Annotated in this window: 52 protein-coding genes, 1 tRNA gene and 3 pseudogenes (1 of these 56 only partly in view); 21 read left to right on the forward strand and 35 right to left on the reverse strand. The window is 74.1% G+C overall.

Going from position 1 to position 56,178, the window contains the following annotated elements:
* Nucleotides 1-1,716, reverse strand: a 1,716-nt coding sequence (locus tag LPA42_RS28380; protein WP_228986985.1) for a potassium channel protein, incomplete at its 3' end; no start/stop codon positions are given.
* A gap of 99 nt (nt 1,717-1,815) precedes the next feature.
* Between LPA42_RS28380 and LPA42_RS28385 the strand changes: the two genes are divergently transcribed.
* Entirely contained in the window at nt 1,816-2,298 is a 483-nt protein-coding gene (locus LPA42_RS28385) for an MSMEG_6728 family protein (protein ID WP_077938092.1), read from the forward strand.
* An 86-nt stretch (nt 2,299-2,384) separates the two neighbouring features.
* A complete protein-coding gene (locus LPA42_RS28390) occupies nt 2,385-3,911 on the forward strand; it encodes an FAD-dependent oxidoreductase (protein ID WP_077938091.1) in 1,527 nt (508 codons plus the stop codon).
* A gap of 57 nt (nt 3,912-3,968) precedes the next feature.
* Here the strand turns inward: LPA42_RS28390 and adhE are convergent, their stop codons facing one another.
* Nucleotides 3,969-6,647 carry a bifunctional acetaldehyde-CoA/alcohol dehydrogenase gene (adhE, locus tag LPA42_RS28395; protein ID WP_077938090.1) on the reverse strand — a complete coding sequence of 893 codons (2,679 nt, stop codon included), beginning with the start codon at nt 6,645-6,647 and terminating at the stop codon, nt 3,969-3,971.
* Nucleotides 6,648-6,861: 214 nt separating this feature from the next.
* On the opposite strand from adhE, the gene LPA42_RS28400 reads away from it, so the two are divergent.
* Together LPA42_RS28400 and LPA42_RS28405 are read left to right on the forward strand one after the other, a co-directional pair.
* Nucleotides 6,862-8,187 carry a hypothetical protein gene (locus tag LPA42_RS28400; RefSeq protein ID WP_228986986.1) on the forward strand — a complete coding sequence of 442 codons (1,326 nt, stop codon included), beginning with the start codon at nt 6,862-6,864 and terminating at the stop codon, nt 8,185-8,187.
* A gap of 221 nt (nt 8,188-8,408) precedes the next feature.
* A complete protein-coding gene (locus LPA42_RS28405) occupies nt 8,409-8,852 on the forward strand; it encodes an HNH endonuclease (protein WP_043965119.1) in 444 nt (147 codons plus the stop codon).
* A gap of 103 nt (nt 8,853-8,955) precedes the next feature.
* Here LPA42_RS28405 and LPA42_RS28410 read toward each other — a convergent pair whose 3' ends face one another.
* The 3 genes from LPA42_RS28410 to LPA42_RS28420 form a co-directional block, all read right to left on the reverse strand.
* Nucleotides 8,956-10,578 carry a serine/threonine-protein kinase gene (locus LPA42_RS28410; RefSeq protein WP_228986987.1) on the reverse strand — a complete coding sequence of 541 codons (1,623 nt, stop codon included), beginning with the start codon at nt 10,576-10,578 and terminating at the stop codon, nt 8,956-8,958.
* Nucleotides 10,579-10,644: 66 nt separating this feature from the next.
* Nucleotides 10,645-11,454 carry an enoyl-CoA hydratase/isomerase family protein gene (locus tag LPA42_RS28415; protein ID WP_077938095.1) on the reverse strand — a complete coding sequence of 270 codons (810 nt, stop codon included), beginning with the start codon at nt 11,452-11,454 and terminating at the stop codon, nt 10,645-10,647.
* Between the two features lie 78 nt (nt 11,455-11,532).
* A complete protein-coding gene (locus LPA42_RS28420) occupies nt 11,533-13,926 on the reverse strand; it encodes a M4 family metallopeptidase (protein ID WP_228986988.1) in 2,394 nt (797 codons plus the stop codon).
* Between the two features lie 166 nt (nt 13,927-14,092).
* On the opposite strand from LPA42_RS28420, the gene LPA42_RS28425 reads away from it, so the two are divergent.
* Entirely contained in the window at nt 14,093-14,641 is a 549-nt protein-coding gene (locus tag LPA42_RS28425) for a hypothetical protein (protein ID WP_077938088.1), read from the forward strand.
* 43 nt (nt 14,642-14,684) lie between these two features.
* Here the strand turns inward: LPA42_RS28425 and LPA42_RS28430 are convergent, their stop codons facing one another.
* The 4 genes from LPA42_RS28430 to LPA42_RS28445 form a co-directional block, all read right to left on the reverse strand.
* Nucleotides 14,685-15,329, reverse strand: a complete 645-nt coding sequence (locus tag LPA42_RS28430; protein WP_077938087.1) for a histidine phosphatase family protein — start codon at nt 15,327-15,329, stop codon at nt 14,685-14,687.
* Nucleotides 15,330-15,407: 78 nt separating this feature from the next.
* Nucleotides 15,408-15,827: a VOC family protein gene (locus LPA42_RS28435; protein WP_077938086.1), complete on the reverse strand. Its 420-nt coding sequence runs from the start codon at nt 15,825-15,827 to the stop codon at nt 15,408-15,410.
* 35 nt (nt 15,828-15,862) lie between these two features.
* Nucleotides 15,863-16,261: a helix-turn-helix domain-containing protein gene (locus LPA42_RS28440; RefSeq protein ID WP_077938085.1), complete on the reverse strand. Its 399-nt coding sequence runs from the start codon at nt 16,259-16,261 to the stop codon at nt 15,863-15,865.
* An 82-nt stretch (nt 16,262-16,343) separates the two neighbouring features.
* Nucleotides 16,344-16,420, reverse strand: a tRNA-Thr gene (locus LPA42_RS28445).
* A gap of 364 nt (nt 16,421-16,784) precedes the next feature.
* On the opposite strand from LPA42_RS28445, the gene LPA42_RS28450 reads away from it, so the two are divergent.
* Entirely contained in the window at nt 16,785-17,876 is a 1,092-nt protein-coding gene (locus LPA42_RS28450; RefSeq protein ID WP_077938084.1) for an ABC transporter ATP-binding protein, read from the forward strand.
* A gap of 131 nt (nt 17,877-18,007) precedes the next feature.
* Here the strand turns inward: LPA42_RS28450 and rlmB are convergent, their stop codons facing one another.
* The gene (gene rlmB / locus LPA42_RS28455) at nt 18,008-19,138 is read right to left on the reverse strand and encodes a 23S rRNA (guanosine(2251)-2'-O)-methyltransferase RlmB (RefSeq protein WP_077938083.1); all 1,131 of its coding nucleotides are present in this window, start codon (nt 19,136-19,138) and stop codon (nt 18,008-18,010) included.
* The gene (cysS, locus tag LPA42_RS28460; RefSeq protein WP_077938082.1) at nt 19,138-20,553 is read right to left on the reverse strand and encodes a cysteine--tRNA ligase; all 1,416 of its coding nucleotides are present in this window, start codon (nt 20,551-20,553) and stop codon (nt 19,138-19,140) included. The genes rlmB and cysS overlap by 1 nt, the downstream gene beginning before the upstream one ends.
* 103 nt (nt 20,554-20,656) lie before the next feature.
* Here cysS and LPA42_RS28465 point away from each other — a divergent pair, with 103 nt between their 5' ends.
* Nucleotides 20,657-21,346 (forward strand): IclR family transcriptional regulator, encoded by a 690-nt coding sequence (locus tag LPA42_RS28465; protein WP_077938081.1) that lies wholly within the window; start codon nt 20,657-20,659, stop codon nt 21,344-21,346.
* A gap of 224 nt (nt 21,347-21,570) precedes the next feature.
* Entirely contained in the window at nt 21,571-22,770 is a 1,200-nt protein-coding gene (locus LPA42_RS28470; RefSeq protein ID WP_096761661.1) for a hypothetical protein, read from the forward strand.
* 254 nt (nt 22,771-23,024) lie between these two features.
* On the opposite strand, the gene LPA42_RS28475 is transcribed toward LPA42_RS28470, so the two are convergent.
* The 3 genes from LPA42_RS28475 to LPA42_RS28485 form a co-directional block, all read right to left on the reverse strand.
* On the reverse strand, nt 23,025-24,695 hold the full coding sequence (locus LPA42_RS28475) for a S8 family serine peptidase (protein WP_198956605.1): 1,671 nt from the start codon (nt 24,693-24,695) through the stop codon (nt 23,025-23,027).
* A gap of 170 nt (nt 24,696-24,865) precedes the next feature.
* Complete coding sequence (locus tag LPA42_RS28480) at nt 24,866-25,564, reverse strand: HAD family hydrolase (RefSeq protein WP_077938078.1); 699 nt, start codon at nt 25,562-25,564, stop codon at nt 24,866-24,868.
* Nucleotides 25,565-25,697: 133 nt separating this feature from the next.
* Complete coding sequence (locus LPA42_RS28485; protein WP_077938077.1) at nt 25,698-26,669, reverse strand: DMT family transporter; 972 nt, start codon at nt 26,667-26,669, stop codon at nt 25,698-25,700.
* Nucleotides 26,670-26,745: 76 nt separating this feature from the next.
* On the opposite strand from LPA42_RS28485, the gene LPA42_RS28490 reads away from it, so the two are divergent.
* On the forward strand, nt 26,746-27,300 hold the full coding sequence (locus LPA42_RS28490; RefSeq protein WP_077938076.1) for a CGNR zinc finger domain-containing protein: 555 nt from the start codon (nt 26,746-26,748) through the stop codon (nt 27,298-27,300).
* A 67-nt stretch (nt 27,301-27,367) separates the two neighbouring features.
* On the opposite strand, the pseudogene LPA42_RS28495 reads toward LPA42_RS28490, so the two are convergent.
* From LPA42_RS28495 to LPA42_RS28520, 6 genes and pseudogenes are all read right to left on the reverse strand, one after another.
* A pseudogene (locus LPA42_RS28495) lies at nt 27,368-27,655 on the reverse strand (GNAT family N-acetyltransferase); the annotation flags it as partial.
* Nucleotides 27,656-27,991: 336 nt separating this feature from the next.
* Nucleotides 27,992-28,351 (reverse strand): annotated as a pseudogene (locus tag LPA42_RS28500) (GNAT family N-acetyltransferase); the annotation flags it as partial.
* Nucleotides 28,352-28,389: 38 nt separating this feature from the next.
* Nucleotides 28,390-28,776: a pyridoxamine 5'-phosphate oxidase family protein gene (locus tag LPA42_RS28505; protein WP_228986989.1), complete on the reverse strand. Its 387-nt coding sequence runs from the start codon at nt 28,774-28,776 to the stop codon at nt 28,390-28,392.
* Nucleotides 28,777-28,787: 11 nt separating this feature from the next.
* Nucleotides 28,788-28,970: a DUF397 domain-containing protein gene (locus tag LPA42_RS28510; RefSeq protein WP_077938071.1), complete on the reverse strand. Its 183-nt coding sequence runs from the start codon at nt 28,968-28,970 to the stop codon at nt 28,788-28,790.
* Complete coding sequence (locus tag LPA42_RS28515) at nt 28,961-29,641, reverse strand: DUF5753 domain-containing protein (protein ID WP_198956604.1); 681 nt, start codon at nt 29,639-29,641, stop codon at nt 28,961-28,963. The genes LPA42_RS28510 and LPA42_RS28515 overlap by 10 nt, the downstream gene beginning before the upstream one ends.
* A 396-nt stretch (nt 29,642-30,037) precedes the next feature.
* On the reverse strand, nt 30,038-31,447 hold the full coding sequence (locus LPA42_RS28520; protein ID WP_198956603.1) for a class II fumarate hydratase: 1,410 nt from the start codon (nt 31,445-31,447) through the stop codon (nt 30,038-30,040).
* 193 nt (nt 31,448-31,640) lie between these two features.
* Here LPA42_RS28520 and LPA42_RS28525 point away from each other — a divergent pair, with 193 nt between their 5' ends.
* The gene (locus LPA42_RS28525) at nt 31,641-33,998 is read left to right on the forward strand and encodes a hypothetical protein (RefSeq protein ID WP_077938068.1); all 2,358 of its coding nucleotides are present in this window, start codon (nt 31,641-31,643) and stop codon (nt 33,996-33,998) included.
* Nucleotides 33,999-34,104: 106 nt separating this feature from the next.
* On the opposite strand, the pseudogene LPA42_RS28530 reads toward LPA42_RS28525, so the two are convergent.
* From LPA42_RS28530 to LPA42_RS28540, 3 genes and pseudogenes are all read right to left on the reverse strand, one after another.
* Nucleotides 34,105-34,346, reverse strand: a pseudogene (locus LPA42_RS28530) (type II toxin-antitoxin system RelE/ParE family toxin).
* Nucleotides 34,343-34,642 (reverse strand): type II toxin-antitoxin system Phd/YefM family antitoxin, encoded by a 300-nt coding sequence (locus tag LPA42_RS28535; protein ID WP_176734164.1) that lies wholly within the window; start codon nt 34,640-34,642, stop codon nt 34,343-34,345. Before LPA42_RS28535 ends, LPA42_RS28530 begins: the two are co-directional and overlap by 4 nt.
* Nucleotides 34,643-34,751: 109 nt before the next feature.
* Nucleotides 34,752-35,366, reverse strand: a complete 615-nt coding sequence (locus LPA42_RS28540; protein ID WP_198956602.1) for a class I SAM-dependent methyltransferase — start codon at nt 35,364-35,366, stop codon at nt 34,752-34,754.
* Nucleotides 35,367-35,420: 54 nt separating this feature from the next.
* On the opposite strand from LPA42_RS28540, the gene LPA42_RS28545 reads away from it, so the two are divergent.
* Both LPA42_RS28545 and LPA42_RS28550 read left to right on the forward strand, forming a co-directional pair.
* The gene (locus LPA42_RS28545) at nt 35,421-35,624 is read left to right on the forward strand and encodes a hypothetical protein (RefSeq protein ID WP_228986990.1); all 204 of its coding nucleotides are present in this window, start codon (nt 35,421-35,423) and stop codon (nt 35,622-35,624) included.
* Between the two features lie 76 nt (nt 35,625-35,700).
* Nucleotides 35,701-35,892 (forward strand): hypothetical protein, encoded by a 192-nt coding sequence (locus LPA42_RS28550; protein ID WP_077938067.1) that lies wholly within the window; start codon nt 35,701-35,703, stop codon nt 35,890-35,892.
* A gap of 61 nt (nt 35,893-35,953) precedes the next feature.
* Here LPA42_RS28550 and LPA42_RS28555 read toward each other — a convergent pair whose 3' ends face one another.
* The 3 genes from LPA42_RS28555 to LPA42_RS28565 all read right to left on the reverse strand — a co-directional run bounded on the left by LPA42_RS28555 (nt 35,954) and on the right by LPA42_RS28565 (nt 39,801).
* Nucleotides 35,954-37,621: a fumarate hydratase gene (locus LPA42_RS28555; protein ID WP_077938066.1), complete on the reverse strand. Its 1,668-nt coding sequence runs from the start codon at nt 37,619-37,621 to the stop codon at nt 35,954-35,956.
* Between the two features lie 113 nt (nt 37,622-37,734).
* Nucleotides 37,735-39,159 carry a PQQ-binding-like beta-propeller repeat protein gene (locus LPA42_RS28560; RefSeq protein WP_077938072.1) on the reverse strand — a complete coding sequence of 475 codons (1,425 nt, stop codon included), beginning with the start codon at nt 39,157-39,159 and terminating at the stop codon, nt 37,735-37,737.
* A gap of 135 nt (nt 39,160-39,294) precedes the next feature.
* A complete protein-coding gene (locus LPA42_RS28565) occupies nt 39,295-39,801 on the reverse strand; it encodes an Lrp/AsnC family transcriptional regulator (protein WP_043965086.1) in 507 nt (168 codons plus the stop codon).
* Nucleotides 39,802-39,940: 139 nt separating this feature from the next.
* Here LPA42_RS28565 and hppD point away from each other — a divergent pair, with 139 nt between their 5' ends.
* The 4 genes from hppD to hisC are packed head-to-tail and all read left to right on the forward strand — an operon-like array spanning nt 39,941 to nt 44,081.
* A complete protein-coding gene (gene hppD / locus LPA42_RS28570; protein WP_077938065.1) occupies nt 39,941-41,146 on the forward strand; it encodes a 4-hydroxyphenylpyruvate dioxygenase in 1,206 nt (401 codons plus the stop codon).
* Between the two features lie 21 nt (nt 41,147-41,167).
* Nucleotides 41,168-41,932: an RDD family protein gene (locus LPA42_RS28580; protein WP_077938064.1), complete on the forward strand. Its 765-nt coding sequence runs from the start codon at nt 41,168-41,170 to the stop codon at nt 41,930-41,932.
* On the forward strand, nt 41,929-42,981 hold the full coding sequence (locus LPA42_RS28585; protein WP_228986991.1) for an RDD family protein: 1,053 nt from the start codon (nt 41,929-41,931) through the stop codon (nt 42,979-42,981). Before LPA42_RS28580 ends, LPA42_RS28585 begins: the two co-directional genes overlap by 4 nt.
* Nucleotides 42,978-44,081, forward strand: a complete 1,104-nt coding sequence (gene hisC, locus LPA42_RS28590) for a histidinol-phosphate transaminase (protein WP_077938063.1) — start codon at nt 42,978-42,980, stop codon at nt 44,079-44,081. Before LPA42_RS28585 ends, hisC begins: the two co-directional genes overlap by 4 nt.
* Before the next feature lie 49 nt (nt 44,082-44,130).
* On the opposite strand, the gene LPA42_RS28595 is transcribed toward hisC, so the two are convergent.
* A complete protein-coding gene (locus LPA42_RS28595; protein WP_228986992.1) occupies nt 44,131-44,589 on the reverse strand; it encodes a hypothetical protein in 459 nt (152 codons plus the stop codon).
* A 200-nt stretch (nt 44,590-44,789) separates the two neighbouring features.
* On the opposite strand from LPA42_RS28595, the gene LPA42_RS28600 reads away from it, so the two are divergent.
* Nucleotides 44,790-45,344 (forward strand): hypothetical protein, encoded by a 555-nt coding sequence (locus LPA42_RS28600; RefSeq protein ID WP_077938061.1) that lies wholly within the window; start codon nt 44,790-44,792, stop codon nt 45,342-45,344.
* Between the two features lie 34 nt (nt 45,345-45,378).
* Nucleotides 45,379-46,425, forward strand: coding sequence for a peptidase (locus tag LPA42_RS28605; protein ID WP_144082673.1), 1,047 nt, complete (start codon nt 45,379-45,381; stop codon nt 46,423-46,425).
* Here LPA42_RS28605 and LPA42_RS28610 read toward each other — a convergent pair.
* From LPA42_RS28610 to LPA42_RS28630, 5 genes are all read right to left on the reverse strand, one after another.
* On the reverse strand, nt 46,383-47,636 hold the full coding sequence (locus LPA42_RS28610) for a PQQ-binding-like beta-propeller repeat protein (RefSeq protein ID WP_077938060.1): 1,254 nt from the start codon (nt 47,634-47,636) through the stop codon (nt 46,383-46,385). The genes LPA42_RS28605 and LPA42_RS28610 overlap by 43 nt on opposite strands.
* Before the next feature lie 86 nt (nt 47,637-47,722).
* A complete protein-coding gene (locus LPA42_RS28615) occupies nt 47,723-48,205 on the reverse strand; it encodes an SRPBCC family protein (RefSeq protein WP_077938059.1) in 483 nt (160 codons plus the stop codon).
* Nucleotides 48,206-48,318: 113 nt separating this feature from the next.
* Nucleotides 48,319-48,528: a DUF397 domain-containing protein gene (locus tag LPA42_RS28620; RefSeq protein WP_043966409.1), complete on the reverse strand. Its 210-nt coding sequence runs from the start codon at nt 48,526-48,528 to the stop codon at nt 48,319-48,321.
* 244 nt (nt 48,529-48,772) lie between these two features.
* Nucleotides 48,773-49,969, reverse strand: a complete 1,197-nt coding sequence (gene fahA / locus LPA42_RS28625) for a fumarylacetoacetase (RefSeq protein ID WP_077938058.1) — start codon at nt 49,967-49,969, stop codon at nt 48,773-48,775.
* Complete coding sequence (locus LPA42_RS28630; protein WP_077938057.1) at nt 49,966-50,949, reverse strand: hypothetical protein; 984 nt, start codon at nt 50,947-50,949, stop codon at nt 49,966-49,968. The genes fahA and LPA42_RS28630 overlap by 4 nt, the downstream gene beginning before the upstream one ends.
* 133 nt (nt 50,950-51,082) lie before the next feature.
* On the opposite strand from LPA42_RS28630, the gene LPA42_RS28635 reads away from it, so the two are divergent.
* Nucleotides 51,083-52,264 (forward strand): homogentisate 1,2-dioxygenase, encoded by a 1,182-nt coding sequence (locus LPA42_RS28635; protein WP_077938056.1) that lies wholly within the window; start codon nt 51,083-51,085, stop codon nt 52,262-52,264.
* Here LPA42_RS28635 and LPA42_RS28640 read toward each other — a convergent pair.
* The gene (locus tag LPA42_RS28640; RefSeq protein WP_228986993.1) at nt 52,261-53,139 is read right to left on the reverse strand and encodes an NmrA family NAD(P)-binding protein; all 879 of its coding nucleotides are present in this window, start codon (nt 53,137-53,139) and stop codon (nt 52,261-52,263) included. The two genes, LPA42_RS28635 and LPA42_RS28640, sit on opposite strands and share 4 nt — an antisense overlap.
* 146 nt (nt 53,140-53,285) lie before the next feature.
* On the opposite strand from LPA42_RS28640, the gene LPA42_RS28645 reads away from it, so the two are divergent.
* Nucleotides 53,286-53,732 (forward strand): helix-turn-helix domain-containing protein, encoded by a 447-nt coding sequence (locus tag LPA42_RS28645; RefSeq protein WP_228986994.1) that lies wholly within the window; start codon nt 53,286-53,288, stop codon nt 53,730-53,732.
* 41 nt (nt 53,733-53,773) lie between these two features.
* Nucleotides 53,774-54,703, forward strand: coding sequence for a hypothetical protein (locus LPA42_RS28650; protein ID WP_228986995.1), 930 nt, complete (start codon nt 53,774-53,776; stop codon nt 54,701-54,703).
* 111 nt (nt 54,704-54,814) lie between these two features.
* On the opposite strand, the gene LPA42_RS28655 is transcribed toward LPA42_RS28650, so the two are convergent.
* Together LPA42_RS28655 and ispF are read right to left on the reverse strand one after the other, a co-directional pair.
* A complete protein-coding gene (locus tag LPA42_RS28655) occupies nt 54,815-55,837 on the reverse strand; it encodes a tetratricopeptide repeat protein (RefSeq protein ID WP_077938052.1) in 1,023 nt (340 codons plus the stop codon).
* A gap of 9 nt (nt 55,838-55,846) precedes the next feature.
* Nucleotides 55,847-56,178, reverse strand: the 3' portion of a protein-coding gene (gene ispF / locus LPA42_RS28660; protein WP_043965064.1) for a 2-C-methyl-D-erythritol 2,4-cyclodiphosphate synthase. Its footprint extends 151 nt past the window's final position; the window shows 332 of its 483 coding nt (coding positions 152-483); its start codon lies off the right edge, out of view; the stop codon is at nt 55,847-55,849.

Consider the following 56,178-nt stretch of genomic DNA (forward strand, 5'->3'; position numbering starts at 1 on the left):
CAGCAGGGCGGTCAGCCCCGCCCGGCGGGCCACCACGGTCAGCCGGTCCCCGGCCGTGATCACCAGGCGGGGGTCGGCGGACCAGTCCGCCTTCTGGCCGGGGCGGGCGTGCGCGAGCAGGCGTACCGCGCCGGGCTGGGCCACGGCGGACAGCGGGCTGCCGTCCAGCGGCGACCCGGCGACCACCTGGACCTCGGTGACCAGCAGGGCGTGCCGGCCCACCGGGATGGTGGCGATCACCGCCCGGTCCAGCAGCGCGGCGGCGAACGACGGCGCGGCGAGATACGACACGCTGCGCGAGATGCCGATGCCGAACGCCTTCTGGACTCGCTCGGCGAAGTCGCCGTCGAACAGGCGCAGCACCACCCGCAGGTCGGGGGTGAGCCCCCGCGCGTTCAGCGCGGCCCGCAGGTTGACGTCGTCGTCGGTGGAGACCACCACGAGGGCCTGGCAGGTCTCGACGGACGCCGACCGCAGCGTCTCCTCCCGACCGGCGTCGCCGACCACCATCGGCACGCCGAGCCGGTGCGCCAGCGACGCGCCCCGGGCTTCCGGGTCCTTGTCGATGGCGACCACCTCGACGCCGAAGTCGTTGAGCTGGGCCATGACGCGGGTGCCGATGTTGCCCAGCCCGACGACCACGACGTGCCCGGACCGGGCGGGCTGGATCCGGCCGGTGTGCAGGGCCAGCCGGGCGTTGACGATCCCGTCGACGACCACGGCCGTGATCAGCGGGATCAGCGCCAGCCCGGCCAGGTTGAGCACCACCTGCATGACCTGTGCGGCGACGGGCTTGGCGACGTCCGGGTCCTCGCCGGTGAGCGTGGTGACCAGGGTGAGGTAGAGCGCGTCGGCCCAGCCCACGTGCGCGGCCCGGGCGTTGAGCCAGCCCAGCGCGGCGATGACGGCCAGCAGCACCAGCACCGCGATCCCGATCTTGCGGGTGGCGAAGCTGCGGACCGCACGCAGCAGCACGGCGACGGGCCGCCGCCGGCGGCGGGCCCGGACCAGCCGGCGGGCGGCCAGCTCGGTGCCGGGCGGCTGCCCGGTCGCCTCGGCCAGCACCACGTCGGCCGTCGACTCGTCGGCGGGCAGGAGGCGCGGCCGGGCCGCATCCCGGGTGTCGGCCACCCCGCACACGACATCCTTCTCGCGTACGTCGGCGCGACGCGCCACGTAGAGGGTGCGCCCGCCGTGCCGGAAGTGCGTCGGGGCGACCTCGCCGAGTGCGGCGGCCACGAACGCGGGGGCGGCCATCGACGCGTCGGAGAGCACCGCCGAGTCGGGGAAGAGCTGCCGCAGCCCGTTGGCGAGGCTGGTGTTGAACATGCGTACCACCAGCCGCAGCCGGGGCTCCACCTCCTGCGCGCAGAGCGCGGCGTGCATGTTGCCGACGTCGTCCTGGTGCAGCAGCGCCAGCCCGTCCGCGCCGGTCAGGCCGGCCCGCCGGAACGTCGCCTCGTCGAGCCGGTCGGCGCGGACGACGTGGAGACCGGGAAGGTCGCGCCCGTCGGGGCCGTCGGAGCGGCGGCGCTCCGGCACCACCAGGGTGATCCGCGCCCGGCCGGAGTCCAGCTCGGTGGCGAGCAGCGCCCGCACCACCCAGTAGGCCAGCGGATCCGACCCGCAGACGACGTAGTGCGGGCGGGTCTCCCCGTTGACCCGCAGCCGCCAGCCGGTCGCGCGGCGCGCGCGGTCGCGCAGGGGCTCCGCCATGCGCCGAATCGTAGTCAGCGGCGCGGAGCCCGCGCAGCCCCGTGATCATGAACGATCATCGGGAACGATTGTCGCGCCCGGGGACGGGTAGAGCGGGGCATGCAGACGTTCCTGCCGTACCCGGACTTCCTGGCCAGCGCGCGGGCGCTGGACACCCGGCGGCTCGGCAAGCAGCGGGTGGAGGCCATCCAGGTGCTGCGCGGGCTGACCCGGCCCGGGTACGGCTGGCGCAACCACCCGGCGGTGAAGATGTGGGCCGGGTACGAGGAGGCGCTGGTCCGCTACGGGCTGGACGTCTGCGCGGTGTGGTGCGGGCCGGGGCGGGCCGACACCTGCGCGGCGACGCTGGTCGCCGACCTCGCCGCCGCCTGCGGCGTGACCGCCGTACGCACCCAGGCGGAGCTGGCCGACGCCGGTGAGCTGCCGCCGTGGCTGGGCCGCGACGACCTGCACCGCAGCCACCGCTCGTCGCTGCTGCGCAAGGACCCGGACCACTACCGCCCGATCTTCGGCGACGTCGACCCGGGCCTGGAGTACGTCTGGCCCGCCTCCGACCGCGAGCGCCGCTGCCCCGCGCCCTGAGGCGCTGGGAGGCGCAAGAAGGGGACCCTTCTCGACCGCAGGCGTTAACAGGGGGCCCTTCCTTGCCCCTCGGGCAGACTGGGCGCATGGCACTGTCTCAGGTGGTGGGCCGGCTGATCGGCGTACGGCAGCACGTGGTGGACCCGGGCGGCGGTGGCGCCCACCGCGTGCCGCGCCCGGTGGAGGCCGTGGTCGTCGGCGGCGGGATCGCCGGCATGTCGGCGGCGGTGGTGCTCGCCGAGCGCGGGGTGCGGGTGACCGTGCTGGAGGCCGCCCCGACCCTCGGCGGCCGGCTCGGCGCGTGGCCGCAGGAGCTGGCCGACGGCGTCCAGGCCAACGAGCACGGCTTCCACGCGTTCTTCCGGCAGTACTACAACTGGCGGTCGATCCTGCGCCGGGTCGACCCGGAGCTGCGGTTCCTCAAGCCGGTCCCCGGCTATCCGATCCTGAGCGCCGACTGGCCCACGGAGGAGTTCGGGCGGCTCCCGCCGGCCCCACCGGCCAACCTGCTGGCCCTGCTGCTGCGCAGCCCCAGCCTGCGGCTGGCCGACCTGCGGGCGATGGACCGGGACGCCGCGCTGCCGCTGCTCACCTACGACCCGGTGCGCACGTACGCCGAGTTCGACGGCAGGACCGCCGACGAGCTGCTGAACTCGCTGCGGCTGCCCGACCGGGCCCGCGCGATGCTGTTCGAGGTCTTCTCCCACTCGTTCTTCAACCACGAGGCGGAGATGTCGGCGGCCGAGATGATCGCCCAGTTCCACTTCTATCTGCTCGGCAACCCGGAGGGGCTGGCGTTCGACTGTCCCGACGAGGACTACGGCACCGCCATCTGGCAGCCGCTGGCCCGGCACGTCGAGCGCCACGGCGGGCGGGTACGCACCGGCGTCGCCGCGACCCGGCTGGACCGCACCCCCGACGGCTGGCGGGTGAGCGCCGCCGACGGCACGGCGTACCCGGCCGGGCACGTGGTGCTCGCCGTCGACCCGCCGGCCCTGGCCGCCCTCGTCGCCGCCTCGCCGGTGCTGACGGGAGCCGCACCGGAGCTGGTCGCGGCGATGCCCGCGTTCGGCACCCCCGGCCCGCCGTACGCGGTGGCCCGCTACTGGTGCGACGGGGACGTCGACGCCGGGCGGGCGGTGTTCAGCGGGGTGTCCCGCCAGCCCACCCTGGACTCGGTGACGCTCTACCACCGGCTGGAGAACGAGTCGCGCCGCTGGGCGGAGCGCACCGGCGGCTCGGTGCTGGAGCTGCACGCGTACGCCTGCGAGCCGGGCGTGCCGGCCGAGGAGCTGGCCGAGCGGATGCGCGCCGAGCTGGTGGCGCTCTGGCCGGAGGCGGCCCGGCTGCGGGTGCGCGAGCTGCGGGCCCGGGTCGAGGCGCAGGCCCCCGCGTTCACCCCGGGCGGTCACGCCCGGCGGCCAGGGGTACGCACCGACGCCGACGGGCTCTACCTGGCCGGCGACGGCATCCGCACCGACTTCCCGAGCGCCCTGATGGAGCGGTCCGCGGCGACGGGGATCGTCGCCGCGAACCACATCCTGCGCGCCGAGGGCGGGGCGGCCGAACCGGTCCGCTCGATCCGCCCCCGCGGCCTCCTCGCTGGGAGGTAAGGAAGGGCACCTTGTTAACGCTTTCTGCATAGGAAGGGCCCCCTCCTAACACCTGCGTCAGGCGGCGGCCCAGCGCGTGCCGTGGTACGCCGCCCGCATGAGCTGCTGCATGTCGTCGAGCATCGGCATTCTCGGGTTGGCCGGCGCGCACTGGTCCTCGTAGGCGTTGAGCGCCTGCTGCGGCAGGGCCGCCTCGAACGCCGCCTCGTCCACGCCGATCGCGGCGAACGACGGCTCGATGCCGACCGCGTCGCGCAGCCGTTCCACGGCCGCCGCCAGCGACTCGACGCCCTCGGCCGGGGTCGCCGCCGGCAGGCCCAGCGTCCGGGCGATCTCGGCGAACCGCTCCGGCGCGCGGTAGCTCTCGTACTTGGGCCAGCCGGACAACTTCGACGGGACGGTGCCGTTGTAGCGGATGACGTGCGGCAGCAGCACCGCGTTGGTGCGCCCGTGGGCGATGTGGAAGGTCGCCCCGAGGGTGTGCGACATGGCGTGCACGATGCCGAGGAACGCGCTGCCGAACGCCATCCCGGCGATGGTGCCGGCGTTGTGCATCCGTTCCCGCGCCTCGGCGTCGCCGCCCGCCGCCAGGGAAGCACCGGCGGCCGAGGAGCCGCCCGCCGCCGAGGAGGCACCGGCGGTCGAGGAGCCGCCGGTCACCGAGCGTTCCAGGTTGGCGAAGATCAGCCGGATCGCGTGCAGGGCCAGGCCGTCGGTGAAGTCGTTGGCGTAGACCGACACGTACGCCTCGATGGCGTGGGTGAGCGCGTCGAAGCCGCTGTCGGCGGCGATGGCGCGCGGCATGCTGGCGGTCAGCACCGGGTCGACGATCGCCACGGTCGGGGTGAGCGCGTAGTCCGCGAGGGGGTACTTCTTGCCGGTGCGGCGGTCGGTGATGACCGCGAACGGGGTCACCTCCGCCCCGGTGCCCGAGGTGGTCGGCACGCAGACCAGCCGGGCCTTCTCGCCGAGGGTGGGGAAGGCGAAGGCGCGCTTGCGGATGTCGAAGAACTTCTCCCGCAGGTCGTCGAAGACCACCTCGGGGTGCTCGTAGCGCAGCCACATCACCTTGGCGGCGTCCATCGCCGAGCCGCCGCCGAGGGCGATGATCGTGTCCGGCTGGAAGGAGCGCATCAGGGCGGCGCCCCGGTCGACGGTCTCCACGCTGGGCTCGGGCTCGACGTCGTCGATGATCTGGAGCGCGATGTGGCCGGGGCGGCGCTGGAGGATCCGGTTGACCCGGTCGACGAAGCCGAGGCGGGTCATGGTGGCGTCGGTGACGACGGTGACCCGGTGCACGTCGGGCATCTCGGCGAGGTACCGCAGCGCGTTCGGCTCGAAGTAGATCTTCGACGGGACCTTGAACCACTGCATGTTGTTGGTCCGCCGGCCGATCCGCTTGATGTTGACCAGGTTGACCGCCGAGACGTTGTTCGACACCGAGTTGCGGCCGTAGCTGCCGCAGCCGAGGGTCAGCGACGGCAGGAAGGCGTTGTACATGTCGCCGATGCCGCCCTGGGAGGCCGGCGAGTTCCAGATGATCCGGACGGCCTTGACCCGCTGCCCGAACTCCTCGACCAGCGCCTCGTCCTCGGTGTGGATCACCGCGCTGTGGCCGAGGCCGTGGAACTCGACCATCTCCTCGGCATACCGCAGGCCCTGCTCGCGGGTCGGGGCGCGCAGCACCGCGAGGACCGGGCAGAGCTTCTCCCGGGTCAGCGGCTCGTCCGGGCCGACGCGGTCGACCTCCGCCAGGATGATCGAGGTACGCGGCGGCACGGTGATGCCGGCCCGCTCGGCGATCCACTCCGCCGGCCGCCCGACGACGTCCGGGTTGAGCCGGCCGGCGGGGAACAGGAGCGCCTCCAGCTTCGCCTTGTCCTGCGCCGACGCCACGTACGCGTGCAGGGCCCGGAACTCGTCGAGCGCGGCGTCGGCGACGGCCTCGTCGAGGATCACCGCCTGCTCCGAGGCGCAGATCATGCCGTTGTCGAACGCCTTGGACAGCACGATGTCGTTGACGGCGCGCTTGAGCTTCGCGCTGGCCTCGACGTACGCGGGCACGTTGCCCGCACCGACGCCGAGTGCCGGCTTGCCCGCCGAGTACGCGGCGCGGACCATCGCGTTGCCGCCGGTGGCGAGGATGGTGGCGATGCCGGGGTGGTGCATGAGCGCGGTGGTCGCCTCGACCGACGGCTGCTCGATCCACTGGACGCAGTGCTCGGGCGCGCCCGCCGCGACGGCCGCGTCGCGGACCGTGCGGGCCGCCTCCACGCTGCACCGCTGCGCCGACGGGTGGAACGCGAAGACGATCGGGTTGCGGGTCTTCAGCGCCAGCAGGGCCTTGAAGATGGTGGTCGAGGTGGGGTTGGTGACCGGGGTGATGCCGGCGACGACGCCGACCGGGTCGGCGATCTCCACGATGCCGTCGATCTCGTCGCGGCTGATGATCCCGACGGTCCGCACCCGCGCCATGCTGTGGGTGACGTGCTCGCAGGCGAAGATGTTCTTCACGGCCTTGTCCTCGAAGACCCCCCGGCCGGTCTCCGTCACGGCGAGCCGGGCGAGTTCGGCGTGCCGGTCCAGGGCGGCCACGGACGCCTTGCGGACGATCCGGTCGATCTCCTCCTGGGTGAACCGGTCGTACTCGGCCAGGGCCTTGAGCCCGTCGGAGACGAGGGCGTCGACCATGGCGTCGAGCTCGGTCGACGGGGCGGTCCTCGGTTCGGCCTTCATCTGTCACACCTCGGCGGTCGCGGCTTCTTCGGTCACCTTCAGCATCGATCGCCGGCGATCCCGACGGTGGTGCGGAAGGGCCCCTCCGGCACCGCCGAAGGTCCCGACCCCGCACCCCAATTCACCACAAAGCAAGCTATTGGTGCATATGCTCGGAGGGGTGCCCGGGCGGCCGGCAGGGCCCGCCCGGGAGGTCGGACGGGGGTGTCGACGGGTGTCGACGGTGCACCGGCGGGGCGCGGGACGCGAACCGGCCACTGGCGACGCGGCCGACGGGCCGCCGCCTGGTGACGCCTACGGCGGCCGGGACGGCGACGCGTACGGCGGGTCGACCGTCGACCCGTTCGGTCGCCGGGGCGACGACGCGGCCGGGCGGCTCCGGGACGAGCGGGGCTGCGTCGTGACGGCCCTGCGGCTGGGCTGGTGGATGGCCGACGCGTACCACCACGCGCAGACGGCCGACCTGTCGGCGCCGCAGCGACGCCCGGGCGGGCCGCCGGTGAAGCTGACCAACCTCACCGAGATGTCCGGCCGGCGGCGGCTGCGGATGTACCTCGACGGGATCGACGTCGCGCTGGCCCAGATCGCCGCGCTGACCGGCACCGGCGGCACCGCGCCGTCCACCGCCGCCGCCCGGGCGGCCACGCCGACCGGCACGACGACGGCGGAGGCGACAGCGGCCCTGCCGGCCGAGACGACACCGGCCCCGGTGGGCGAGGCGACGGCGGCGCTGCTGCTCGCCCTGGACGACCTCAACGTGGACGTGCTGCGCTGGGCCATGGCCGCCAACCCCCGGGTCGGGCTGGCCTACCGCCTCGGCCGGTCGCTGGCCGACACCGTCCGGCACGGCGAGGCCGAGCAGGTGCCGTGGCGCTTCGCCGGCCGGCAGCACGAGATCAGCCGGTGGCTCGACGAACTGGCCAGCGTGCTGCCGCCGTACTCGGCCGCCGTCGTGCGCCGGTCGCTGCGGGCGTGGGCCGACGCGGTCACCCGGGCCCTGATGGGCGACCCGGCCGAGGCCGGCCTCGACGAGTTGGCCCTCGAGCTGCGCAACCAGGGCGACCGGTGGCGCAACGTGCTGACCGGAGGGCTGCACCCACGCGACCTGCTCGACGAGGAGGACTACGCGATCGTCGCCCGAAACGTGATCATCCGGGACCGGAAGCTGGTCGTGCAGGCGGCCCGGGGGATCTTCTGGCCCGTGCTCGTACCCCTGCTGGTGGTGCTGTTCGCGGTGGTCGGGGTGAGCGCCGCCGCGGCGGCCGGCTCCCCCACCACCCGCGCGGCCGTCGCCCTGGTCGGGCTCGGCGCCGGGCTGACCGCGATCTGGCGGACGGTGTCCGGGCCGACCCTCGCCGTCGCCGGGGAGGTCAACCGGCCGCTGCTGGAGGGGGAGCTGACCGTGCGGATGGCCGGCCGGGTCGACGGGCCGCTGGCCGACGCGCGGGCCGCCGCCCGGACCCGACGGCCACGCCATCCGGACCAGGTCCCCGGAGGATCGAAATACGTTGCCGGCCTCACCCCCGCCGACCTACCGTGATCGCGCAAGGTCAACCAGCCAACCGGGAGACGGTCATGTCGTTGTCGCACGTCAGAGGCGTGTCGTCGGCGCTTACCGTCGACGGTTGTCGATTCGTCGCGCCCCGGGAAGGGCGGCCCGGCTGACGCGCGTCCGCACGCGTCGAGCCGCCCGTCCCCGCCGGACCCGGGCGGCTCTTCGCTGTCCGGCCCGACCCACCGTCGCCCCTGGAAGGAGACCCGGTGGACGCCGTCCTCGTCATCAACGCCGACCTCGGCCCGCTGCACCGGGTCACCGTCCAGCACGCGATCCGGATGCTCTGCCGCCGGGTCGCCGAGATCCACGAGGCCGAGCCGGACCGGGTGATCGGGATCTTCCCGGTCCCCCGGGTGGTCCGCCTCGTCCGGTACGTGGTGACCCGCTGGCGGTTCAGCGCTGGCCCGGCCTGGTCCCGGGCGGGTGTGCTGCGCCGCGACGACCGGTGCTGCGCCTACTGCGGCGGACCGGCCAGCACCGTCGACCACGTCCTGCCCCGCTCGCGCGGCGGCCGCAACACCTGGCGCAACACCACCGCCGCCTGCTACGCGTGCAACCAGCGCAAGGGCGACCGGACGCCAGCCGAGGCGGGCATGCCGCTGCGGCACGAGCCGGCCGTACCGAGCTGGGCGTCGCTGGCGGGGCGGTGACCGGCCGGCCGGCGGGAACGGGGGGCCGCGTCGGGGGTACGCCCCGGCGCGGCACCCGCCGGCCCCGGCCGGGCAACCGCAGGCCGTGCCACCGCGGGCCGGGTCAGCGCTCGATCTCCCGTACCCTCGGCACCACCATGCCGTTGGCGCAGCTCGCCCGGACGTCGCTGGCGTGGGCGGCGGAGCCGAGCACGACGCGGACCTCCCGGGTGGGGCCCGGCACGTACTCCTCGACCTGGTAGCCGTCCGCCGGCACGGTCGACGTCACCGCCGCACTCTGGCCCGTGCAGGACACCCGGACGATGCCGCCGCTCGCGCGCACCGCGACCGTCGGCGGCTCGGCGGGGGCCGGCTCGGCCGGGTCCTCGCCGGAGTCCGGGGCGGACGGCGACGCGGAGGTGGAGGGGGACGGGCCCGCCGACGGCGACCTGCCCGACCCGCCGGGGGCCGACGGGCCCGGGGCCCCGCCGCCCGGGGCGGGGCTGAGTGCGGGGTCGCCGGGGCGCGGCGAGCCGGCGTCCCCGGCGGGGACGCCGACGTCGCCGGTGGGTCGGACCTCGCCGACGGGGGCGACGACCTCGTCGGCGGAGGGCACCGGCGACCCGGTCGGACCGGCCGCGCCGGACCGGTGCGGGCGGGACGAGTCGGCGAGCGAGCCGGCGGTCGCCACGGCGATGACCAGCGCGGCGGCGACCACGAGCAGGGCCCGGTACCGCCGCCGGGCCGGATCCCGACGGGGCGCGGGGCGCGGTGCCGGCCCGCGCGGCGCGTCGCCGGAGCCGGCCTCCGCCCCGCCCCCGCCCGCAGCACCGGACATGTCGGCACCGCCGGACCGGGCGGCACCCCCGCCGGCCGGGCCGTCACCGGCGGCGACCGCGGTCGGCTCGGGCCGGGCCGCCTCGGCGGCCCGCATCCGGGTGACCACCGCCGCCAGCCGCGCCGCCGCCTCCTCGGCGGACGGCCGGGCGGCCGGGTCCTTGGCGAGGCAACGCCGGCACAGCTCGGCCACCTCGGCGGGAACGCCGTCGACCGGCGGCAGGGGCCTCGGCTCGACGTAGACGTGGGCCCGCAGCATCTGGGTGGGGGTGTCGGTCTCCCAGGGCAGCTCGTCGGTGAGCACGAGGTGGACGAGCAGCCCGAGCGCGTAGACGTCGGAGGCGGGCACCACCTCCCCGGCGTCGAGCCGCTCCGGCGCCAGGTAGGAGGGGGTGCCCAGCAGCTTGCCGTCGAAGTCGATCTCCGGCTGGCCGACGGCGGCAGCCGTGCCGAAGTCGACCACCTTCGCCCCGGACGGCGTGAGCACGACGTTGGCCGGCTTGACGTCGCGGTGCACCAGACCCCGCGCGTGCGCCGCGGCGAGCGCGGCGGCGACCTCCGCGCAGATCCGCAGCCCCTCCACCGCCGGCAGCGGTCCGTCGTCGAGCCGCCGGGCCAGGGTGGGACCGGGCAGCAGCTCCATCACCACGTACGGCGCGGGCTCTCCGGTGTGGGTCAGCGCCTCGCCGTAGTCGTACACGTTGGTGACGTTCGGGTGCGAGAGCCGGGCGGCGGCCTTCGCCTCGGCGCGGATGCGTCGGCGGGCGGCCCGGTCCGAACCGAGCAGCACCTTGACCGCCACCTCGCGTTCCAGCAGCTCGTCGTACGCCCGGTGGACCACCGCCGTGCCGCCCTTGCCGATGCGATCTCCCAGGCGGTACCGGCCGTTGAGGAATTGATCGATCTGCACCGGCACAGCGTGCCAGTATGGGCCCCGTCACACCAACCGATCATCGAGAAAACCCGATCGGGCAGGTCAGGGCCCGGGTGCCCGGCGTTCCGATGTGGACGGTCCGTCGGCGGCGGGCGGGGCCCAGCCGAACCGGGGCGCCCGGCGCCCGTTGGCGGCCGCTACCCCCTCCCGGGCCTCCCCGCTGTCCCGGACCTGCCCGTGCCACCAGGCGATCCGTTCCGCGTCGGCCCGGTCGTCGACGATCTCCTTCGCGGCGGCGACGGTGAGCCGGGAGCGCTCGGCGATCGTGGCGGTGAGCGCCGCCACCCGGGCGGCGAGCCCGGCCGGCGGCAGCACCTCGTCGACCAGCCCGATCCGCAGGGCCCGCTCGGCGTCGATCAGCTCGGCGGTGAAGAGCAGGTGCTTCGCGGCCGACGGGCCGACCAGCCGGGCCAGCCGGCGGGTGGTGGGCGCGGGATAAACCAGGCCGAGCCGGGCCGGCGGCACCCCGAACCGGGCGTCGGCGGCGGCGAGCCGCAGGTCGCAGGCCACCGCAAGCTGGCAGCCGCCCCCGACGCAGGCACCCTCGATCGCGGCGACGGTCGGCCGGGCGAAGGCGGCGAGCCGCTCCTCGGCGGCGACGGCGATGCTGGCGTCACCGGCGTCGAGCAGTTCGTCGAGGTCACCGAGGTCGGCCCCGGCGCAGAACGTGCCGGCCGCGCCGGTGAGCACCAGCGCGCGGATCCGCTCGTCGGCCTCCAACCGGTCCAGCAGCACCGGCAGCCGCCGCCACATCGCCGGGGTCATCGCGTTGCGCCGCCGCGGGTTGGAGATCACGATCGTGGCCACCGGGCCGGTCGTCCCGACGGTCAGCTCCGCGTCCGGCACCGCCACCACCCCCCGACGATAACGACGTGGGCCCGGCGACCACCCGAGTGGGGTGGCCGCCGGGCCGGGAGAGGTACGGCTACGTCAGGCGACGTCGACCGCGGTGTCGTCGACGACGAAGGACGTCTGGAGCGAGAAGTCCTCGGTGCCGGTGAACTTCAGGGTGACGGTCTGGCCGGCGTACGAGGCCAGCGAGAAGGACTTCAGCGAGTAACCGGTGGCCTTGTTCAGGTTCGAGTACGTGGCCAGGGTCGCCAGCACCGTCCCGGACGAGTTGAGCACCTGCACGGAGAGCTTGTCGTACTGGGTGCTCGTGGTGCTCTCGTTCGAGTCGATGTGCAGCCAGAAGCTGAAGTTGTACGAGCTGCAGCCCGCCGGCAGGCTCACCGACTGGGACAGCGTCTCGGTGTTGCTGGTGGCGCGCCCGTTGAGCCAGGCGCTGTAGGTGCCGGTGCGGGCCGGCTGGCTGGTGCCGTGCTGGGCGATGACGCCGGAGGAGGCCGTCCACACCGTGTTGCCGGACTCGAAGCCGGCGTTGCCGAGCTTCTGGCCCGCGCCGGTGCAGCCGCCGACGCCGCCGACCGTCAGCGTGTAGGTGGCCGTGTGGTTCACCGAGGTGCCGGTGCCGGTCACCGTGACGGTGTAGGTGCCCGCCGGGGTGCTGGAGCCGGTGGCGATGGTGAGGGTGGACGACGCGCCCGAGGTCACCGAGGCCGGGCTGAACGACGCGGTCGCGCCGGAGGGCAGGCCGGACGCGGAGAGCGCGACGGTCTGCGCGGTGCCGCTGGTGGTGGCGGTGGCCACGCTGGTGCTGGCGGAGCCGCCGGCGGTGACCGAGCCGGAGGTCGGCGAGAGCGTGACGGAGAAGTCGTTGCCGGTCGACGAGCAGGGCGCGTCGCTGCCGGCCACGTTCACCGCGGTCCACGCCGCCTGGACGGCCTTGTACTCGGTGGAGCAGCTGCCGTAGAGGTCGGTGGCCGCCTTGAGGCTGTACGCCCGTGCGGTGTTCGCCGGGTTGCTGGTGTTGACGTACGACGTGTTGGAGGTGAAGTACACGTCGAGCGCGCGGAACCAGATCTTCTCCGCCTTGGCCCGGCCGATGCCGGTGACCGCCGGGGCGGAGCCGCAGACGGGCGAGGTGCCGTACGCGGTCGCGCCGGTGCCCTCGGCGAGGTTGAAGTAGAAGTGGTTGCCGACGCCGGAGGAGTAGTGCACGTCCTTGTTCTTGGTGCTGGTCGACCAGCACGAGTCGGACGAGCCGTCCAGCGACGGGTTGTACATGTAGCGCAGCGGCGTGCCGTTGCCGTTGATGTTGATCTTCTCACCGACCTGGTAGTCGCCCGGGTCGCTCGGCGCGTTGGCGTAGAACTCCACCATGTTGCCGAAGATGTCGCTGGTGGCCTCGTTGAGGCCGCCGGACTCGCCGGAGTAGACCAGGCCGGCGACGGCCTCGGTGACGCCGTGGCTCATCTCGTGGCCGGCCACGTCGAGGGAGACCAGCGGGCGGGAGTTGCTGGAGCCGTCGCCGTAGGTCATCCGGGAGCCGTCCCAGAAGGCGTTGACGTAGTTGTTGCCGTAGTGCACCCGGCTCGGCACGCCCGCGCCGTTGCCGAAGATGCCGTTGCGGCCGTGCACGTTCTTGAAGTAGTCGAACGTCTTGGCGGCCCCGAAGTGGGCGTCGACGGCGGCCGACTGCCGGTTGCTGTTGGCGCCGGTGCCCCAGACGTTGTCGGCATCGGTGAAGGTGGTGCAGGTCGACGTGCCGTTGTTCATGTCGCAGGTGGTGCCGTTGCCGCGCACCGGGTCGATCATCTGGTAGGTGCTGCCGGAGAGCGTGGTGTCGATGGCGACCGCGCCGGTGTAGATGCCGGTTCCGCTGCCGGCGACCGACTCGATCTCGTCGTACGAGCCGATAAGCGCGCCGGTGACGGCGTCGGTGATCACGTGCAGCTTCGACGGGGTCTGCTTGTCGGCCTTCCAGCCGGTGACGACGGTCTCCCAGGCCAGGCGGCCCTTGCCGGAGCTGGCGTCGACGAAGAGCTCCGGGGTGCCCACGGCGGTGAGCGAGCCGGAGAACTCCTTGCGCGCGGCCGCCTTGGCCTTGGCGGAGGTGACCTTCGGGCTGGTGCCGAGGGTCAGCGGTGCGGCGAGGCCCACCGAGGCCCCGGCGTACTGGCCGTTCGCGGTGGCGTGGATGACGAAGTCACCGCCGTAGACGCGCAGGCCGTGGTAGGTGCGGGTGTAGCGGGTGTGTGAGGCACCGCTGCCGTCCACCTTGGTGCGGACGACCTGGTAGGCCTCCGCGCCGGTCCCCTGCACGGCACCGGGGTTGGCGCGCAGGACCGAGTCGGCACGGGCCGCGGCGGCGGCGTCCGGGGTGGGGGCGGCGGGGGGTGCCGCTTGCGCCGTGGTGGTGACGCAGGCGAGCAGGCCGCCGGTCAGCAGCGCTGCGCTCGCAGCGGCGAGGGTTTTCTTCACGTGCCCTCCTGGCAAGAAGATGTGACGGGGGTAGTCACGCATGTAGATATAGAGACACATGAACAGGAGGGGAAGGGCGGGAGCGCTATCAGACACCAACACTGGCCGAACGGATGAGTAACGGCAGGTGACGGAACCGGGTCGAGTCCGGACACGTCCCACCAATATGAGATCGACTCTCCTCCGCGCCGTCCTCGTCGTCGCCGCCGTCACCGCGTCGCTGGCGTCGGTCGGATGCTCCGCCGGCGACCCGGGCACCCCCACGTCGGCCCCCTCCGGCGTCACCGGGCCGACGCCCGCCCCGGGCGCGCCGACCACCGGCCCGGCGGGGTCCACCGGAGGCCCGGCGACCACCGGCACCGCCGCCCCGGTGGACGCCGACCGCGTGGTCGTGCGGCGCTCCGGCGGCTACGGCGGGCTGGACGACACCGTCACCGTCGAGCCGGACGGCCGGTGGACGGCCGTCGACCGGGCCGGCGCACGGCGGACCGGCCGGTTCACCGGGGCCGACCTCGACCGGCTGCGGCAGCTCGCCGCCGCCCCCCGGATCGCCGAGGGCGGCACCGACGACGGGGACGGTCGTTGCGGCGACGCCTTCGAATACCAGGTCAGCGTCGGCGGCACCACGGTCGACTGGACCGACTGCCCGGTCGCGGGCACGCCGCCGCCGGCCGCGTCGGCGCTGGCCGAGTTCGTGCTCACGGCCGCCCGCTGACCCGGGTGGAGGCCATCGCCAGCGACGACGCCCCGCCGGGGGATCAGAAGCGGTAGGCCGCCGGGAGGCCGGTGGCCCGCAGGTCCGGCGGCAGGTGGGACACGTCGTTGACCGCGACCAGGGTCGCCGGGCCGCCCGAGTGGTAACGGATCACGGTCAGGCCGGCGTTGTGGTGGCCCAGCCCGAGCCAGCGCCCCGGCGGCGCGTCCAGCGCGTGCCGCACCAGCCAGGCGATCAGGAAGGTGTGGGTGACCACCAGGACCCGGTCGTCGCCGTCGGCCGGCACGGCGGCGAACCGGGCCACGGCCGCCGCCGTCAGCCGCGGCCCGTCGACCCGCTCGGCCGGCGAGTAGGCGGCCAGGAGCCTCGCGTACGCCGGGGGCAGGCCCGCCGGGTCGGTGTCGTGCGGCAGGTGGTCGCCGGCCAGCTCGGTGGCGTACACCGGGACACCGGGCAGCGACCGGGCGACCAGCCCGGCGGTCTGCGCGGCCCGGGGCAGCGGCCCGTGGTGGACGGCGGCGAACGGCACCCCGCGCAGCCGCTCGCCGAGCAGCTCCGCCTGCCGCCGGCCCCGGGCGGAGAGGCCGACCTCCGGCGGGTCGCCCGCAGCGCCGTCGGGCCCGTCCTGCCCGTCGGCGGGCTGGTCCTGCTCGCCGTGCCGGGCCAGGAAGAGCAGGCGGCTCGCCATCGTCACCTCACCGGTCGGGAGGCGCGATGCTAACCCGCGCGCCCGCCGTCCGCCGGCCCGGCCGACACGGGAACGGGCTCAGCCGCGCGGGAACATCTGCCCGATACGGATCTTGTTGCCGAACGGGTCCCGGATGCCGAAGTCGATGCCGTACGGGCGCTCGGTCGGCTCGTCGGTGATCTCCACGCCCTTGCCGACCAGGTCCTCGTACGTCTTCTGCGCGTCGTCGGTGGTCATGAAGAGGTAGCCGCCCAGCGCACCCTTGGTGAGCAGCTCCCGCACCTGCTCGGCCGTCGCCGGGTCGAGGGCCGGCGGCCCCGGCTTCTCCAGCAGGATCTCCCGCTCCGGGTCGCCCGGCAGGTTGACCGTCAGCCAGCGCATGAAGCCGAGATCGGCGTCGGTGTTGACCTCCAGGCCGAGCTTGCCCACATAGAAGTCGAGCGCCTCGTCCTGGTCGAGCACGTAGATCTGGGAGCGGCTGATCGCGTTCATCGTCATGCCCGGAACGCTATGCGACCGCCCTGACCTGCCGCTTATCCAAAACTGCTGGGTCGCGTCCAGGCCTTGGCGAAGCAGGAGGGCACGTCCACCGGGGCCCGGCCCCGCCGGTACGCCGTCGGCGGCTCGCCCACGATCCGGTGGAACGTCCGGCTGAACGTCCCGAGGCTGGCGAACCCCACCGCGAAGCAGACGTCGGTGACGTCCCGGTCGGTCTGGGTCAGCAGGTACATGGCCCGCTCGACCCGACGACGTTGCAGGTAGCGGTGCGGGGTCTCGCCGAAGGTAGCCCGGAAGGTGCGGATGAAATGCGCCGGCGAGACGTGCGCGATCCGCGCCAGGGCAGGAATGTCCAACGGCTGGGCGTACGACCGGTCCATGGCGTCGCGGGCGCGCAGCATCGCCCGGTTGGACTCCTCCACGGCGCGGCTCATCCCACCCCCGTCGCGCTACGGTCGCCGCTGCTGTCACGCCACCGGGACGGCCCGGCAGGACGCCGGAACCGCCTTGTGGGACTGGAGCCCCCGGCCGGGATCGAACCGGCGACATCTCGCTTACAAGGCGAGTGCTCTGGCCAGCTGAGCTACAGGGGCGCATCGTGCGTGGTCAGCATAAGCGACAGACCTGCGAACATCCCCCTCGGCAGCCCCTCCGAGCACGGAAAACGCAATCTTTCCGAACCGGGAGGCGACAGTTCGTCGCCGGCCCGGCGAAACCGTGCGGAGATTGATGCCCGGCTGTGCCCGACTGACCGGAATGCGTATGCCGTCCGTCCCACCCGATGCTTCATGTCTTGGCAGGATACGAAAAGGCGTTTACCGTGCAGTGACACGGATGACACTTCCGGCGGCCCCGGCTGCCCGGCGTGTCGCCCGATGGCCGGCGTCACACGACGCCGGTCGCTCCTTCACTCGGATCGTCCGGCACGTTCCTGCCGGTGAAAGGAAGCGCTCCAGCATGGCTACGGTCACCTACGCGAAGGCGTCCCGCATCTACGCGGGCACCGAGCGTCCCGCAGTGAACCAGCTCGACCTCCAGATCGGGGACGGCGAGTTCCTGGTCCTGGTCGGCCCCTCCGGTTGCGGCAAGTCCACCAGCCTGCGCATGCTCGCCGGCCTGGAGGACGTCGACGACGGCGCGATCTACATCGACGACCGCGACGTCACCCACCTGCCGCCGAAGGCCCGCGACATCGCGATGGTCTTCCAGAACTACGCCCTCTACCCGCACATGTCGGTGTACGAGAACATGGCGTTCGCGCTCAAGCTGCGCAAGACCCCCAAGGACGAGATCGACCGGCGGGTGAAGGAGGCGGCCGGGCTGCTCCAGCTGGAGGAGTACCTCAGCCGCAAGCCGAAGGCCCTCTCCGGCGGTCAGCGCCAGCGGGTCGCGATGGGCCGGGCGATCGTCCGCGAGCCGCAGGTCTTCCTCATGGACGAGCCGCTGTCGAACCTCGACGCCAAGCTCCGGGTGCAGACCCGCACCCAGATCGCGTCGCTGCAGGCGAAGCTCGGCATCACCACCGTCTACGTCACCCACGACCAGGTCGAGGCCATGACCATGGGTCACCGGGTGGCGGTCATGCTCGACGGCGTCCTCCAGCAGGTCGACACCCCCCGGGCGCTCTACGACACCCCGGCCAACGTCTTCGTCGCCGGCTTCATGGGCTCCCCCGCCATGAACATCAAGACCGTCCCGTTCAGCGAGCGGGGCGCGGCGTTCGCCGAGATGAACATCCCGCTGAGCCGCGAGCAGGCCGAGGCGGCCCGCGCCGAGGGCGGCAACAACAAGGTCACCGTCGGGTTCCGCCCGGAGGACTGCGACCTGGTCAGCCCCACCGAGGGCGGCATGCCCGTCGTGGTCGAGCTGGTCGAGGACCTGGGCTCCGACGCGAACGTCTACGGCCACGCCGCGCTGGAGGGCCACAACGAGCGCTTCGTGGTCCGCACCGACCGGCGCACCATGCCGAACATGGGTGACACCGTGTTCGTCAAGCCGCGCGCCGGGCGTACCCACGTCTTCAACGCCGCCACCGGCAAGCGGATCTGACGCAGCAGCACGAAAGGGGCGGTCCGCCGGGTGGCGGGCCGCCCCTTCCGCGTACGCCTGCCGGAGCCGGACGCACGACGGGCCGCCCCCTGGTGCGGGGACGGCCCGGCGCGTCGGTCGGGTGCGGCGGGTCAGGACTCCGCGGCCCGGCGGCGGGCCACCTCGGCGAGGGTGACCGCCGCGGCGACGCTGGCGTTGAGCGACTCCACCTCGGAGACCATCGGGATGCTCACCGTCAGGTCGCAGGTCTCGCCGACCAGCCGGGACAGCCCGCGCCCCTCGGAGCCGACGACCACGACCAGCGGGCCGACGGCCGCCTCCAGGTCGTACAGGTCGGTGTCGCCGTCGGCGTCCAGGCCGACGACCATGAACCCGGCGTCCTGGCACGCCTTCAGCGACCGGGTCAGGTTGGTGACCTGGGCGACGGGCACCCGCGCCGCCGCGCCCGCGCTGGTGCGCCAGGCCGTCGCGGTGATCCCGGCGGCCCGCCGCTCCGGCACGAACACGCCCTGCGCGCCGAACGCGGCGGCGGACCGGATCACCGCGCCGAGGTTGCGCGGGTCGGTGACCCCGTCGAGGGCCACCAGCAGCGGGGCCGTCTGCTCCAGCGCCGCCGCCACCAGGTCCTCGAACGGCTCGTACGCGAACGGCGGCACCTGCAGGCCGATGCCCTGGTGCAGCACGCCGCCGGTCATCCGGTCCAGCTCGGCCCGGCTGATCTCCAGGATGGCGATGCCCCGGTCGGCGGCGGTGCGGACGATCTCGGTGACCCGGTCGTCGATCTCGATGCCGTGGGCCGTGTAGAGCGCGGTGGCCGGCACCTGGGCGCGCAGCGACTCCAGCACCGGGTTCCGCCCGACCAGCAGCTCCGGGCTGTCCTTCGCCGGGTTGGACTTGCGGCCCGGCGCGACCCGGGGCCCGGTGCGCCCGGCCGGCTTGCCGCCACGGCCGCCGGCGCCGCCCCGCAGGGTCGGCACCCCCCGGCCGCCGCCCCGGCCCCAGGTGGTGTCCTTGGTGCCCGGCTTGCCGACCTTCGGGGTGCGCCCCTCCTCGGCCGCCGCCCGGCGCTCCTTGTCCTGCTTCCAGGCGGTGCGCTGGGGCAGCTTCTCGGTGCCCGAGTAGGCCTTGTGCCAGGGGCGCTCGTCGGCGGGCAGGGTCTTGCCCCGGCCCGCGAGGGAGTCCTTGTTCTTGCCGCCGGAGCCCTTGGGGGCACCCGCCTTCGACGTCAGTCGCCGGCCACGGCGCTGCGAGTTGCCGGCCATCAGTCCTGCTCTCCAATAGTCCAACGGGGGCCCTGGGGGGTGTCCTCGACCACCACGCCGGCCAGCTTGAGCTGGTCGCGGACGGCGTCCGCGGCCGCCCAGTCCTTGCGGCTGCGGGCCTGCGCGCGCTGTTCCAGGGCCAGCGCGACCAGTGAGTCGACCACGCCGCGCAGGTCGTCCACGCGACCGCCGCCGGTCCAGGCCTCGTCGAGGGGGTCGATCCCGAGGATATCCAGCATCGCCCGCGCGGAGCCGAGCGCCGTGCGGACGGTCACATCGTCGCCGGTCGCCAGGGCGGTGTTGCCCTCCCGGAGCACCTCCTGGAGCACCGCGAGCGCGGCCGAGGTGTTCAGGTCGTCGTCCATGGCGGCGACGAAGCCGGCCGGCAGCTCGCCGAGCCCGCCGGGGCCGACCCGCTCGGCGGCCCGCTGGACGAACCCCTCGATCCGCCGGAAGCCGCTGGCCCACTCGCGCAGCGAGTCCTCGGTGTAGTCGATGTGCGACCGGTAGTGCGCCGCCGCGTAGTAGTAGCGCAGCTCGATCGGGCGCACCCCGAGCGAGGCGACGTACGCCAGGTCGAGGGCGTTGCCGAGCGACTTGCCCATCTTCGCCCCGCCGATGCCGAGCAGCCCGTGGTGCACCCAGTAGCGGGCGAACGGCAGGCCCGCCGCCTGCGACTGGGCGATCTCGTTCTCGTGGTGCGGGAAGGTCAGGTCGAGCCCGCCGCCGTGGATGTCGAACTCCTCGCCCAGGTAGCGCCAGCACATCGCCGAGCACTCGATGTGCCAGCCGGGCCGCCCCCGCCCCCACGGCGACGGCCAGTAGGCGTCGGCCGGCTCGTCGGGCTTCGCGCCCTTCCACAGGGCGAAGTCGCGCGGGTCGCGCTTGCCCCGCTCCGGGGCGTCGTCGGCGGCCTGCATCGCGTCGGGCGCCTGCCCGGACAACGCGCCATAGGCCGGCCAGGACGCCACGTCGAAGTAGACGTCGCCCGAGCCGTCGGTGGCCGGGTAGGCGTGCCCGGTGTCGATCAGCTTCGCGATCAGCTCGTGCATCTCGGGGATGTGCCCGGTGGCCCGCGGCTCGTACGTCGGCGGCAGCACGTTCAGTGACCGGTAGGCGGCGGTCAGCGCCCGCTCGTTGGCGTACGCGATCGACCAGAACGGCCGGTCCTGCTCGCAGGCCTTCACCAGGATCTTGTCGTCGATGTCGGTCAGGTTGCGGATGAACCGCACCTCGAACCCCCGGGCCAGCAGCCAGCGGCGCAGCACGTCGTAGTTGACGCCGGAGCGGAGGTGGCCGATGTGCGGAGGACCCTGGAGCGTGAGACCACACAGGTAGACCCCCACCTTGCCGGCTTCCCGCGGGACGAAGTCCCGCACCGATCGGGTGGCGGTGTCATACAGGCGTAGCGTCACGGCTCCAGGGTAGCCGTCCACACGTTGCCGGTTCGCCCCGCGCCGGGTCGTCCGCCGCCCCGCGTTCCCGGTTCGTCCCGTGCCGGGTCGTACGCTGCCCCTCGTGGATGAGGCGGCGCGGCAGGAGCGCACGACGACCCGGACCGACGACGGCACGCGCGGTGGTGAGACAGCTCAGACGCTGGACCGGGGGCTGCGGCTGCTGCACCTGGTCGCCGACGCGCCGGGCGGGCTGACCGTCACCGAGGCGGCCAACCGGCTGGGCATCGGCCGGGCGGCCGTCTACCGGCTGGTCGGGGCGCTCAGCGGACACGGCATGGTGCGCCGCGACGGCGACGGCCGGCTGCGGCTCGGCGCGGGCGTGCTGCACCTGGCGAGGAGGGCCCAGCCGCTGCTCGCCGAGGGGGCGCTGCCCGCCCTGCGGCGGCTCGCCGAGCAGGCCGGCGCGACCGCGCACCTGACCGTCGTCGAGGGCGGCGAGGGGGTCGCCCTGGCGGTGGTGGAGCCGAGCTGGACGTCGCTGCACGTGGCGTACCGGACCGGGACGCGGCATCCGCTGGAACGGGGGGCGGCCGGGCGGGCCATCCTCGCCGCCCGCGCGGGATCCGCCGGCCCGGTGAGCACCAGCGGCGAGTTGCAGCCCGGGGCGTACGGTGTGGCCGCGCCGGTGCTCGGCGTGCCGGGGCTGGAGGCGAGCGTCGGCGTGGTGGCGCTGGCCCCGCTGGACCCGGAGTCGGTCGGCGAGCAGGTGCTCGCGGCAGCGGCGGCGATCAGCGCGGCGCTGGCCCCCTGACGCGAGCCGGCCAGGGCAGGGGGCGGACCGGGCTGGTTGGGCCCGGCATGTCGGCGACATGGCGGTATCCCAGCCGCCGGATACCCCCACGTCGCCGACACTGCGTCCCCGCTAGCACATCCGAGGGCGGGTTGGGCGGTTATCCACAGGGTGGGGAGCCGGCGAGGTGGCCGGTTGTCCACAGGGGTGTCGCCAGGCGTACCGGGACGGTGACGCTGGTCGACATGCCCCCACAACCTTCCCGCCCCGCTGCCCTGGCCCGGCAGGTCTTCCGCGGCTCGGAGGCCGTCCGGCTCGGGCTGCTAAGCCGGCACCAGCTCCGCGGCGCGTCCTGGCTGCGCCTGCGTCAGGACGTGTACGCCGACGCCCGACTCCACCGAGACCACGGCCTGGCCTGCCGCGCCGCCGTGCTGCGGTTGCCGCCCGAGGCCGTGCTCGCCGGCCCGTCGGCGGCCTACCTGCTCGGCGTCGAACACGCCGCCTCGTTCACCGACGACGTGCATGTGCTCGTCCCCCGGTCGGCCCGGATCGACTCACAGCCCGGCATCCGGGTGCACACTCTCGGCGCTGCTCCGGCGCTCTTGCCAGTGGGTGGCGGCCCAGCCACACAGGCGGGCGGCGGCCGAACACTCGACGACCGGGCGGGCGGCGGCCGGACACTCGACGACCACCCAGCCGGGAGCCGGACGGGTGCGGCGGGCGCCGCCGCAGACCCGGCCTTCGGTCCCGCCACCGCCGGCCAGGGAGCCGTCGAATGGACCGCCGCCGGGTTGGGCATCATCGACGCGACCGCCGCCGACCTGGCTGCCGTCGACAGGACCGCAGCCGAACCGGGCACCGTCAACCGGGCCGCCGCCGGGCTGGGCATCATCGACGGGACCGCCGCCGGTGTCGGGGCCCTGCGGTGGACGCAGCCGGCCCAGGCCGCATGGGAGACGGCGGTGTGGCTGGAGCCGTTCCAGGCGGTGCCGATCGTCGACAGCCTGCTCGGCCGAGGGCTGGTCACCTGGGATGACCTGACGGCGGTCACCGAGCACAACGCCGACCGGCCGGGCGGGCGGCGCGCCCGCTGGGTGTTCGGGCTCGCCGACGGCGGCGCGCAGTCGCCACCGGAGTCACAGCTGCGGTTGCGGCTGGTGCTCGCCGGCCTGCCCCGCCCGGTGACCCAGCACCCGGTTCGGCTGGCGTCGGGCCTGGTCCTGCACCCAGACCTGGCCTGGCCGGCCTTCCGGGTCGCCATCGAGTACGACGGGCACTGGCACGCCGACGCCGAGCAGCTGCACCGCGACCGCCAGCGGCTCAACCACCTCGTCGGGGCGGGCTGGGTCGTGCTGCACGTGACCAGCCGCCGCCTCCACCGGGACTTCCCGGCGGTGGTCCGCGAGGTGCGCGCCGCCCTGGTGTCCCGAGGCTGGCGGCGATGACCCGCCCCCCAACCCGGCGACCTGGCCCCAAACGGGCCGGTGCCTGGGCCTGAGCTGGGGCGCGACGGGGCGGGGCGGCGGGGCGGCGGGTTGCGCCGCCATGTCGGCGACATCGCGCCATCCCAGGCCCCTGGACCCCGCCATGTCGCCGACATGGCGCGACGCCAGCGACGCCAGCGACGCCAGCGGCCGGAAACGCGCGAGGGCCCGGGCGACCGTGGTCACCCGGGCCCAGCCGGAGAGGATCCGGGATGTCACATGCGGGTCGTCACCGCGGCGTACGCGTCGATGATGCCGTGACCGTAGAAGCCGTTGAACGTCGAGCTACCGGCGCAGAAGGCGTCGAACTCGGCCGGACGGCCCTCGTTGGTGTAGGTCTGCAGCCGGGGCTCCGGGCAGGCGCGCTCGGCGGCGGTACGGTAGAGCTGCCGCTCCACCTTGTCCGGGTCCATGCCCAGACCGCCCTTGACCTTCTTGCCGTACTTGCTGACGATCAGCGCGGCGACGCCGCTGACGTGCGGCGACGCCATCGAGGTGCCCTGCAGGTAGGTGTAGTATCCGCAGTCACCGTTGGCCTTGCACTCCTTGAACACCGACTCCTCGAAGCCGGCGACGATGTTGCCGTTCTCGTCGACGGAGCCCTCCTCCTGGAGGACGTGCTTCGGGTACGCGGAGAGGATCATGTTGGAGTCGAGGCGGTAGGTGTCGGTGCCGTAGCCGTCGCGGTACCAGCCACCCGGCGCGGCGACGGCGATCTGCTCGGTGCCGTAGTTCGAGTAGTCGGCCTTCTTGCCGGACGGGCCGACCGCCGACACGCCGATCACGTGCGGACCCTCCACCGGGAAGTCCCAGCAGCTCGCGTTGTCGATCGGCCGCTCGTACGGGTCGGCGCCGTAGTCGGGGCTGGAGAAGTCGGTGCGCGGGGCGCCCAGGTCCTCGTGGTTGTTGCCGAGCGAGCCGACCAGGGTGACGCCCTTGCGGTGCGCGTAGTTGAGCGCCCGCGTCATGGCCTCGATGGTCGCCCGCTGCTCGGCCTGGGCCTCCGGCGAGTCGGCCGGGTTGGCCGTGCAGTTGTAGAGCCACGGGTCGACGTAGAACGACATGTTGACCACGTCGAGGCCGACCTTGCCGGCGTGGACCAGGGCGTTGACGACCGGGTCGAGGAAGAAGTAGCCGGAGTCCTGACCGCCCTTGAGCTCGACCAGGGTCACGTTCGGGGCGACGCCGGAGAGGCCGAAGCCGTCGGCGGCGGCGCCGATGGTCCCGGCGACGTGGGTGCCGTGCCCGCCGTCGTCGGTGCCGACCGGGTCGAGGCAGCTCGCCACCTCGCACTCGCCGTCGACCTCGGGGATGTCGGGGGCGAAGTTGCGCGACAGTGACCAGCTGAAGTTCGCCGCCAGGTCGGGGTTGCTGGCGTCGAGGCCGGTGTCGAGGACGCCGACGGTGACCCGACGGTCGCCCGGCTCCACCTTGCGCGCCTTGTCGGCCCGGATCATGCCCAGGCCCCAGAGCTTGTCGTCCAGCGGGTCCAGCTTCGCGCCCCGCTTGGCGGGGGCACCCTTCACCTTGGCCTTGGCCTGGGCGAGGAGGTTCTCCTGCTCGACCCGGTCGAGCTTCGGCTTGCGGCCGATGGCCTTCTTCTCGGCCGCGCCGAGCAGGGCGGCGTTCGCGGCGGCCCGGCTGGCGAAGTCGGCGCGGTCGCTGGTGACCTGGTACAGGCCGACCTCGTCGGTGCGGGACACGACCGTGCCACCGGCGGCCTTGATCGCGGCGATCGCCGCGTCGGCGGAGACGCCGGACTCCGCCACGACGGTGAACTCCCGGGTCACGGTCGGCTCGGCATTCGCCGGGCCCACCACGCCGGTCACCGTGAGTGCCAGCGCCGTTGCGGTTGCGACGGCACCGGCGGTGAAGCGCTTGCTCACCACATCAGATCCTCTCGTTGAGGGACGTGGCAGCCATCCCATACCACCTGGGAGCGTTCCGCTAGATGGGAGTCCGTATTACACGGCAATCAGGCTTTCGTCGGCCCGCTGTCATCCAACGCCGACGGACCGGCCGGCGGGGCGGGCTCGCGGCCCGCCGGCCGGGCGGCCTACGTGCCGCTCGGTTCGACCCGGGCGTACCGGTCGAGCACGTCCGGCAGGGCGGCCAGCGTGGACACCTCCGCGCCGGCGGGCACGCCCTCCGGGCGGGGCAGCCCACCGCGGTTGAGCCACACCGCCCGCATCCCGGCCCGCAGGGGCGCGACGACGTCGTGGCTCGGGGAGTCGCCGACGTACACGATCTGGCGCGGGGGCACCCCGGCGGCCTCGACCACGGCGGCGAAGAACTCGGGGGCGGGCTTCTTCGGCAGGCCGTTCTCGTGCGCGTACACCTCGAAGGTGAACTCGCCGGTGAGCCCGCAGCGTTCGGCGCGGCTGTTGCCGTTGGTGGCGTAGCCCAGGGTGTAGCGCGGGCGCAGGGCGGCGAGCGCGGGCAGCGCGTCGGGGAACGGCCGGGTGAGCGCGAAGCGCCGGGCGAAGAAGAGCGCCGCGAGGTCGTCGAGGTGCGCGTCGAGGCCGGCCCGGGCGAGCGACCGGGCCAGCGCGGCCCGCCGGATCTCGTTGACCGGCGCGGCGCTCAGCGCCCCGAAGACCGCACCCCAGTCCGACTCGAGGTCCGCGAGGGTGACCTCGGCCGCCGCCGGGGTCAGCCGCCGCATCTCCTCGAGTACGGCCTCCAGCCCGCCGGTGACCGCCGGGCGCAGGTCGAGCAGGGTCTCGTCGGCGTCGAACACGACGTGGGTCAGCATGCCGGCAAGGGTGCCACCGAGCCGGGCCCCGGGCCACGTCGGCCCTGTTCCCCCGGGCTGGGCGTGCCGGTACGGGCCCGGCTGGCCCCGACCGGGTGCCGGCTGCCGGCCCGGACGGCGCGATGGCGGCTGGTCATGCCTCGGCCGCGAGGGCGGGTTCGGCGGGGCGGGCGGGCGACCGGCCGAGGGCCCGCGCCTCGCGCAGTTCGTCGATCCGGACCAGGGCGACCCCGGCGACGATCAGGGCGCCGCCGAGCAGCTGCACCACGGTCGGCAGCTCGCCCAGCACCAGCCAGGCGATGAGCACCGCGAACATGACCTCGGTCAGCCCGACGAACGACGACAGCCGGGCCCCGAGGATCCGGGCCGCCGCGATCCCGGTCAGGTACGCGACGACCGCCGCGACCAGCGAGAGGCCGGCGATGGGCACCAGCCAGCTCGTGCGCTGCCCCGCGAAGGTCACCTCGCCGAAGGTGGCCCGCAGCGGCAGCGCCCCGGCGAGGCCGAGCACGAGCAGGGCCGCCGCGCCGACGCCCATGCCGGCGCTGGCCATCGCCACCGACGGCAGGCCGTCGTCGAGTCGCCCGGCGATCACGAAGTAGCCGGCGAGGCCGACGGCCGCGCCCAGCCCCCAGAGCACGCCGGCCGGGTCGAGGCGACCGCCGCCGGTGACGTCCAGCACGGCGGGGAGGCCGGCGAGCGCGGCCACCGACCCGGCCACGGTGAGTCGGCGGGGGCGCTGCCCGTGGACCGCCCACATCCAGCCGACCACGAGGATGATGCCCAGGTATTCCAGCAGCAGCGCCACCCCGACCGGGAGGTAGCGCACGGCGTTGAAGAAGCACGCCTGCGCCAGGGCGACGGCGAGCAGCCCGAACGCGCCCACGGAGGCGAGGTTGCGCCGCAGCACGTCCCACCGGCCGCGCAGGGCCAGCACCGCCGGCACCGCGAGGACGGCGGCGGCGCTGCCGACCCGGGCGATCACCACGGCCTCCGCGGACCACCCGGCCTCGATCAGCGACCGGGCGAAGGTGCCCGAGGTGGCGAAGGTGACGGCCGACAGCAGTGCCAGGCCGAGACCGACGCCGGTGGGTCGTTGACGCATCGACTCTCCTCGGGACGTCATGAGTCAAGTAGCTTTATGCTCGTGACGCTAGGTCGGTCGGCCGACAGGAGTCAAGTTGCTTTTCGCCCATGACACCGAGCCCGCGCTGATCGCCGCCGCCGCGCTGGTCAACACCGGGGGCAGCCACGGCGAGGCGCTGCCCGACGTGGCGGCCCTGGACGCGTTCCTCGCCACGCACGGCTGGACCGGCCGGCACGAACGCACCGACGCGGAGCTGCGGGCCGTCCGGGACCTGCGCCCCCGGCTGCGCCGGATCTGGTACGCCGACACCGACGAGGTCGTCGCCACCGTCAATGCGCTGCTGCGCGACGCCGGGGCGCTGCCGCAGCTCATCCGCCACGACGACGAGCCATATCACCTGCACGCCGTGCCCAGGGACGCGCCGCTGCCCACCCGGATGGCCGTCGAGGCCGCGATGGCCCTCGCCGACCTGGTACGCGGAGACGAGCTGAGCCGGCTGCGCGTGTGCGACCATCCGGACTGCGACAACGTGCTGGTGGACCTGTCGAAGAACCGGTCCCGCCGATTCTGCGACGCCGGGTGCGGCAACCGGGCGGCGGTCACCGCCTACCGGGCCCGCCGGGCCGCCGCCCGGCCCCGGCTGGGCTGAACATCATGTCGGGCGGGTGGTGGTATAACGGCCGCTGGATACCGCCACCCGCCCGACATGAAGTCGATCAACCGGCCTCGCGCGCCGCCCACTCCGCGCGGAGCAGCTCGTACTCGACCTCGCCGTGCTCGGTGCCCTCGATCGGGTCGGCCCAGTCGAGGTGGAACGTGCGCACGTACCGCAGTCCGGACTTCTCCATCACCCGCCGGGAGGGCGTGTTGACCGCCATCGTCTGCGCCCACACGCGGGCCAGGCCGACGGTGGCGAACGCGTACCGGAGCAGGGCACGGGACCCCTCGGTGGCCAGGCCGCGCCCCCACGCCGCCCGCCGCAGCCGGTACCCCAACTCGGCCTGCGTCACCGGTTGCGCCGCCGCCGGTTGCGCCCCCGCCGGTGGTGCAGCCGCCGGTGGTGCAGCCGCCGGTGGTGCAGCCGCCGGTGGTGCAGCCGCCGGTGGTGCAGCCGCCGGTGGTGCAGCCGCCGGTGGTGCAGCCGCCGGTGGTGCAGCCGCCGGTGGTGCTGCCCCCGCTGCCGGCCCGGGCAGGGGACCTGCCTGCGGGGCATCCGCCCCGGGCACGGGCTCCGCTTCCGGGGCACCCGCCCCGGGCACGGGCTCCGCCGCCGGGGGACCTGCCTCGGGCCGCACGCCTGCCTGCGGGGCGGCGGCCCCAGGCGAGGGCTCCGCCGCCGGGGCGTCCAGGGCGAACCAGCCCAGGAACGTCCCCGTCGCCCGGTCGACGGCGGCCCACCGGCCCAGGCCGGGGCACCGGTCGTACCCGGCCAGGAGGCGGGGCAGCAGCTCGCCCCGGACCACGTCGGCCGGGGTCGGCTGGCCACCGGTCAGGTAGCGCATGACCTCCGGGTCCGAGTCCAGCTCCGTCAGGGCGTCGGCATCGGCCTCCGTGAACCGGCGCAGCCGCAGCCGCCCCGTCTCCAGCAGGACCGCCCCGGACCCGTCGACCCCCGTCATCCCCGCCACCCCCTGCACGCCCTTCAGGCTGAAGATCATGTCGGGCGGGTGGCGGTATTCCGACCCGCCCGATACCGCCATGTCGCCGACATGAAGTCGATCAACCGGCCGACCGGCGGTCACGAGGCGCTGCCAGCCATCAGCCAGCGGGTGACGGGGACCCGGATCAGGACGTTCTCCCCGGCGGGCCCGGCCGGGGCGGTGACGTCCCAGTCGTACTTGCGGCGGAACCCGTCGTCGACCCACTCGGGGAACGGCTGGCGCACGATCACGGCCGCACCCTCGGCGACGACCGGGAACTTGCCGTCAGGCAGCGCCAGCGACACCCGGGGATCGACGACGATGTTACGGACCTTGCGGTTCCGCTCCTGTGTCCAGATCCACCACTCGTCGCCTCGGAACAGGAACCAGACCGGTGTGACGTGCGGCGAACCGTTCGGCCGCACCGTGCACAGCCAGACGATCCGCTCCTGGGCGAGGCGGTCCAGGACCTCCGGTCCGGGCACCGTGTGGCCGGTCAGCGGGGGACCGCCGCGACGAAGGCCCACCACGCGTGCGCGTCGACGGTCAGCACCGGTCCCGAACGGTCCTTGCTGTCCCGCGCCCCGACCACCCCGGAAAGATCCGTCGCCACCTCCACACACTGGTCGTTCGACCCGCTGCGGCTGCTCTTCCGCCAGTGGGCACCCATCAACTCCATGACTCCGCCACTTCCCTCAACCGATCGATCGACTCCTGCGGGGGCAACGCCGCGCCGAGGGTAGCCTCCCAGGTCCGCTGAAGACGACGCAGATCCTCGGGCTTGTCCAGTTCCTGCCCGCCGATCTGACCACCGAGGAAAGCCAACTCGACGTCGTCGGACAGCGTCGCGAGGATGAACGGTCCATTCAGGCCCGGATTCTCCTCGGCCGTGCAGGGCACCACGTGCACCCGCACCCCCGGATGCTCCGTGGCCAGCCACGCAAGATGCGACGCCTGGTCACACATGATCTTGCGACTGCCGACGCGGCGCCGGAGCACGGACTCGTCGACCACCGCGACGACAAGGGGCTGACAGTCTCCGTAGAGGACTGCCTGGCTCTCCATCCGATCGTCAAGCCGGCGCTGCACCTCCTCGGCATCGAGCAGGTCGTCTGCTTCGAAGACGGCGCGGGCGTATGCCTCGGTCTGGAAGAGGCCGGGCACGTGCAGCGGATCGAACCAGCGCAGCGCGCGGGCCTGGCCCAGGATCACCCGCCAACCGCGCAGCCAGACCTGGGCCTTGTCCAGGGTCACCAGCTCGGCGAGCATGCGACCGAAGAGGCCGCCGGTGTCGAGCGCCTCGTCGAACAGCTCCAGGTATTTCGGAGCGGGCGGGCCCTCCACCCTCACGGTGATCCGCTCCGATGCGCCGCCAGCTGCGGAGACGCCGGGAACACCCCGGCTCTCGCAACGGCCGGAGACGCTTCCGAAAGTAGCGACCCAATCACCAGACTGTGCAGGGCGGACGGCCAAAGTGGCCTATCCCCCGGCCCCGTCGCCCGCCCGGGGACCGCCCCGCTCCCCCGGCCGGGCGTCCCCGACCAGGGCGCGATGACGCAGATGACTCAGCTCCCTAGGGAGGCCGCTCCATGTCCCGGCCCGCGCGCGACCGACGAGTCGTACCCCCGCCGACCCCGCACGCGGCGCTTCGGCCGCTCTGGCTGTGCCGGGCCTGCGCCGCGCCCTGGCCCCAGCACAGGCACCGGCACCGGCACCGGCACCGGCAACCATCCCGACCGGTGAGCGTCAGGGGTGGGTCATCCGGAGCAGGTCGAGGGCCTCGTCGAGTTGCTCGGCGGTGAGCTTGCCGTTGGCCACGTGCCCCCGGGCGATCACCACGTCCCGGATCGCCATCTCCTTGGCCAGCGCCTCCTTGGCGATCGAGGCGGCCTCGTCGTACCCGAGGTGGCGGTTGAGGGGGGTGACGATCGAGGGCGAGCCCTCGGCGTACGCGAGACAGACATCCGCGTTCGCGACCAGGCCGGCCACGCAGCGGTCGGCGAGCAGGCGACTCGACGCGGCCAGCAGCTTGATCGATTCCAGCAGGTTGCGGGCCATCACCGGGAGCATGACGTTCAGCTCGAAGTCGCCCTGCGAGCCGGCGAAGGCCACCGCCGCGTCGTTGCCGATGACCTGGGCGCAGACCTGCCGCACGGCCTCGGCGACGACCGGGTTCACCTTGCCCGGCATGATCGACGAGCCGGGCTGGAGGTCGGGGATGCGCAGCTCGCGCAGGCCGGCGCGGGGGCCGGAGCCCATCCACCGGATGTCGTTGGCGATCTTGTAGAGGCCGACGGCGATGGTGCGGAGCTGCCCGGACGTCTCCACCAGCGCGTCCCGCGCGCCCTGCGCCTCGAAGTGGTTGCGCGCCTCGCTCAGGGGCAGGCCGGTGGACTCGCGCAGCTTGGCGATCACGGCCGCAGCGAAGCCGAGCGGCGTGTTGATGCCGGTGCCGACGGCGGTGCCGCCCAGCGGCAGCTCGGCCAGCCGGGGCAGCGCCGTCTCCAGCCGCTCGACGCCGTAGCGGACCTGGGCGGCGTACCCGCCGAACTCCTGGCCGAGGGTGACGGGCGTGGCGTCCATCAGGTGGGTGCGGCCGGCCTTGACCACGGTCTCGAACTCGGCCGACTTGGTCTCCAGCGCACCGGCGAGGTGGGTCAGGGAGGGCAGCAGGTCCTCGACGATGAACTGCGTCGCCGCCAGGTGGATGGAGGACGGGAAGACGTCGTTGCTGGACTGCGAGGCGTTGACGTCGTCGTTGGGGTGCACGTCCCGGCCCAGCTCCCGGCTGGCCAGGGTGGCGATGACCTCGTTGGTGTTCATGTTCGACGAGGTGCCCGAGCCGGTCTGGAACACGTCGATGGGGAACTGGTCGTCGTAGCCGCCGTCAGCCACGTGCGCGGCGGCGGTGGCGATCGCGGCGGCCACCTCCGCGTCGATCACGCCCAACTCGCCGTTGACCTGCGCCGCCGCGCCCTTGATCTGGGCCAGGGCCTTGATCTGGGCCGGCTCGATGCCCCGGCCGGAGATCGGGAAGTTCTGCACCGCGCGCTGGGTCTGCGCCCGCCACAGCGCCTCGGCGGGCACCTCCACCTCGCCCATCGAGTCGCGTTCGATCCGGTAGCCCGCTGCCTCTGGAGTCGTCACGCACACCATCCTGCCCCGGCCGTCGCCGGCCCGCAGATGATCGCCCGCTCCGGCGGACGGGCGGGCCGAAAGTCGAGGGCGCAAAGACAGTCACGTAATTAAGATCATGGAATCGTCGCCTTCCACGAAAGGGCCTGACTTGCAGTTCAACGGGGGTTCCACCGGCGTTCGTTCCGGACGCCCGCGGCGCGCACCGCGCCGCGTGACCACCATCGGCCTCGCCGGCCTGCTCGCCGCCTCCGGCGCGCTGGTCGTGACCGCCGCGCCGGCCAGTGCCGGCGTGACCCGGTACGTCCTGCCCACCAGCGTCAGCTACACCGACGCCCGGCAGCCCACCGTCGCCTTCCCCACCACCGACGCCGACGTGCCCGTCGGCACGTGGCAGGCCGACGGGGTGAAGCACACCTCGCGGGCCTACTTCACCTTCGACCTCACCCCGTACCGGGGCAAGGAGGTCATCTTCGCCCAGGTCGTCACCGGGGAGTCCTCGGTCGCCGACTGCACGAAGCCGCGCGAGCTGGAGCTGTGGCGCACCGACACCCCGGCGGCCCCGCCCACCTGGAACACCGCGCCCGCCGTACGCGAGAAGGTCGGCGACGTCGGTCCCACCGCGCCCTGCCCGGCCGGCTACCTGGAGCTGGGCGTCACCGACGTGTTCCGGCAGGCCGTCGCCGACGGCCGCGACTCGCTCACGCTGATGGCCCGGATCGCCGGCGACCACGAGGGCAACAAGCACTTCGGGCGACGGATGGAGAAGCCGGGCGTCTCGCTGCAGGCGAACGGCGCGCCCGACGTGCCGGGCAAGCTGAGCGTCTCGGGCCGGGCCTGCGCCGACGGGCTGCTGGTCGGCACCACCACGCCGGTCCTCACCGCCGAGGTGACCGACCCGGACAAGCTGGAGCCGTACGCCGGGGACCAGGTGCGGGCCACCTTCGCCTGGTGGCCGGTCGACCGGCCCGCCGAGCGGACCGAGTGGACCTCCTCCGTCTGGTACGCCCCGGCCACGATCCCGTACACGCTGCCCGGCGGCCTGCTGGTCGACGGCGGCACGTACGCCTTCGCGGTCCGTGCCGCCGACGAGCACGCCGCCTCCGGCTGGTCGCCGGAGTGCCGGTTCACCGTGGACACGGTCCGCCCGCCCGCGCCCACGGTGGCCTCCGCCGACTACCCGGCCGACCCGGGCTTCCCCGGCCACGGCGGCCCGGGGATCGCCGGTGACTTCACCTTCACCAGCGCCGCCGACGACGTCGCCGGATTCTGGTACGGCCGCTCCGGCCTCACCACCTACGCCGCCGCCGGCCCAGGCGGCACCGCCACGGTCAGTTACGCCCCCGAGCGGTACGGCCCGGACTGGCTCTACGTGCAGGCCGTGGACCGCACGGGCAACCCCTCGCCGCAGACCCGCTACGAGTTCTGGGTGCGCAACACCGCCCCGACCGTCACCGACGGCAACCCCGACGGCTGGCTCGGGCAGCCGCGCGAGCTCACGTTCGCGCCGAACATGACGGACGTGGTCGAGTACGTCTGGTCGCTCAACGACGGCACCCAGCGGACCGTGGCGGCGGACGCTGCCGGGGCGGCCACGGTGACGGTCACGCCGACGGTGGTGCGCAACACGGTGCACGTGCGCAGCCGCACCCGCGACGGGGTGCTCTCCGGCGACGCCGGCTTCACGTTCTCCGTGCGCACCGCCCCATTCGTCACCTCCGAGGACTGGCCGTTCGACGGAACGCCGGGCGCGCCGGCCGGCACCGAGGGCAGCTTCACCTTCAAGCCGGCGATGGCCGACGTCACCGAGTACGTCTACGCGTTCGACTACGGCGACCCGCGCACCGTCGCCGCTGGCGCGGACGGCAGCGCGACCATCTCGTACACGCCGGCAGATGCGAGTCACCACACGATCGAGGTGTTCAGCCGGACCAGCGCCGGGGTGGAGTCCGACCCGATCGGCCTGGCGTTCTATCCCGCCTCGGTCGCGCCGACGGTGGCGTCCGAGGCGTACCCGCGCAACATGACCGGCGGCGGACCGGGCGTGCCCGGCACCTTCACCTTCGCCCCGCACCCCTCGGTCACCGGCGTCACCTCGTACGTCTACCAGTTCCGCGACGAGCCGGAGCGGACCGTGGCGGCGAACGCGGACGGCACCGCCAGCGTCGAGTGGACGCCGTCGGCGTACGACAACACGTACGGCGGCTGGGTGGAGCTGCGGGTACGGGCGCGCACGGCCGCCGGGGTGACCACGGACGCGCAGTACTACTCGTTCCGGGTCGACCCGCAGAGCCCGCTGGTCACCTCGGACGTGTTCGGCTGGCAGGGCGGTGCCGTGGTCGGGCAGACCGGCGAGTTCGTGTTCACCGCCCAGTTGCCGGGCACCACCGAGTTCGTCTACTCGTTCGACGACGGGGCGGAGGTCACCGTGGCGGCGGGCGCGGCCGGCACGGCCCGGGTGAGCTGGGCGGCGGACTCGCCGTACGGCCACAGCCTGACGGTGCGCAGCCGCACGGCGGCGGGGATCGTCTCCGGCCCGACGTACTACAGCATCTTCATCGACCCGAGCTGACCCACGCCGTACGCCGAAGGGGCGCCGGGCTCACGCCCGGCACCCCTTTCGCGTTCCCCGAGGATGGTCAGCCGTGGCACCGCACAAGGCCGCCGGAGCTGCGTGCTTACGAGTAGACGTCCTTGCGGTGCCCGACGTCGTGGATGGTCAACTCGTCGCCGTCGAGGCGGTAGAGGACGCGGTAGTCCCCGACCCGCAACCGACGCCCGGACCCATCGCGCATCTCGGTCGAGCTCTGCGGCACTGGGTCGGAAACCAGGCCGAGGATCGCGCTCAGGACGTCAGGAACACGTTGCGCGGCTGCTTGTGCAGCCAGACCAACACATCCCGGTCGATCTGAACCTTCACGCCGCGGCACCGCCGGCCCGGTCGGCCAACAGCGCTTCCACCTCGCGGGGATCAACCCCGAGCGACTCCAGAGCCGCCGACAGCGGCACGAACTGACCCTCGGCACGAGAACGAGCGATCACCGCCGAGTCCCTGCGGTCTCGGAAGGCCTCGATCTCCTCCCACTCGTCGATTCCGAGCAACACGGCCACGGGCCGCTCGTACTTGGTGATGATGACCGGTTCTCCGGTGCGCTCGACCCCGTCCAGCACTCGGCCCGCGCCATCGCGGAACTCTCGCAGGGTAATCTTCATCATGTACCAAACCGTACCATGCGGTACCGCATTGGAGAGGGCGACTCCACACCCTCCGAGAGGATCTGATCACTCAGCCTCGACCGGCAGTCAGCTGTGTGCCGCTCGGGCACTACGGCGCGGCGACTGTTGCGGCAATGGCCGCGTACTTGCGGTCCGGGCGGTCCGGGGACTGCTGCTGCAAGCGCTGAAGTTCGGTGAAACCAGCCTTTGCCAGGCGGGCAGAGAATGTGTCTACGGGCCAGCGGTATGCCGTGTGGACCTTGTGGTCGAACGCGGCCACATCGTCGTCGCTGTCGAAGAAGCCGATCACCAGGTTCCCGGAAGGAGGCAGCATCCGGCGGAACTCGGCGAGTACCGCATCCAGCTCCGATGGCGGTAGGTGGATGGTCGAATACCAGGAGAGAATGCCGGCCACCGAGTGGTCGGGAAGGTCCAGGTCCGTCATTGATCCGAGCTGGAACGCCGGCCCGGGAAAGTGGGTCCGGGCGTAGCCGATGAACTCAGGTACCAAGTCGACGCCGGTCACGTTGGCGCCGAGCGAATGCAGGTAGGCGCTCCAATGCCCGGGGCCGCAACCGAGATCGAGCACGGCGCCGTCCAAGCCGACGAGGTGGTCTCGGACAAGGGCCGTGTCATCCACGTGGGCCTGCCAGTCACCATCGAACAGGGCGATGTACTGCTCGGACATGCGCGAGTAGGCGTCGCGGACCGGCTGGTTGCTCACGGCGCCACTCTAAAGTCTGCCCGCGTTCCGCCCCGAACCCAGTACGCGTCCGGGTTGAGGTGGCACGTCCGGTACGGTGCCGGGGTGCTGCGCGCGGTGCCGGGCCTGGGTGGGCCGCTGACGGCTGAGTTCGAGGTCGGCTACGTCGGCGCCGAGGGATCGGAGGTCCGCACCTCCTTGATCGACTCGGCGGGGGTGCTGTTCGAGCTGGTCAAGCCGGTACGCGGCTTCCGCAGCCACGCGAACCGGGAGCCTTGATCGGACACGGGAGGTCCGACCCGATGAACAGTTTCCCTGACCGCCTCCAGCCGCCCCGCATCGGAAGGTGCGCCTCATGACGATCCTGGCGATCGGCCCGCGGAAGCTACCGGCTGGGGACACGGTGGAAGTGTGGTTCGACGCCGGCAGCAGCGCGACAGGGCAGCGCGTCATGGTCCCCGTGAAGCGGCTGGCCCTCTCCAACCAGGATCGCGGAGAGGGCGCGACGGCCCTGTACGAGTACGAGTCGCACGACCGCCGGAACTGACCCGAACACCCGACACCGAGGAGCCCCGGCCAGCCGACCGGGGCTCCTCGGTGTCCGATGGTCAGCGGCGGCCGACGGTGAGCACCGGCTTGGTGACCTCGGCGAAGAAGTCGTTGCCCTTGTCGTCGACGACGATGAAAGCCGGGAAGTCCTCCACCTCGATCTTCCAGACCGCCTCCATGCCCAGCTCCGCGTATTCGAGGACCTCGACGTGCCGGATGCAGTCCTGGGCGAGGCGGGCGGCGGGGCCGCCGATGGAGCCGAGGTAGAAGCCGCCGTGCTGCTGGCAGGAGCGGGTCACCTGGGCGGACCGGTTGCCCTTGGCGAGCATCACCATCGAGCCGCCGGCCGCCTGGAACTTCTCCACGTACGCGTCCATCCGGCCGGCGGTGGTCGGGCCGAACGAGCCGGAGGCGTACCCCTCGGGGGTCTTGGCAGGGCCGGCGTAGTAGACGGCGTGGTCGCGCAGGTACTGCGGCATCGGCTCGCCCGCGTCGAGCCGCTCGGCGATCTTGGCGTGCGCGATGTCCCGGGCGACGACGAGCGGGCCGGTCAGCGACAGCCGGGTCTTCACCGGGTATTTCGACAGCTCGGCGCGGATCTCGGCCATCGGCCGGTTGAGGTCGACGCGCACCACCTGTTCGGCGTCGAGGGTCTCGTCGGTGACGTCGGGCAGGTAGCGCGCCGGGTCGGTCTCCAGGCGCTCCAGCCACACGCCCGACGGGGTGATCTTGGCGACGGCCTGCCGGTCGGCGGAGCAGGACACGGCGATCGCCACCGGGCAGGACGCGCCGTGCCGGGGCAGCCGGACGACCCGCACGTCGTGGCAGAAGTAGCGCCCGCCGAACTGCGCCCCGATGCCGAAGTTGCGGGTCAGCTCCAGCACCTCCGCCTCCAGCTCCAGGTCGCGGAAGCCGTGCGCGGTCATCGAGCCCTGCGTCGGCAGGGCGTCGAGGTATTTCGCGGAGGCGTACTTGGCGGTCTTGAGGGCGTATTCGGCGCTGGTGCCGCCGATGACGATCGCCAGGTGGTACGGCGGGCAGGCGGCGGTGCCGATGAGCCGCAGCTTCTCCTCCAGGAACTGCATCATCCGCGTCGGGTTCAGCAGCGCCTTGGTCTCCTGGTAGAGGTACGACTTGTTGGCCGATCCGCCGCCCTTGGCCATGAACAGGAACTTGTACGCGTCGGGGTGCCCGTCCGGGTCCTCGGCGTAGAGCTCCACCTGCGCCGGCAGGTTGCTGCCCGTGTTGCGTTCCTCCCACATCGTCAGCGGGGCGAGCTGCGAGTAGCGCAGGTTGAGCTTCGTGTACGCCTGGTAGACGCCCCGGGAGATCGCCTCGGCGTCGCCGCCGTCGGTGAGCACGTGCCGGCCGCGCTTGCCCATCACGATGGCGGTGCCGGTGTCCTGGCACATCGGCAGCACCCCGCCGGCCGCGATGTTCGCGTTGCGCAGCAGGTCCAGCGCGACGAACCGGTCGTTCGGCGAGGCCGCCGGATCGTCGATGATCGCCCGGAGCTGGGCCAGGTGGGCGGGGCGCAGGAAGTGGGCGATGTCGTGCATCGCCTCGGCGGTCAGCGCGGTCAGCGCGGCCGGCTCCACGGTGAGGAACCGGCGCCCGCCCGGACCGTTGACGACGTCGACACCCTCGTCGGTGACCAGGCGATACTCGGTCTGGTCGGGACCGGTCGGCAGCAAGGGAGCGTAGGAGAACGCGGCGGCACTGCTCATGAGCGGAAAGCCTAGGGCAGACCGGTCGATCGCTCGCACCCGACGGGGGCCTGAAGGGACCTCGCTCTCAGCACCCCGGCCGGACCGCGCTCAACGGCCCGGCTCCACGCCGCTCAGCACAGCTCCCGCTTCGGGCCGCAGCGGTCCTCGTCGGCCGGCCCGTCGCCGCTGCCCGGCGCGTCGTCGCCGGGGTCGCCGCCGCTGCTGCCGGGGCCGGGAACCCCGGCGTCGCCGCCGGGCGCGGTCCCGCTGCCGCCCGCGCCGAAGCGGACGTACCCGATCTCGCGGCCCTCGCCGATGACCATGCCCGCCGGGCCCACGGCCAGGGCGTTGGCCGAGGTCCGCAGCACCAACAGCTCCTTTCCGGTACGCGGGTCCAGCGCGATCAGCCGGTTCGGCTTCTCCTGCGTGAGCACCGCCGCGTACGGGGTGAGCGTCGCGCCGTTCTTCTCGCCGGTGGGCCGGGTCCACCGGGTGCGGTCCGCGCCCAGCTCCCGGGCGACGATGGAGCGCTTGTCGGCGGTACGCAGCAGCGCGTACCGGTCGTCGACGGCGATCAGCTTCTGCCCCTCGTCGTTGACCTGGAGCAGCCGCCCGTCGTACCCGTCGATGACCGCCTCGCGGCCGTCCGGGGCCACGCCGATCAGCACGTTCCGCGCGCCCTGCGGGTCCTCCCGCTGCACACAGCCGGCGCTGTCGGCGGTGCGCAGGTTGATCCCGGTGCGCCGCCACACCTGCTTGCCCGTGGTCGGGTCGTGCGCGGTGAGGGTGAACGCGCACGCGCCGTCCCGGCCGACCGCGCTGATCCGCAGCATCCGGCCGCCGACCACGGCGAGCCGCTCGTCGCGGCCGGGCTCGACGTTCTGGAGCACCCGGCCGGTGGCGGTGTCCACCACGTGCACCCGGCCGTCGACGGGGAAGCCGAGCAGCGGCGGGACCGGCTCCGGCCCGGCCGCCCCGGCGTCGATCCGGTTGGCGGTGAGCCGGCGGGTGCCGAGCAGGTCGGGGTTGTCGGCGAAGAGGCCGGTGCTGACGCCGGGCAGGAACGCCGTCCACAGCGGCGCGGTGCCGCGCGGGTCCCAGGCGCTGAGCGTGCAGTCGGTCGCCTCGACGCAGTGGGCGTCGAGCAGCAGGTTCCGGTACGTCCACACGGCCACCGCGTCGCCGTCGCGGCGGCGGGTCGCGCCGGTGGTGGGGTCGAGCACCTCGTACCCCTTGACCAGGAGCTTGCCCACGGCGACGACGGGGTCGCGGTCCCCGCCGGCCACGGCGGCCCAGTCGGCCTTGCGGTCCCACAGCTGCGCGCCGGTGGCGAGGCTGCGCGCCTCGACCCGGGTGCGTTGCTCGACGATCACGGTGTCGCCGGCGATGGTGACGCTCTTCGGGGTGCCGCCGACGCGCTGCTGCCAGATGACGTCGGGCTCGGAGATGGGCTCGCTGCGGTCGACCCAGTCCCACACGCCCGGCCACGGGTTCCACACGCCGGCCACGGCGAGGACGACCACCGTGACGAGGCCGAGCAGGAACCAGCCACGCATCCTGAGGCCGCCCACCTTCGCCACACCGGACACGGTAACGACGATCACCGCCGCGCCGAGTGCCGGTGCGGCCGTGTCGCGGCGCTTTCTCGGTGACCGGCGTGTTAAAAGGGGGCCCTTCCTCGACAAAAGGCGTTAGGAGGGGGCCCTTCCTTCTCCCCGGGCGGCGGAGCGGACCAGGGGGAGCGTCCGGTACGGGATCTGCTGGGCGAGCGCGATGATCGTCGACGCCCGCCGGATCCCCTCGTACGCCACGATCTGGTCGATGACCCGCTGGAGGTCGGCGTTGGAGCGGGCGACGATCCGGCAGAGCAGGTCGCTGGAGCCGGTGATGGTGTGCGCCTCCAGCACCTCGGGGATCGCCGCGAGGTGGGCGGTCACCGGGTCGTGCCCGAGCCGCTGGCTGATCTCCAGGGTGACGAAGCTGGTCACCGCGAAGCCGATCGCGGCCGGGGAGATGTCCGGCCCGAAACCGCCGATCACCCCCCGGTCGACGAGCTTGTCGAGGCGGGCCTGGACGGTGCCCCGGGCCACCCCGAGCCGCCGGGAGCACTCCAGCACCCCGATCCGGGGTTCCTCGGCGAAGAGTTCGATCAGTCGCGCGTCCAGCTCGTCGAGCTGGACATCCTGCACAGCGGTCACGGGTGACGACCATACCGAATGCGCAACCTGACCAGGGACAAGCGCAACTGTTGCCCAACCGAATCCGCTCCGGCGATGCTTCCTGGACAACCAGCCCACGGCGGCCCACGAGGCCGGCCGGTACGCGAGGGAGGCCACCGTGACCCAGGCGATCGACCGACCCAAGCCCACCGAGGACATCGACGTCGACCGGCTCGTCGGCGCCGTCGACCACGACATCAGCCGCGACCCGTTCCCGGTCAAGGCGCTCGACCACGTCCACTTCATGGTCGGCAACGCCAAGCAGGCCGCGCACTACTACTCGACGGCGTTCGGCATGACCTGCGTGGCGTACCGGGGGCCGGAGCAGGGCTTCCGCGACCACGCCGAGTACGTGCTGACCAGCGGCTCGGCCCGGTTCGTGCTGACCGGCGCGGTGCGCCCCGACGCCCCCGGCGCGGAGCACGTGAAAAAGCACAGCGACGGCGTGGTGGACATCGCGCTGGAGGTGCCCGACGTCGACGCCGCGTACGCCCACGCCGTCGCCCAGGGCGCGACCGGCCTGGTCGAGCCGCACGACGTCGGCGACTCCCACGGCACCGTGCGGATGGCGACCATCGCCGCGTACGGCGACACCCGGCACACCCTGGTCGACCGGTCCCGCTACACCGGGCCGTTCCTGCCCGGCTTCGTGGCCCGCGGCCCGATCGTGGACCGGCAGCCGATGATCGACGCCGGCCTCCAGCCGAAGCGCTTCTTCCAGGCCGTCGACCACGTGGTCGGCAACGTGGAGCTGGGCCGGATGGACGAGTGGGTCGACTTCTACAAGCGGGTGATGGGCTTCTCCAACATGGCGGAGTTCGTCGGCGACGACATCGCCACCGACTACTCGGCGCTGATGAGCAAGGTCGTCGCCAACGGCACCCGCAAGGTCAAGTTCCCGCTCAACGAGCCGGCCGTGGCCCGCAAGAAGTCGCAGATCGACGAGTACCTGGAGTTCTACCAGGGCCCGGGGGCCCAGCACATCGCCGTGGCCACCAACGACATCGTGGCCAGCGTCGACGCGATGCGCGCGGCCGGCGTCGAGTTCCTGGACACCCCGGACTCGTACTACGACGACCCGGAGCTGCGCGCCCGGATCGGCCGGGTGCGGGTGCCGATCGAGGAGCTGAAGGCCCGCAAGATCCTGGTCGACCGGGACGAGGACGGCTACCTGCTGCAGATCTTCACCAAGCCGGTGCAGGACCGCCCGACCGTGTTCTTCGAGCTGATCGAGCGGCACGGCTCGCTCGGCTTCGGCAAGGGCAACTTCAAGGCCCTGTTCGAGGCCATCGAGCGGGAGCAGGAGAAGCGGGGAAACCTGTAGCCACCTGCGACACTGTCGAGCGTGACCCAGCCTCCGACGTACCCGACGCCGCCGGCCGGCGGGCAGCCGCCCGCCGGTGGCGTCGCGCCGCCCGCCGCCCCGGTTCCGCCGGGGTACGCCGTCCCGGCGCAGCCCGGCCCCACCGGCTACGCCCCGCCCGGCGGTTGGGCCCCGCCGGGGACGTGGACCCCGCCGGGCGGTTACGCCCCACCACCGGCCGGGTGGGCCCCGCCGCGCCCCGGGCACCCGCCGGTGCCGGTCGGCCCCGGCGGGCAGCCGCTGGCCAGCTTCGGCGACCGCCTGCTGGCCTTCCTGATCGACAGCGCCGTCGCCGGTGTGGTCGGCCTGACGCTGTTCCTGCCGGCAATGATGTACGTCTGGTTCACCGTGTTCGACCAGTTCACCCGGACCGAGCCGGTCGACAGGCTCCTGGGATACCACCCCAAGTCGTTCCTGACCGACCTCATGCTGCCGCTGCTCCTGGCCGAGCTGGGGCTGGTCGTGCTGATGCTCGGGCTCTACTGGCTCTACCACGTCGAATACCTGTGCCGGTCCGGGCAGACGCTGGGCAAGAAGGTGATGAAGCTCCGGGTCGTCCCGCTCGACCCGACCCGGACGCTCGACCGCGGCATGGCCGGGCGGCGCTACCTCGTGCAGTTCGTCGCCGCCACGGTGGTGCCCGGGTTCAACTACCTCGACGGGTTCTGGCAGCTCGGGGACAAGCCCTGGCAGCAGTGCCTCCACGACAAGTTCGCCGCGACGGTCGTCGTTAAGGTTGCTCCGTGAGCGTGCAACCAGGCTGGTACGTCGACCCCGCCGATCCCGACACCAGGAGGTACTGGGACGGTGAGGGCTGGATCGGCGCGCCGATCCCCGTCGACGCCACCCCGCCGGAGGGGCCGCCCCCGGTCGAGCCCCCGCCGCCGGCCAGTCCCGCACCCGGCCAGGGCGGTCCGGCCGCGCCGACGACCACCGGCAGCGTCCCCGCTCCGGCCGGTGGGCCCGGCGCGCCGCCCGCCCCGGGCCCGTTCCCCGGCTGGCCGGGGACCGGCCAGCAGCCGCACCCCGGCCAGCAGCCGGGCCCCGTCGGCGGCCCGCCTTACGGCCCGCCCGGCGGGATCCCCGGCCCGCCGGGGGCACCCGGGCAGGGGTACCCGCCCGGGTGGGCGTACCCGGGGTGGCCGGGGCGTCCGCCCGTGCCCCGCCCGCACGGGCTGCCGCTGGCCTCCTTCGGTGCCCGGTTCGTCGCCCGGCTGATCGACTTCGGCGCGGTGTTCCTGCTCAACGCCGTCGTCAACGGCTGGTTCGTCTACCGGTACGTCGAGGAGGTCACCCCCTACTTCCGCGAGGTGCTGCGCCGGAGCATGGCCGGCGACACGTCCACCGATGGGCTGCCGCAGCCCGGCGAGCAGGCCGGCGGGCTCCAGGTCGCCATCCTGCTGATCGCCACCGCCCTCTGGTTCGCGTACGAGGTGCCGGCGATGGCCGGCAACGGGCAGACCCTCGGCAAGCGGCTGCTCGGCGTACGGGCCGTGCCGGTCGAGGCCGACCAGCCGCTCGGCTTCGGGCGGGCGCTGCGCCGGTGGAGCACGCTGGGCCTGCCCACCCTGCTCTGGTACTGCTGCGGCTTCGGCCTGCTGCTCCAGCTCGTGGACGCCGTCTCGCCGCTGTTCGACCACCCGCTGCGGCAGGCGCTGCACGACAAGCGCGCGCAGACCGTGGTGGTCCGGCTGCCGCCGCGCACCCCCGCCGCCGGCGGCGCCCCGTCGGGCGGTCCCGCCGAGCCGGCCGACGACCCCACCACCCCCGCCACCCCTTCGGGAGACAAGCCATGACCGACACCGGACGTCACGAGCCACCGCTGCGGCTGACCCGCGCCGACCTCGACGCGCTGCCCAACTACGTGCCCGGCCGCAGCCCCGCCGACCTGGCCCGCGAGCTGGGCCTGCCGGAGGCGATCAAGCTGGCCAGCAACGAGGTGCCGTACGGGCCGCTGCCCGGCGTGGTGGAGGCGGTCGCCGAGGCGGTAGCCGGCTCGCACCGGTACCCGGACATGGGCGTGGTGGCGCTGCGCCAGGCGCTCGCCGAGCGGCACGGGGTGCACCCCGACCGGATCGCCACCGGCTGCGGGTCGGTGGCGCTGGCCGAGCACCTGGTGCGGGCCACCTGCCTGCCCGGCGACGAACTGCTCTACTCGTGGCGGTCGTTCGAGGCGTACCCGATCATCGCGGCCACCAGCGGCGCGACCAGCGTGCGGGTGCCCAACGACGCCGGGCACGGGCACGACCTCGACGCGATGGCCGCGGCGGTGACCGACCGGACCAGGATGGTGCTGGTCTGCAACCCCAACAACCCGACCGGCACCGCCGTACGCAAGGCGGAGCTGGACCGGTTCCTCGACGCCGTCGGCGAGGACGTGCTGGTGGTCATCGACGAGGCGTACCGGGAGTTCGTCACCGACGCCGAGGTGCCGGACGGCCTGGCCTACCTCGACCGGCCGAACGTGGTGGTGCTGCGCACCCTGTCGAAGGCGTGGGGGCTGGCGGGCCTGCGGATCGGCTTCCTCGTCGCCGCGCCCGAGGTGGCCGCCGCCGTGCGCAAGGTGGTCACCCCGTTCTCCACCAGCATGGCCGCCCAGGCCGGCGCGCTCGCCGCCCTCGCGCAGGCCGACGAGGTGCAGCGGCGCTGCGCGCTGGTCGTCGCCGAGCGGGACCGGGTCACCGAGGCGCTGCGCAAGTTCGTCCCGGACGTGCCGGCCAGCCAGGCCAACTTCGTGTGGCTGCCGCTGGGCGACCGGGCGGTCGGGTTCGGCAAGGCGTGCGAGGCGCGCGGCGTGATCGTCCGGCCGTTCCCGGGCGACGGGGTGCGGGTCACCATCGGCACCCCGGCCGAGAACGACGCGTTCCTCGCCGCCGCGGAGTCCGCCCTGGCCTGAGCCGCCCCGGCCCGAACCGAGCCGCCCGATCAGGGTGGCGGCGGGGATCTCATGCCCCCCGGGGGCGGCGTCGGCGGGCGAGGGTCAGGGCCAGGCCCAGGAGCACGCTGGCCGCGCCGACGGCCAGCGGCCACGCCGCCCCCCACGCTCCGCCGGTGACCGGCAGCCGGCCCGGCCGCGAGGGGGCTGGCTGCCCTGACGGGGCCGGCCCGGTCCCGCTGGGCGACGGTCCCGGCTGCGGCGAGGTCGGCCCGCCCGTGGGGGTGCCCGTCGGCGGCGGCACGGTGGGCTGCGTCGGGCCCGGGAGCACCTGGAAGCCGACCACGGTGCCGGCGGACGGTCCGGGGGGCGGTTGCGGCGGGGCCGCGGCGACGGGCACGGCCCGGGGCAGCGCTTCGGGCGCGCCGTCCGCCGACTGGCCGGCACCGGCGAGGGCGGCCACCAGCAGGGCAGCCAAGGCGCCGCCCAGGACTCGCGGTGCGGCTGCGGAGCCGATATGGCCGGGCATGGGGGGAAGGTAACCCTTCCGACGCCGGCAGCGATGAGGGTTCGCGGAAGCCCACCCGCCCGTAGTCCGGCTATGGACGACCAACTCCAGGCTTTTGTCCCGTTTTAAACCCTTAAGACACTCTTGTCGCTAACGTCCATCCTGGCTCGTGGGCCCTCGACCACGACGGTCCGCACCAACCGAGCAAGGGATGAGAGAGCATGCGTACTCGCACGATCCTGGCCGCGACCGCCGCGGCCGCCACCGCCGCCCTGGTCGCCTCGCCGGCGCTGGCCGCGCCGACCGACACCACCACTGTCACCTTCGACGTCCTCGCCGGAACCCTCGACATCGACGCGCCCGCCACGGCCAACCTCGGCTCCGGCGCGCCGGGCACCACGATCACCGGGCAGCTCGGCACCGTGACCGTGTCCGACACCCGGGCCACGGGCGCCGACGCCTCGTGGACGGCGTCGGTGACCTCGACCGACTTCACCACCGGCACCGCCACCGCCACCGAGACCGTCCCCGCCACCGCCGTCGACTACTGGTCGGGCCCGGCGACGGCCACCAGCGGCACCGGCACCTTCACCGAGGGGCAGACCGCCTCCGGCAACGCCGTGCCGCTGGACAACACCACACCGGTCACCGCGTTCACCCACACCGGCGGCACCGGCATCAACTCGGCCTCCTGGAACCCGACCCTCGAGGTCAACGTGCCGTCGGCCAACCAGTCCGGCACCTACACCGGGACGGTGACACATTCGGTCGCCTGAGCCGCTGATCCGCCTCGCGGCCTGGTCGGCCGCGGTGCTGCTCTGCGCCGCCGGTCCGGGCGTCCCTGCCCGGGCCGGCGCGCCGGCCGCGGAGCCCGACAGTCGCGCGATCGGGATCCAACTGCTGGAGGCACCCGTTGCCCGGCACGACGACCCCCGGGCGTTGCGCTACATCGTCGACCACCTGCCCCCCGGCAGCACGATCAAGCGGAAGATCAGCGTCGTCAACCACTCCGCCGAGCGCCGCCGCCTCGACCTGTACGCGGCCGGCGCTGACGTCGCCGACGGCAAGTTCCGGTTCGCCGAGGGCCGCACGGCCAACGAGCTGAGCGGCTGGATCACCCTCGACGAGGGCTCGGTCACCCTCGACCCGCAGGAGAGCGCCCGGTTCACCGCGACCGTGCGGGTGCCCCGGGAGGCGTCGGCCGGCGAGCGCTACGGGGTCGTCTGGGCGTCCACGGTTCCCGCCCGGGACACCTCGGCCAACGTCAACATCGTCCACCGGGTCGGTGTCCGGGTCTACCTCGACGTGGGGGCGGGCGGCGAGCCGCCGTCCGACTTCACCATCGGCGACGTCGTGCCGGCCCGGGACGGCGAGGGCCGGCCCTCCGTCGACGTCGCGGTCCGCAACACCGGCGGGCGCGCCCTGGACATGGGTGGCAGTGCCACGCTCTCCGACGGCCCGGGCGGGGTCCGGGCCGGCCCGTTCGACGTCGTCCAGGGCACGACGCTGGCCGCGGGCGAGGCCGGCAGCGTGCGGGTGCTCTTCCCCGCGGAGCTGGCCGACGGCCCGTGGCGGATCGCCCTGGACCTGGAGAGCGGCAAGGTCAGACGCAGCGCCAGCGGCACGATCACCTTTCCCGAGCCCGGCCAGGCCGGCAGGCGGGCCCCCCTGTTCGACCGCCTCGCCCGGAGCTGGTGGCTCCGTGCCGGGGCCCTCGTCGCCGCGGCGGCGGCGATTGCCGGAGTCGCCCTGCTGGTCCGCCGGCTCCGTCGGCGGCGGCGGGCGGTCGTCGAACCGGCCGTTCACCGGGGCCGTCAGGTGGCGGCGAGCAGCACCGGCTCGGACATCAGGAAGTAGCGCTGGTCGTCGGCGTCCGGGGCGACCGGCTCGCGCAGCCGCTCCACCGCCACGTAGCCGCCGCCCGCGTACGCCAGGCCGGCGGCCCAGCCGATGCCGTCGCGGCCCACCTCCAGCCGGAAGCGGGAGCGCTGCGCGCCGGTCCTCGGGTCGAGGGTGACCAGGTCCCGGGTCTCGGTGAGCAGGTGCACCCGGCCGGGCTGGACGGCCAGGATCCGGGCCGGGCCGAGGTCGGCGCGCCGCCACAGCTCCTCGCCGGTGCGGGCCGACCGCGCGGTCACCACCCCGCCGGCCGTGCCGACGACGCGCTCGCCGTCCAGCTCCGTGCCGGCCGCGTCCAGGCCCGGGGCGGCGACCGGGTCGGCGGTGCCGACCAGCCAGCCGCGGCCCGCCCCGTCGGCGAAGCCCTCGGTGTGCAGGCCCCGGCACCGGGAGCGGGGGCTCACGCAGCCGACCGGGGTGACGGTGAGGTCGGCGGTGGCCCCGGTCGGCGTCAGGCGAACCGTCGGCGTGCCGGTGGCCACGTCGCGGAACTCGACGGCCACCGGGGCGGCGCACCGGTCGACGGCGACGAGCTGCCCCGCCGACGTGGTGGCCACGTCGTCGCGGCATCCGCCGTCCACGTCGACCGACCAGAGCCGCCGGCCGTCGGCGAGCGCGAAGCCGGCGACCCGCTCCGGGCCGGCGACCACCAGCACGGGCCGGCCGTCGGCGGCGCGGGCGAGGAACAGCCCCGGCGGGGCCCACACGGTGCCGGCCCCGGTGCGGCGGGCGGTCCAGCCGGCGGCGGGCTCCGGGCCGTCGGACTGCCAGGCCACCCGTCCGGTACGCGCGTCCAGCGCCACCAGCTTCCCGTCCGACCAGCGGCTGACGACCGTGGTCGCATCCGCCACCACCCCGCTGACCTCCGCCGGCCAGCGCCGGTACGACCAGTACGGGGTGACCCGGTTGCGGGAGTCGGCGGGCTGGTCGGCGTACACCTGGCGGGTGGCGGCGTAGACGCGGAGCCGGCCGTCCACGATCAGCGGGGCCGCCGGCAGCCGGCCCACCACGCCGATCGCCGGGGTGGCCGTGGCCGGGTAGGCGGCGCGGGCGGGGGTCTCCACCTCGGCCGGCGCGAGCACCCGGTGGACGACGAAGGCGACCGCCGCGACGCCGACCAGCGCCGCGAGTGTCATCGCGACGCCCCGCCGTCCCTTCGCCACAGTCATGCCGCACCTCCGCCCGGCACCCTACCGAGGCCGGCCCGCCCCGGTGCCGGCCGGCACCCGGCCCGGCGCACCGGCCCGGCGCGCTTTCAGGCCGCCTCGGCCTGGGTCGGTGGGTGGGCGGCGCGGGAGAGGTCGGCGAGGTCGCGACGGAAGGTGCCCTCGACCGTGCGGGCGGCCAGGCCGCCGAAGAGCAGGGCCAGCACCCGACCGTACGGCGCCGTGGCGACCGCCTCCTGCGCGACGGTGACGGCGGTGCAGGCCCGGCGGCGGCGCTGGACGGTGCGCAGGACCCAGGTGGTGCGGTAGGACACGCCGATGCCCGGCGAGGCGAGCACCAGCCGCCGGGGCGGAACGCACTCCACCACGACGAACTCCTCGGCCTGGGTGCCCCCGTCCGGCCGGGTGCGGGTCTCCCGCCAGGCCGTGCCGGGGGCGAGCGGGCCGGGGGTGAGCAGCTCGACCCCGCCGACCGTGCGGAGCCAGTCGGCGCGGACCGGCAGGTCGACGAGGAGCCGCCAGAGGTCGACGGCGGGCGCCTCGATGAACTCGGTGACCGTGACCGTCGACATGACACCTCCCGTGTCGTCCACGGTACGGCCGGTGAGCGCGCGGTGGGGCCCCAGCGGCGGAACTTCCGCCGCTGGTGGCCGATCCGGGGGTGACGGGCACCCCGGGGTCAGGGTCAGGCCAGGAAACGCCCGACCCGGATCGCGTCGACGAACGCGGTCCAGCCCGGCGGGCTGACGGTCAGCGCCGGGCCCGCCGGGTCCTTGGAGTCGCGTACGGCGACGACTCCGGCGCTGCTGACGAGGTTGTCCGCCACCTCGACGCACAGCCCCTGGTCGTTCGAGCGGCTGCTGGTGCGCCAGACGGCACCCGCAAGATCGATCATGTTCATTGCCTCCACTCCGTTGGGACGTCCCACGACGGCCGGGCGGCACCACCCGGAGCCGCCGGCCGGGTTCCGCCACGCGGGGAACCCGGCTCGATCAACGAGCGGGGTCAGGCACCGGTCGCACCTGATGTGCGACCGCGGTTCCCCGGCTGTCACCGGGTGGAGGCCGCCGGTCCGGACGGCCCGGACGAAGGGCGCGGCGGGGTCGGCGGGCGGAACGGACGGCGGGGCGCTGACGGGGTCAGCGGGCGGGGCGGATCGTGCCGCTCACCTCGCCGAGGGCGATCGTGGTGCCGTCGGGGCCCGGCGCGGTGGCGGTGACGGTGACCGTGTCGCCGTCGGCCAGGAAGGTGCGCTCCGCCCCGCCGACCGTGACCGGCTCCGCGCCGCCCCAGGTCAGCTCCAGGAACGAGCCGACCTGGTCCCGCCGGGGGCCGGAGACGGTGCCGGAGGCGTACAGGTCGCCGGTGCGCAGGGACGCGCCGTTGACGGTGAGATGCGCCAACTGCTGGGCGGGCGTCCAGTACATGGTGGCGAACGGCGGCTCGCTGACCCGCTCGCCGTTCCACTCCACGGCCAGCCGCAGGTCCAGCCCCACGTGCGGCACGTCCCGCAGGTACTCCGCGACCGGCGGGTCCTGCTCGGGGGCGGGCACGAACGCGTCGGCGAGCGCGTCCAGCGGGGTCACCCAGGCCGACACGGAGGTGGCGAAGGACTTGCCGAGGAACGGGCCGAGCGGCTGGTACTCCCAGGCCTGGATGTCCCGCGCCGACCAGTCGTTGACCAGCACCACCCCGAAGACGTGGTCGGCGAAGTCGGCCACTCCGACCGGCTCGCCGAGCACGCTGGGCACGCCGACGACGAAGCCCACCTCGGCCTCGATGTCGAGGCGCACGGACGGCCCGCAGACCGGCCCGTCCGGGGTGGCCCGCTGCCCGGTGGGGCGCACGACCGGCGTGCCGGACACCACCACGGTGCCGGCCCGGCCGTGGTAGCCGATCGGCAGGTGCTTCCAGTTGGGCAGCAGCGGCGGCTGGCCGGGGCGGAAGATCTGCCCGACGTTGCCCGCGTGGTGCTCCGAGGAGTAGAAGTCGACGTAGTCGGCCACCTCGAACGGCAGCAGCAGCTCGGCCTCGGCCAGCGGCACCAGCAGCGGCTCGACGGCCGGCCGGTGGGCGGGGTCGGTGAGCAGCTCGGTCACCCGCTGCCGGACGGCGGTCCACTGCGGCCGCCCCAGCGCCAGGAACGCGTTGAGCGTGGACCGGCCCAGCGCGCCGGCGGCCAGCACCAGCCCGGCCGCCTCGGCCGCGCCCAGGTCGAGCACGAACTCCCCGATCCGTACGCCGACACGGGGGTCGCCCCCGCCGGTGCGGAACACCCCGTACGGCAGGTTGCGCACCCCGTACGCCGAGCCCTCGGCACCCGTCACCCAGGTCATGCCCCGTGTCCCCCGTCACCGTCGTGTCCTGCGTTCACGTCGTCTCCCCCGCTCCCGTCGTGTCCTGCGTCGACCAGGCCCAGCCGGATCAGGTCGGTCAGTGGTTCGGTGATGCTGCACGAGCCGTACCCCACCCACAGCGGCCGGTCGGCGGCGCGGGCGGCCCGGGCCCGCTCGACCAGCGGCACCGGGTCGGTGGTGGCGAGCACGGCGGCCACCTCGTCCACCTCGGCCCCGTCGGCGGCGGCGAGGGTCGCGGCGAGCACGTTGCCGAAGCCGTGGTGGGTGAAGCCGGTCTCCGGGTCGCGGTGCCGCACGGCGTGGTGCAGCCCGGCGGTCAGCTTGAACGGCAGCGCCCGGTCCCGGCAGGCGCAGATCACGGCGGCCAGCTCGACCGGGGTGGGGAACAGCTCGGCGGCCAGCCCGCCGGTGCGGAACTTCGCCGCGACCGGCACCCCGTCGGCGCGGGCGGCGGCGACCGCGTCGAGCGCCCCCATCAGCCCGAACGTCAGCGGCAGCTCGGCGTGGACGTCGAACCCGCCGGACCGCCCGGCCAGGCCCAGCAGCGCGGTCAGGCCGGGCAGGGGGTCCTCGCCGCGCTTGGCGACGGCCACCTCGACCTGGCGGGCGGTGACGCCGGCCGGCAGGGCGGCCAGCGCGGCGGGCAGCCCGTCGATCCCGGTGTCGCCGATCAGCCCGACCACGAGGCTCGACCCGACCCCGGGGCCGTCTGCGGCGCTGTCGCCGGCGGACGCGGCGGGGCCGGCCGGGCCATCCGGCGCGTCGACCAGTTCTCGGGCCAGCTCGCCGGAGACGACCGCCGAGGCGGGCACGAGCAGCGGGCCGACCAGGTCGGCGTACCAGGAGTCGCGGTGCCGACGGTGCGCGGCGAGCGCGTCGGGCAGCGCCGCACTGCCGGGCGGGAAGACGGCGGCGTCGTCGACGAGGCCGGCGAGGAGGTGTGGCACGTGCGTTGACACGGAACAAGAACTTACGGGACGCTACAAGGAACGGACAACAGCGTCCGGTTATCGGACGCGAGCGGCCGGTGAACGGGACGATGGCCGGTGAACGCGCCCATGCTCGGGTGAACGCGACGAATCGGGAGGCGACATGCCGTACTACCGCAGCGTCGGCGACGTGCCCCGCAAGCGGCACACCCAGTTCCGCCAGCCCGACGGCACCCTCTACGCCGAGGAGCTGATGGGCCAGGAGGGCTTCTCCGCCGACTCGTCCCTGCTCTACCACCGGCACGCCCCCACCGCGATCGTCGCCGCCGAGGCGTACGACCCGCCGGCCGTCACCCGCGTGCCCAACCTGCCGCTCAAGCCCCGCCACCTGCGCACCCACCAGCTCGACCACACCGGGGCCGACCCGATCCTCGGCCGGCGCTACCTCCTCGCCAACGACGACGTGCGCATCGCGTACGTGTCGGCCGACCGGCCGTCCCCGCTGTTCCGTGACGCCACCGGCGACCACTGCCTCTACCTGGAGTCCGGGGCGCTGCGGGTCGAGTCACCGTTCGGCGCGCTCGACGCGGTGGCCGGCGACTACGTCATCATCCCGACGTCGACCATCCACCGGCTCGTCCCCACCGGCGACGAGCCGGCCCGGCTGCTGGCCATCGAGGCCGCCGGGCACGTCGGCCCGCCCAAGCGCTACCTGTCGGTGCGCGGCCAGTTCCTGGAGCACTCGCCCTACTGCGAGCGCGACGTCCGCGGGCCGGACGCCCCGCTGCTCGTCGACGGCTCCGACGTCGAGGTCCTGGTCCGGCACCGGCGCGGTTGGACGAGGTACGTCTACGCGCACCACCCGTTCGACGTCGTCGGCTGGGACGGCCACCTCTACCCGTGGGCGTTCTCCATCCACGACTTCGAGCCGATCACCGGCCGCATCCACCAGCCGCCGCCCGTGCACCAGACGTTCCAGGGCCCCAACTTCGTGATCTGCTCGTTCGTGCCCCGCAAGGTCGACTACCACCCCGACGCCATCCCGGTGCCCTACCACCACCACAACGTCGACTCCGACGAGATGCTGTTCTACACCGGCGGCAACTACGAGGCCCGGCGCGGCTCCGGCATCGGGCAGGGCTCCATCTCCCTGCACCCGTCCGGCTTCACCCACGGCCCCCAGCCCGGCGCGGCCGAGCGCTCGATCGGCGTCGACTTCTTCGACGAGCTGGCCGTCATGGTCGACACGTTCCGCCCCCTCGACCTGTGCGCCGCGGCGGACGAGTGCGAGGACCCCGCGTACGCCTGGACCTGGGCCCGACCCGCTGCCCCTCCGGCCGGCTAGGACGCCACGACCACGGAGGCGTCGACCCGGCGGGCGGGCCCGCCGGTCAGCTCCGGCACCGTCGTCGAGACCCGCCCGTACCGCCCCGACCGGACGGCCCGCCCGAGGGCGACGAGCGCCGCGGCCACCGGCGCCGGTGTCCCTGCCCCGACCAGCCGGTCCCGGTACGCGTCGTCGTCGACGTGGACGACCTCGACGGGCCGGCCGAGGCGCGCCCCGAGCAGCCCGGCCAGGTGGACGGCGGTGAGGGCCTCGGGGCCGGTCACGTCGAGCGTCCGCCCCGCGAGGCCACCGGCCGGCTCCGGCCCGGCGGTCAGCACGGCGGCGGCCACGGCCGCGCAGTCGTCCCGGGCCACGTACGCCACCGCGCCGTCCCCCGCGTTCGTCACGTGCCGACCGGTGGACACGGCGGGGGCCAGCAGCTCCGCGACCCCCGAGGCGTAGATCGCGTTGCGCAGGACCGTCCACGGGAGCCCACAGCCGCGGAGGTGTTCCTCGGTGGCCCGGTGGGCGGAGTTGAGCAGCTCCGGCGGCCCGTCGCAGGCCACCAGGGAGGTGTAGACGACGTGCCCCACCCCGGCGGCCACCGCCGCGTCGATGGCCGCCCGGTGCTGGGCGATCCGCCGCGCGGGCTCCCACGCGTCCGTACTCACGATCAGCAGTCGGTCGATCCCGGCGAGGGCCGCCGGAAGCCCCGCCGGCTCGTCGAAGTCGACCCGCCGTGCCTCGACGCGCTCCGGTGCCGCCCGGCCCGCCCCGGCCAGGGCCGCGCCCGGATCGCGGGTCAGCGCCACGACCCGGTGCCCCGCCCCGGCCAGCATCCGCACCGTGCGGCCCCCGAGCCCGCCGGACGCCCCCGTCACCCCAACGATCATCTGATCCCGCTCCGCTCTGCTCTGCTCTGCTCACGAACGTGGCCTCGCCCGTCTTGGGAAAGGCGGTTGCCGCCCCCATCCTGGACAGCGAGGATCGATCGCGGAAGACGGCACATCCGCCTGCCTCAGGCACACCGGAGTAACCGATGACGACGCCCCCGCCGGGTGCCCGGCTGGCCCAGGAGCTGGCCCTCCCGCCCGACGTCCGGGTGACGGAGGCGATGCGCGAGCACTGCCCGCTCCGCGACACCCTGGACCGCATCGGCGATCGCTGGACGGTGATCGTCGTGGTGCTGCTGCGCGGCGGCCCGCGCCGGTTCAGCGATCTCCAGCGCGCCACCGAGGGCATCAGCCGACGGATGCTGACCCACACCCTGCGCAACCTGGAACGCGACGGCCTGGTCACCCGCACCGTGCACCCGTGCGTGCCGCCCCGGGTCGACTACGCCCTCACCGACGAGGGCCACAGCCTCACCGGCCCGCTCACCGGCCTGCTGCACTGGTCGATGCGCCACCACGACCACGTCCGCAGTTCCCGGCAGGCATACGACAGTTCCCGGCAGGAGCCCGAGGCGGGCGGGCCGCCCGGGTAACTCGGTGGACCGGCCCGCCCCGCATCGGCCATCGTGACCGGGTGAGCGGGGACGGATTGTCGGACGCCGAGCGGCGGGTGTGGGCGGCGCTGCCCGACGACGTACGCGAGACCTTGGAAACCCTGCCGGCGGCGGACCTGACCACGCTCCTGCTCTCCCTGGCCCGGACGCGGGCCGCGCGGGTGCGGCCCGCCGAGGTGCTGCGCCGCTGGCGGGAGGACCGGTTCGTCCGCCCCGCCGACGGCGACCCGCGCGCGAGCGCCGCCGTGCAGGCGCTGCTGTGGGAGCTGCTGCCCGCCGAGGTGGCGGGCGTGGAGCTGTCCCCCGTCGCGCCACTGGGCACCTGCGCGGCGGTCAGCCCGGGGAGCCAGGACCGCATCGTCACGGCCATCCGCCCGGTGGAGGTCGTCAGCGACCCCACCAACGCGCTGGCCGTCGAGGCCGCCGACCGGCGACGACGTGGGAACGGGCGGGGCGCGGTGCACCTCGCGGCCAGCCACCGGGTGCTGCGGGCGCAGCGGTTCGGCGCGGGGATGCAGGCACACTTCCGGCTCTTCGCGCTGGTGTCCAGCGCCCGCGACACCGGCTCGGGCCGCACCCAGGCCCGGCTGCTGGCGCTGCACCTCGGCTACTGGCAGCGGGTCCTCGCCCGCCTGGCGCCGTCCGCCGCGCCGACGCTGCGGTTCACCGTCCTCGACTCCCCCGTGCTGCGGGAACGCCTCGACGACACGGTCCGGCCCGCCCTCGCGGCCGGCGGCGTGCCGCTCACCGAGGAACCCGAGCGCACCCGTGGCCGGGGCTACTACGTCGACGCCGCGCTGCGGATCATCGCGACGCCCGGCGGCGAGTCCGTCGAGCTCGGCGACGGCGGCTTCACCACCTGGACGGCCCAGCTCACCAACGACGCCAAGGAACGCTGCCTGACCTCCTGCATCTCGACAGACCGCCTGACCGCCCTCGCCACGGGCTAGCCGAGACGGACAGCGACCACATCAGGGTTCGCCGGGGCCCGCCCGCGCAGGGATCAAGCCGGACCGCCCGGAGCGGGCGGGCCCCGGCGAAACCCACCCCGCGCACAACGCTCAGCGCACCGTCCGGGAGAACACCGCCAACTCCGCCACCGCCGCCACCGCGATCGCCGCCACGAGCGGCCACGGCGTCCCCACCGCCGCGTAGACCAGCAACAGCACCGGCCCGGCGGCCACCGCGTACACCGCCAGGGCCAGCGACCGGTCCGAACGCAGCAGCCCGGGCAGCACCGTACGGGTCAGCCCCGGCACCCGCGCCGCGAGCAGCCAGCCCAGCACCGCCCCGCTCACCGCCACCAGCACCGCGAGGAACCTCGACGGGCCGGACGACGACGTCCCGGCCGCCGCGACCGCCACCAGCACGGCACCCACGAGGGTCCAGCCCGCCCCGTACAGCACGAGCCGGCGCAGGTCGTCGACGACGCCCCGGGGCCTGTCGGGCGCGACCGGGGCCGCCTGGACGGCCGGCACGCTCTCCGCCAGCTCCGCGAGCGCCGCCGCGTACCAGCGTCGTTCCAGCCTGACGATTCCCGGCTCGTCGCCGGCCCGGTCCAGCTCCGGGTCGAGCCGCAGCGCCTCCCGGTACGCCCGCTCGGCCAGGTCGTACAGCCGCAGCCGGGCGGCGACCAGGGCGAGCACCAGGTGCGCCTGGGACTCCTCCGGGGCCAGCTCGACGCCCCGCCAGGCGGCGTTGAGGGCCGGCTGCCCGTTGCGGGAGCCGGACAGGATCGCGGCGGCGCTGCGCTGGGCGTACGCGTCGTCTGCGGCGGCGAGCAACCGGCCCGCGGTGCCGGCCGCCTCGGCGTACTCGCCCTGCTCGACCAGAGCCAGCCCGCGGGCGACGAGCGGGGCGACGGCGTCCGGGGCGAGGGCCAGGGCCGCCTCGGCGGCGGCGCGCGCCTCGGCGGGGCGGCCGGCGGCCAGGTGCACCCGGGCGAGGGTGGTCAGCGCGTCGGCGTTCGCCGGCTCCAGGGCGAGGGCGAGGCCGACCTCCCCGGCGGCCTCGTCGTACCGTCCGAGGTCGGCCAGGAGTTGGGCGCGCTGGAGGTATCCCTCGGCGGTGGCGTCGCTCGACATCGGGCGACCCTACGCGGGCGGGACCGGGTGGACCAGGGCCACCGCGATGCCGGCGAGCCCCTCGCCGCGCCCGGTGAAGCCGAGCCCGTCGGTGGTGGCGGCGGAGACGGTCACCGGCGCGCCGACCGCCTCGGAGAGCACCGCCTCCGCCTCGGCGCGACGCGGCCCGATCTTCGGCCGGTTGCCGACGACCTGCACGGAGACGTTGCCGATCTCGAAGCCGGCCGCCCGGACCCGGCGGGCGGTCTCGGTGAGCAGCGCCACCCCGGGCGCGCCCGCCCACTCGGGCTCGGCCACGCCGAAGTTGGCGCCGAGGTCGCCGAGGCCGGCGGCGGAGAGCA

The organism is Micromonospora sp. DH13 (assembly GCF_020873825.1).
Lineage (GTDB): Bacteria > Actinomycetota > Actinomycetes > Mycobacteriales > Micromonosporaceae > Micromonospora > Micromonospora haikouensis.

What these genes read in the sequence shown, in the direction of transcription:
- LPA42_RS28385 (WP_077938092.1), top strand. Translation starts at nt 1,816, where the DNA reads ATGCAGACGTTCCTGCCGTACCCGGACTTCCTGGCCAGCGCGCGGGCG.
- LPA42_RS28390 (WP_077938091.1), top strand. Translation starts at nt 2,385, where the DNA reads ATGGCACTGTCTCAGGTGGTGGGCCGGCTGATCGGCGTACGGCAGCAC.
- adhE (WP_077938090.1), bottom strand. Translation starts at nt 6,647, where the DNA reads ATGAAGGCCGAACCGAGGACCGCCCCGTCGACCGAGCTCGACGCCATG.
- LPA42_RS28425 (WP_077938088.1), top strand. Translation starts at nt 14,093, where the DNA reads ATGAGATCGACTCTCCTCCGCGCCGTCCTCGTCGTCGCCGCCGTCACC.
- LPA42_RS28430 (WP_077938087.1), bottom strand. Translation starts at nt 15,329, where the DNA reads ATGGCGAGCCGCCTGCTCTTCCTGGCCCGGCACGGCGAGCAGGACCAG.
- LPA42_RS28435 (WP_077938086.1), bottom strand. Translation starts at nt 15,827, where the DNA reads ATGACGATGAACGCGATCAGCCGCTCCCAGATCTACGTGCTCGACCAG.
- LPA42_RS28440 (WP_077938085.1), bottom strand. Translation starts at nt 16,261, where the DNA reads ATGAGCCGCGCCGTGGAGGAGTCCAACCGGGCGATGCTGCGCGCCCGC.
- LPA42_RS28450 (WP_077938084.1), top strand. Translation starts at nt 16,785, where the DNA reads ATGGCTACGGTCACCTACGCGAAGGCGTCCCGCATCTACGCGGGCACC.
- rlmB (WP_077938083.1), bottom strand. Translation starts at nt 19,138, where the DNA reads ATGGCCGGCAACTCGCAGCGCCGTGGCCGGCGACTGACGTCGAAGGCG.
- LPA42_RS28470 (WP_096761661.1), top strand. Translation starts at nt 21,571, where the DNA reads ATGCCCCCACAACCTTCCCGCCCCGCTGCCCTGGCCCGGCAGGTCTTC.
- LPA42_RS28480 (WP_077938078.1), bottom strand. Translation starts at nt 25,564, where the DNA reads ATGCTGACCCACGTCGTGTTCGACGCCGACGAGACCCTGCTCGACCTG.
- LPA42_RS28485 (WP_077938077.1), bottom strand. Translation starts at nt 26,669, where the DNA reads ATGCGTCAACGACCCACCGGCGTCGGTCTCGGCCTGGCACTGCTGTCG.
- LPA42_RS28510 (WP_077938071.1), bottom strand. Translation starts at nt 28,970, where the DNA reads ATGGAGTTGATGGGTGCCCACTGGCGGAAGAGCAGCCGCAGCGGGTCG.
- LPA42_RS28520 (WP_198956603.1), bottom strand. Translation starts at nt 31,447, where the DNA reads ATGGTGTGCGTGACGACTCCAGAGGCAGCGGGCTACCGGATCGAACGC.
- LPA42_RS28535 (WP_176734164.1), bottom strand. Translation starts at nt 34,642, where the DNA reads ATGATGAAGATTACCCTGCGAGAGTTCCGCGATGGCGCGGGCCGAGTG.
- LPA42_RS28550 (WP_077938067.1), top strand. Translation starts at nt 35,701, where the DNA reads ATGACGATCCTGGCGATCGGCCCGCGGAAGCTACCGGCTGGGGACACG.
- LPA42_RS28555 (WP_077938066.1), bottom strand. Translation starts at nt 37,621, where the DNA reads ATGAGCAGTGCCGCCGCGTTCTCCTACGCTCCCTTGCTGCCGACCGGT.
- LPA42_RS28560 (WP_077938072.1), bottom strand. Translation starts at nt 39,159, where the DNA reads ATGCGTGGCTGGTTCCTGCTCGGCCTCGTCACGGTGGTCGTCCTCGCC.
- hisC (WP_077938063.1), top strand. Translation starts at nt 42,978, where the DNA reads ATGACCGACACCGGACGTCACGAGCCACCGCTGCGGCTGACCCGCGCC.
- LPA42_RS28595 (WP_228986992.1), bottom strand. Translation starts at nt 44,589, where the DNA reads ATGCCCGGCCATATCGGCTCCGCAGCCGCACCGCGAGTCCTGGGCGGC.
- LPA42_RS28600 (WP_077938061.1), top strand. Translation starts at nt 44,790, where the DNA reads ATGCGTACTCGCACGATCCTGGCCGCGACCGCCGCGGCCGCCACCGCC.
- LPA42_RS28610 (WP_077938060.1), bottom strand. Translation starts at nt 47,636, where the DNA reads ATGACTGTGGCGAAGGGACGGCGGGGCGTCGCGATGACACTCGCGGCG.
- LPA42_RS28615 (WP_077938059.1), bottom strand. Translation starts at nt 48,205, where the DNA reads ATGTCGACGGTCACGGTCACCGAGTTCATCGAGGCGCCCGCCGTCGAC.
- LPA42_RS28620 (WP_043966409.1), bottom strand. Translation starts at nt 48,528, where the DNA reads ATGATCGATCTTGCGGGTGCCGTCTGGCGCACCAGCAGCCGCTCGAAC.
- fahA (WP_077938058.1), bottom strand. Translation starts at nt 49,969, where the DNA reads ATGACCTGGGTGACGGGTGCCGAGGGCTCGGCGTACGGGGTGCGCAAC.
- LPA42_RS28635 (WP_077938056.1), top strand. Translation starts at nt 51,083, where the DNA reads ATGCCGTACTACCGCAGCGTCGGCGACGTGCCCCGCAAGCGGCACACC.
- LPA42_RS28640 (WP_228986993.1), bottom strand. Translation starts at nt 53,139, where the DNA reads ATGATCGTTGGGGTGACGGGGGCGTCCGGCGGGCTCGGGGGCCGCACG.
- LPA42_RS28645 (WP_228986994.1), top strand. Translation starts at nt 53,286, where the DNA reads ATGACGACGCCCCCGCCGGGTGCCCGGCTGGCCCAGGAGCTGGCCCTC.
- LPA42_RS28655 (WP_077938052.1), bottom strand. Translation starts at nt 55,837, where the DNA reads ATGTCGAGCGACGCCACCGCCGAGGGATACCTCCAGCGCGCCCAACTC.